Raw genomic sequence first — 57,671 nt, forward strand, 5'->3', positions numbered from 1 at the left:
GGCTTTCAAAACTTTGTCTTCATATTCCTGCTCTACCTTCTGATGCTTGAACAGGTTGAATATTTCATTCCGAGTCACAGTATAGAGATAACCAGTCATGGTTTCCTGATCTTGCCAAAGTTCAGGACGTGTCCATAACTTAAGAAATATATTCTGGGCAATGTCTTCCGCATCCTCCTCCGACTTGGTCAACAACTTCGCAAAGTTCTTCACACGAGGGAAGTTAGCGGCATAAAACTGCTCAAAACGGATATCCAATTCTGCTATCGTTTCGTTCATCTGTCGAGTCTTTTACTATGAAACCCGGGGCAAATATAGGCAAAATTAATTTCAGGCAATGGATGCAAACAAAAAAAACATCCCACCTTTTAAACCAAAACAAGTCTAAAAGGTGGGAATATTATAAGATTCTAAAGAATCTCAGAAGTTATTCTTCATCCATCAGAATTTCCAAAATCTGACAAGCAGCCTTCGCCACCGGAGTACCCGGACCAAAGATAGCAGCTACACCTGCCTTATACAGGAAGTCATAATCCTGTGCAGGAATAACACCACCGGCAATCACCACAATGTCTTCACGTCCCAGTTTCTTCAGTTCTTCAATAATCTGCGGAACCAATGTCTTATGACCGGCAGCCAGTGAAGAAACACCTACTACATGAACATCGTTTTCTACCGCTTCACGAGCAGCTTCTGCCGGAGTCTGGAACAACGGTCCCATATCCACGTCGAAACCACAGTCCGCATAACCCGTTGCTACTACCTTGGCACCACGGTCATGACCGTCCTGTCCCATCTTTGCAACCATGATACGAGGTTGACGTCCCTCTTTTTTCGCAAACTTCTCTGCCAGTTCACAAGCACGCTTGAAGTCGCTATCGTTTTTACTTTCTGATGAATACACGCCTGATATAGTTCTAATTATTGCTTTATAACGTCCTACAACCTGTTCGCACGCATAAGAAATTTCGCCCAAAGTAGCACGAACACGAGCTGCTTCAACTGCCAGTTCAAGCAAGTTACCCTTGCCGGTCTTCACACATTCAGTGATAGCTGCTAATGCCTTGTCCACTTCAGCCTGATTACGTCCTTCTTTCAAACGTTTCAGGTTTTCAATCTGTTCAAGACGAACTGCCGTATTATCAATTTCAAGGATATCAATCGGAGCTTCTTTTTCCAAACGATACTTGTTCACACCCACAATGGTCTGCTGACCGCTGTCGATACGAGCCTGTGTACGTGCAGCCGCTTCTTCGATACGCATTTTAGGAATACCTGTTTCGATAGCTTTCGCCATACCACCCAGTTTTTCAATTTCCTGAATATGTTCCCAAGCCTTGTGTGCCAGTTCGTTCGTCAGAGATTCTACATAGTAAGAGCCGCCCCATGGGTCAACGTTCTTGCAGATGTAAGTTTCTTCCTGAATATAAATCTGTGTGTTACGTGCGATACGTGCAGAGAAATCTGTCGGAAGAGCAATAGCCTCATCCAATGCATTGGTATGCAAAGATTGGGTATGTCCCAAAGCTGCAGCCATAGCCTCAATACAGGTACGTCCTACATTGTTGAACGGATCTTGCTCCGTCAATGACCATCCGGAAGTCTGTGAGTGAGTACGCAAGGCCAGTGATTTCGGGTTCTTCGGATTAAACTGTTTCACAATCTTCGCCCACAGCATACGTGCGGCACGCATCTTGGCAATTTCCATGAAGTGATTGGTTCCGATTGCCCAGAAGAAAGAAAGACGCGGAGCAAATGCATCAATATCAATACCTGCTGCTGTTCCGGCACGGAGATATTCCAAACCGTCAGCCAATGTATAAGCCAACTCAATATCTGCGGTAGCACCTGCTTCCTGCATGTGATAACCGGAGATAGAAATAGAGTTGAACTTCGGCATCTTCTGTGAAGTGTATTCGAAGATATCAGAAATAATCTTCATAGAGAATGCAGGCGGATAAATATAGGTATTACGCACCATGAATTCTTTCAAAATATCGTTCTGGATAGTACCTGCCATTTCTTCGAGTTTAGCACCTTGTTCCAAACCGGCATTGATATAGAATGCCATAATCGGAAGTACAGCACCATTCATCGTCATGGATACAGACATCTTATTCAAAGGAATACCATCGAACAAAACCTTCATGTTTTCCAATGAACAGATAGATACACCTGCTTTACCTACGTCACCCACTACACGTTCGTGGTCGGGGTCATAACCGCGGTGAGTAGCCAAGTCAAATGCTACTGACAAACCTTTCTGACCGGAAGCCAGATTACGGCGATAGAAAGCATTGGATTCTTCGGCAGTAGAGAATCCGGCATACTGACGGATGGTCCAGGGACGAAGGGTGTACATTACTGAATACGGACCACGCAAATAAGGAGGAAGTCCGGCAGCATAGCCGAGATGTTCCATTCCTTCGAGGTCTTCTTTTGTATAAACAGGCTTCACTTCAATGTGTTCCGGTGTTTTCCAGTCAGCGGAGATACCGTTAGCCTTTTGCCATTCAGCACCATTAGCAGGCTGAAATGCGGCATATATATCGATGTTTTTAAAATCTTTTCTCATCTTACTTCAATAGTTTAGCGTTAAACTCTTTCAAGGTATCCAATACGTTGACACGAACATGGATGAAGTTTTCGATACCTGCGGCTTTCAAGTCATCCATACAAGCCGGAGCACCGGCAACGATAAACATAGCGCGACCATTCAAGGCCTTGAAAGCAGGAACTGCATATTCAGCATATTCATCATCGCTGGAACAGATTACAACAATATCAGCTTTCGCAGCCATCGCTGCCTCTACTCCTGCCTCTACTGTTTCAAATCCAAGATTATCGATTACTTCATAACCGGCACAAGCCAGGAAGTTACAAGAATATTGCGCACGTGCCTGACGCATCGCCAGATTACCAATTGTCAACATGAACGCCTTCGGACGTTTGCCCGATGCTTCCGTTTCAAGACGTAACGCTTCAAACTCACTGGCTGCACGGTCGAATACCAATGTATCCACATCTTTCTCACAAGTATGAGAGTCACCTCCACAGCAGCATTTTCCTTCCACAGGTTTCTTGTCACCGGCTTTTTCGTTGAAATTCGGGAATTGGTTAGTACCCAACAGAATTTCACGACGCTGTGCCACTGCTTTATGACGGGCTTTATTACTTTCGTTTACTGCAGCCTGAACCGTACCAGCTTTTAATGCGGCATAGAAGCCACCTGCTTCTTCGGTAGCAAGGAAAAGTTCCCACGCTTGTTTAGCAATAGATACAGTCAGGTTCTCAATATAATAAGAACCGGCAGCCGGATCAATTACTTTATCGAAATGAGATTCTTCTTTCAGCAATAGTTGTTGATTGCGAGCCAGACGTTCTGATAATTCATCCGGAGTCTCATAAGTCTTATCAAACGGAACGACTGTCATCGAATCGACCCCACCCAAAGCGGCACTCATTGCTTCAGTCTGTGTACGAAGCAAATTCACGTGTGCGTCAAACAAAGTAAGATTAAAAGTAGAAGTTTCGGCATGAACCGCCATTTTTGCTGCACAACGACATTCACCGTTAGCTCCCTTATTATCGCAATCACGCAGACATTCAGGTTTATAAGAAGCTACGATATTTGCCCACAACAGACGTGCGGCACGGAACTTCGCAATTTCAAGGAAGTAATTGGAACTGATACCGAAATTGAATTTTATCTTTTTAGCTACTACGGCAACAGGAATACCGGCATCAGTCAACTGATTCATGTATTCATTACCCCAAGCCAATGCATAACCCAACTCTTGAGAGATATAAGCACCGGCATTGTTTAATGAGATTGCATTTACATTCAATACACGATAAAAAGGAAGCGGCTGGATAGCTTCGATCAACGCTTTCGCTGTCTGCACCATATCCCCTTTTTCCTTACCGCGAGTCAGCATCTTATTGAAGAAATCATAATTGATAGAGCCTTTCAGCTTCTTCACATCATAGTCTTTCTTCTGGAAATAAGCCACCAACAAATTAGCCAACTCCACAACATGCCCCTGGCAAGTTGAGAAATTTAATTCAACGCACTCTGCCTGAATATCATTCAACAGCGTCTCGATATATTCCGCATTGAGTTCTTTTGCTTTTACATGGAAAGATAGTGAATCAACACCCTTATTTAAGATGTCCAGTGCTTTTACATTGGCCTCTTTGGGGCATTCTACCCTGATTTCCTGGCGAACCAACCACTCATTGTTGTCTTTTTTAGTTCCTCTCAGATAAGGGAACTCTCCGGGAAGCGCATCAGTAGTTTTTAAACCCTCCAGATCTTCCATCCGGTAGAAAGGTTTCACTTTAAACCCTTCGTTTGTTTTCCAAACGAGCTTCTTCTCAAAATCAGCACCTTTCAAGTCGGCTGTAACCTTCTCCATCCATTGTTCGGTGGAGACAGGAGAAAAGTCTGAGAAGAGTTTTTCTTTTTTGTCTGCCATAGTTTATCTAAAATTAAAACAAGATTAATATTGTCTTTATTTTTATCTATCTCTTTCTAATTGTCTGTTGTTCGACATGCAAATATAACCAATAAGTTAAAACAAAACTTCTTTTTATAGAAAATTCGCACACCTCTCACTCTCGCATAGAATCTGTATAGAAATTCTTCATTCTTTATTTTTTTAGTTCTCCATTTATTTGATTTGCTCCAATGTTATGAGTAATTTTGCACCCGTTTTTAGAAAAACATTATAAAAACTGCTATATTATGGATTGGTTACAAAGTTTATTGTGGGACCCCAGCTCCGTAGCTCACATCGTGCTTCTCTACGCATTTGTAGTGGCAGCCGGAGTGTATTTGGGCAAGATAAAGATATTCGGAGTATCTTTGGGCGTCACATTTGTTTTGTTTGCCGGCATCCTAATGGGACATTTCGGCTTCACAGCCGATACACACATCCTACATTTCATCCGTGAATTCGGATTGATCTTGTTCGTATTCTGTATCGGTCTTCAGGTGGGGCCATCTTTCTTCTCTTCTTTCAAAAAAGGAGGAATGACATTGAACCTGTTGGCTGTAGGCATCGTAGTGTTAAATATTGCCGTTGCACTGGGGCTTTACTACCTCTGGAACGGCCGGGTAGAACTGCCGATGATGGTAGGTATCCTCTATGGAGCTGTCACAAACACTCCGGGACTTGGTGCCGCCAATGAAGCATTGAACCAGCTTAATTACACTGGTCCACAAATCGCACTGGGATATGCGTGTGCTTATCCGCTGGGCGTGGTAGGTATTATCGGTTCAATCATTGCTATCCGTTACATCTTCCGTGTCAATATGGCTAAAGAGGAAGAAAGTCTGAAAATCCAAAGTGGAGATGCACATCACAAACCTCACATGATGAGTCTGGAAGTACGCAATGAATCAATCAGCGGAAAAACTTTGATTGAAATCAAGGAATTTTTAGGCCGCCAGTTCGTTTGTTCCCGTATTCGTCATGAAGGTCATGTAAGTATCCCCAACCATGAAACCATATTCAATATGGGGGATCAATTATTCATTGTCTGTTCAGAAGAAGATGCTCCTGCAATTACCGTATTTATCGGTAAAGAAGTGGAACTCGACTGGGAGAAACAAGACCTCCCCATGGTTTCACGCCGTATTCTGGTGACTAAACCGGAAATCAACGGAAAGACTTTAGGATCTATGCATTTTCGCAGTATGTACGGAGTGAACGTTACCCGCATCAACCGTTCCGGTATGGACTTGTTTGCCGATCCAAATCTGGTACTTCAGGTAGGTGACCGTGTGATGGTGGTAGGTCAGCAAGATGCAGTTGAACGTGTAGCAGGTGTTTTGGGTAATCAGTTAAAACGTCTGGACACACCGAACATTGTGACTATTTTCGTTGGTATCTTCTTAGGAATTCTTCTGGGTAGCCTTCCTATAGCATTCCCCGGTATGCCAACTCCTTTGAAATTAGGTTTGGCAGGCGGACCGCTGGTAGTAGCTATTCTTATCGGACGTTTCGGTCATAAGCTCCATTTAGTGACTTATACCACCATGAGTGCCAACCTGATGCTTCGCGAAATCGGTATCGTGCTCTTCCTTGCCAGTGTCGGTATAGATGCCGGAGCCAACTTTGTGCAAACGGTAGTCGAAGGTGACGGATTACTATACGTAGGTTGTGGTTTCCTTATCACCGTTATCCCGTTGCTTATAATCGGTGCTATCGCAAGATTATATTATAAGGTAAACTACTTCACCCTGATGGGATTGATAGCCGGTAGTAATACCGACCCGCCCGCATTGGCTTATGCCAATCAAACAACATCCGGAGATGCTCCGGCAGTAGGGTATTCTACAGTTTACCCATTATCCATGTTCCTCCGTATTCTGACGGGGCAGATGATATTATTAACGATGATGTAAATCATGTTTTATTTATAAATAATAAAGCCGGTCATATCCTTCAATGGAATATACCGGCTTTATTTCTTTTTCTTATAGACTTCTTCTACGCCTATTATATAAGCTGTAGTTTCTTCACTACAAATTCTTCTATAAACCGAACTGTCTCTTCAACTCCCAAAGAAGAAGAATCGACACATAAGTGATAAGTAGCAGCTGCTCCCCACGTTTTATAACTATAATAATTATAATACTCCGAACGTCTCTTATCCGCTTTTTCTATCATTTCTTCTGCAGCTTCCGCATCAATATGATGCATGGCGCATAATCGCGCAATACGATCTTCCTTAGAGGCTGAAATAAAAACATTCGCACAACGAGGATGTTCACGCAGGATATAGTCCGCACAGCGTCCGACAAAGACACAAGATTTTTCTGCCGCCAGATGACGAATCACATCACTTTGCACTTTAAACAGGGCATCATTACTCAAACAGTTATTACATGGCATAGCTCCTTCACTGATAAAAGGGAAACGCATTCCGAACAATCCGCCAATAATACCTTGCGAAGCTTTCTCATCCGCTTTTTCAAAAAATTCTTTGCACAACCCGCTTTCTTCAGAAGCCAGATTAATCAACTCTTTATCGTAGAAGTCAATCCCCAAACGGGCTGCCAACTTCTCTCCTATTTCTTTTCCGCCGCTACCTAGTTGCCGACCGATGTTGATAACATAATTACCGCTCATAGTACATTTTGTTTTATGGTTCTGTAGCAAACATACGACTTTTTTCTAAAAATCACATCATCAAACGAAAGTTATATTTGAAAGTAACGATGAAATACCCTTTTATTTCCTGCGTACGATACTCATAAAAGCCGTCAGAAGTCGCCATACGGTTATAACTTTTCCTCTTTCCTAAAATGTCTACCCAATGAGCAGACAGTTCTGCTTCTTTCTTTTTCAAGAACCTCCAGGTAGCACTCGCATTCCATAATATCTCATCATCTTCTCCTTTGCGGATATTTGTACCATTACGGAAAGTATAAGCCCCATCCGTCCGTAATTGTATGCCCAAAGGAAGATCAACATATCCTTCCAAACGGAAATTATAATAACGTGTATACGTATTGTTATCATTCACAGAGTTGAGCGAATACTGATAATTCCAGGAAGTAGAGAAGTCAATACCTCCCCAGGCAGGCTGATAAGAAACATTCGCTTCACAATTCAAGCCGGTGTCACGCGTTGTACTTTTCACCGGCTCAAGACTTCTATCTTCATTAATCATGCTGACACTATTACTATGATTACCGTTCATATCCAACCGTAAAGAGAAATGTCCTAAACGTTTCCACCAGTTAGCACTTCCATACACATTCCAGTTACCGTTTATATTGACAGGATATGTCTCACGTCCGCCAGTCTGTGCATCATATATCATTACTTGTGTAACGCTATTCTGTTCCAACTGTCCTCCAAGATTCGCAGATATGCCTTTTTTAGAATGTTGAAAGCTTATACGCATACTATGAGCAAACATTTGCTTCAAATCCGGATTCCCTCGAGTAATATATAATGGATTACTATTATCTGTAAGTGGCATTAAGTCCGATAAAGAAGGTTGCCGGGTTCTACCGTCATAATTGAAAGTAATTCGTGCCTCTTTCTTTTTCCAGGCCAGCCATATCATAGGCTGAAAGTCGATAGTATGCACAGTGGTATCCGCATACAGTTTCCCCATTTTCCGTTCAATGGTTCGCCTTTGCGGAGTAATCCCTAATGATGCATTCACCATCCATGTATCATCAGAGTAATTGAAGCCTACATTCAGATCATGTCCATTAGTACGACTATGACTTCGATTACTCAAACTATCTACATAACCCGTTTCATAGTCAGGAGGCAACTCACCAAAAACATCCGACTTCGCCAAAGAAGACAATTCATAAGTGTCGCGATTATCGCGTTCATAATGAGTGTTCCAGTTATACGCTGCACGAATATGCATTTTCTTACCGATAGGTTGGGTGAAGTTAATCCCTACCCGCCACGAATTATTTTTCTGGGGTGACTTCAAATACTGGTTACGATAAAGTAAAGAATCGTTGCCCTGCTTATCTTTAAGACGGAAATAAGTAGTTTTTGAAAGCGAAAAACTTTCATTATCCCCCCAAGAATCCGAACTTTGAATGTTCAATCCTAAAGTTGTACCTTTTTCATTCAGCCGCCTCATAATCCCCATCATCCAATTATAACGGTTCGATTGCCCTTCCGAACGCGACCGGTTTTCACTACGATTTACTTTGATATCTTGGGAAATCGATTCAAAATCATCGAACAAGCTTTCATGATTGACGTTAGGAGGAGCGTCAAAAGAAGCATTCTGGCTATTACTTTCATTCCGGTTAGGAGAAAAGCTGAAACCACCGTTAAAATGTATGCGTGTACGTTTATCCACTTCCCAACTACCCATGATATTAGAATTGAACGACCGGCTTTTAGAGTTACCTTCATTAGTGGACGCAGAATATTGGTTACCAGCAGTTAAATATTGCTCCTGATACATGGAAGAAATATTTCCGTTCCGATTGAGATTATAGTTCATGCTTCCGGTCAAAGAAAACTTCTTTCCGAATTTATGAGTCATATTCATTCCCACCGAATTATTAATATTATCCTTGTAAGTGCTATTCTGATATCGGTTGGTGGAACGTCCTATGAAAGAAAGATTTTCCCCGTCTTTACTAAAATAATTCACCTGCCCTTCCAAATCCTTCTTTTGATTGTTTCCATATCCCACAGTGGCATTTGTCAGCCAGGTTTTATTCAATTCATCCTTAGTCTGCAAGTCAAGTACATATTTCTTTTCTCCTGAACTAATTCCGGTAAATTCTTCTTCTTTTGATTTTTTATCGTACACTTTCAACTTACTAATCAAATCTGCCGGCAGATTTTCGAGTGCCGTCTTTTTATCTCCGGAGAAAAAGGCTTCGCCATTTACATTGATTTCACTGATGGGCTGTCCGTTGTATGTCAACGAATTATCTTTCTTATTATATACCAATCCGGGAACACGCTTCACCAAATCCTCCAGATAAGCTCCTTCACGAGTTTTAAAAGCGGCAGCATTGATAACCGTAGTATCTCCCTCCATCACTACTTCCTGCAATTTTCCCGTTATCGTCACTTCACTAATCTGAATATCATCATCTTTCAATACCACTGTACCGATATTCACCAATACAGAGTCTTCCAGTGCCCGGTATACAGATTGCATTCCCATAAAAGAGACCTTTAACAGGTATTTCTTTTTCTTCTGCGGTTGATAATTAAGAACGAAACGCCCATTCTTATCACTTGTTATTCCCTTGATAAAAGCAGAATCGCTTTTCGCCAAAATAACAATGCTGGCAGATGGTAATGCCCGCTTCTCATTACTGCCGGCTTCCACTGTCTGCACTCTTCCTCGCACAGTTCTCACTTGTTGAGCATACAAAGTAGTATGTCCCCAAAGTAGCAGCAAAAGCAATCCCACTAACTTACAAGCGTTCATATCCAATAGTAGTTAAGTCTGATATTTATGTTGATCTAAAACAAATCGGGACAAAGTTAATAACTTTTACGTAAAACGTTTAATCCCAGAGTTATTTTTTATACCTTTGTCCATCCATTATTCAATCAGCAACTTAATGAAAAGGATTATATTAATCACAGGAGGACAACGATCCGGTAAAAGTTCGTTCGCGGAAAAAAAAGCGCATGAACTTACTACGTCACCGGTTTACTTGGCCACTGCCAGGATATGGGACGAAGAATTCAGAAAAAGGGTGGAACGCCATCAAAAGAACCGCGGTCCTGAATGGACAAATATAGAAGAAGAAAAAGAATTGAGCCGTCACAATGTAGCGGGCAGAGTCGTAGTGATAGATTGTGTAACTCTTTGGTGCACTAACTTCTTTATGGAGTTTGATTCTAATGTTGCCTCCTCATTGGAAGCCGTCAAAAAAGAATTCGACAAATTTACCCAGCAGGACGCCACTTTCATATTTGTAACTAATGAGATTGGTTGGGGGGGAGTTTCCGAGAACAAACTGCAACGTAAATTCACAGACTTGCAAGGTTGGACCAATCAATACATCGCATCGCATGCCGACGATGTATATCTCATGGCAAGTGGTATTCCCGTAAAAATAAAATAAACATGAAAACGTTTCATATTCAAAAGCCGGATGAAGCTATCAAAGAAGCTCTGATTGACAAAATCAATAATCTGACCAAGCCTAAAGGATCGCTTGGAAGACTGGAAGAAATCGCTTTGCAAATCGGACTGATCCAACAATCCCTTTCTCCACGATTAACTCATCCTCAAAATATAATCTTTGCCGCAGATCATGGCATCGTAGAAGAAAAAGTCAGCCCATCTCCTAAAGAAGTAACCTGGCAACAAATCAGCAACTTTCTTCATGGAGGAGCAGGGATTAACTTCCTGTGCCGACAGCACGGTTTCACTCTTAAAATTGTAGACGCAGGAGTCGATTATGATTTGCCTTATGAAAAAGGCATCATTAACATGAAAGTCGGAAGAGGAACACGCAATTTCCTTCATGAAGCAGCCATGACACCTGAAGAGATGGAACTCTGCCTGGAGCATGGTGCCCAATGTGTGGACACTTCTCACCAGGAAGGCTGCAATATCATTAGCTTCGGTGAAATGGGAATCGGAAATACTTCGCCCTCTTCCTTATGGATGACTTGCTTCACCGGAATCCCATTAGATCAATGTGTAGGTGCAGGAAGCGGACTCAATCATCAGGGAATAAATCACAAATACGAAGTTCTGAAAAGATCTCTCGAACAATATCCGGGAGAGCATTCCACAGAAGAAATCCTCTGCCGTTTCGGAGGTTACGAAATGGTAATGGCCGTAGGAGCAATGCTCAAAGCTGCCGAACTGGGAATGGTTATTCTAATTGATGGATTTATTATGACCAATTGTATTCTTGCCGCTTCACGCCTTTATCCGGAAGTGATGAGCTATGCCATATTCGGTCATCAGGGAGACGAGAGCGGACATAAGCTATTATTGGACTATCTCGGAGCACGTCCCCTACTCAATCTCGGACTAAGACTTGGAGAAGGAAGCGGTTCCGTTTGTGCCTATCCCATTGTAGATTCTGCTGTAAAAATGCTGAATGAGATGGATTCATTTGCTCATGCTTCTATCACTAAATATTTCTAAGATGAACCAGATACTTGCCGCCCTCATATTCTTTACACGATTGCCTTTCTGGAAAATAAAAGAAGTTCCGCAGGAGTGTTTCAAACACGTTGTCAGTTATTGGAGTTTCAGTGGCTGGCTGACCGGGGGAATGATGGCATTGATTTTCTGGGGAGCCAGTACTATTTTACCTCACGGAGTAGCCGTAATCCTGGCACTGACTTCACGTTTACTTATCACAGGAGCATTGCATGAGGATGGATTGGCCGATTTCTTCGATGGATTCGGAGGTGGAACGAACAGGGAAAGCACGTTACGCATCATGAAAGATTCCCATATCGGAAGCTACGGAGTTTTGGGATTAATCATCTATTATCTGCTTGCTTACAATCTACTGGTCGCACTTCCCTTAACAGTTACTCCTTTCTTATTACTAAGCGGAGATACCTGGAGCAAATTCATTTCTTCCAATATCATCAATTACCTGCCCTACGCACGGAAAGAAGAAGATAGCAAATCCGGAACAGTATATACAAGAATGAATTTGGGGGAGATCGTTATGTCTGCGATGGGGGGAATACTGCCTCTCCTATTACTTCCTCCAAGCTACTGGCCCGTGTGTATATTTCCTATTCTGGTATTCTCCTTTATCTGCCGGATGATGAAACGACGTTTGAACGGATATACCGGAGATTGTTGTGGTGCATTATTTCTCTTAAGCGAAATAAGTTTCTGGCTGGGAGCAGTGATGTCTATCTATATAAAATAAGTAATCCTATGAATATTTATCTAATCAGACATACCTCTGTCGACGTTCCTAAAGGTCTTTGTTACGGTCAGTCAGACGTTCCTTTACGTCCTACATTTGAGATAGAAGCAGCCGTAACCAAAGCTAAAATCGAATCCATTCACTTTGATATGGCTTACACCAGTCCTCTATCCAGATGCACCCGTCTGGCACAATATTGCGGATTCGGAGATGCCATCCGTGACCCAAGAATACTGGAACTTAATTTCGGAGATTGGGAAATGCAGTATTTTGATAAAATCAAAGACCCGAATCTACAGTGCTGGTACGACGATTACTTGAATGTAAAAGCAACCAATGGAGAATCGTTTGCCGATCAGTATAAACGGGTAGCCGCGTTTTTAGACGAAGTCAGACAAAAGGAGGCTGAAAATATAGTAGTATTTGCTCATGGCGGCGTATTGATTTGCGCACAGATTTATGCAAAGTTGATTCAACCGGAAGAAGCATTTCAGGCAGTACCTGCCTATGGAGGAATTTTTCTATATCAAGAGCGCCCGTAAACAAACAGTCAGGACAATCATCATCTCTTCTGCACGACGGTTGACAGCAACTCCCATCCGCATATCGGATGTGTCCAGCAAACGTTCATTCACTCCGATATAAGGCTTTGTAAAGAGTTGACCAAAATAGTGATGAGGACCGCCGAAACGACAATTCAGGATACCTGCAAGAGCGGCTTCCGGATAGCCGGAATTGGGACTTGCATGTTCCCTGCCATATCTCTTCACAAATAACAGGAGTTTCAGCCGACCACTTGCCAAGACCATCAGAAAAGCAGTAAGACGGGCAGGAATATAATTAGCGACATCATCAACACGAGCTGCCACACGCCCAAAAAGGAGATAACGATCACTATGATAACCAATCATGGAATCAAGCGTATTCACCATTTTGTAGGCCATCATTCCCGGAACGCCCAACAACAAATACCAGAAAAGAGGAGCAATCACTCCGTCACTCAAATTTTCCGCCAAAGTTTCAAGAGCAGCAGTCCTGACTTCCTGTGCAGAAAGTTCGGAGGTATCACGCCCTACAATACGGGCAACCTGAATACGTCCCTCTTCCAAAGAACGATCAACCGCCTCAAATACCATTCTGACCTCTTTAATCAATGTAGTTCCGGCCAGACAAAAGAAAATGCAGATTATATCAAAACCGATCACCGCAGGAGTTCCTAAAAAAGAAAGGGCATATTCGATTCCTATGGTGACCGAATAAACGAACAGGATCAACAGAACAGACATGATTCCTCCTTTCCATAATTTATAAGATCCTTTATTCAGTCTCTTTTCCCCGAAAGCAATCATCTTGCCGAACCAGATGACAGGATGAGGCAAAGACACCGGATCACCGAATAGACGATCCATCAACCAGGCCGGCAATAAAACACGCAGCACTACTCCTATAACGATAAAGTAACTCATCATAAACAAAAATATATCTTAACTCATTATCTGCTCCATCCATTCACTGATTGCTTTCACCAGCTTATCATTTTCTTCGGGAGTTTGCGTAGCAATCCGAAAGAAACGCTCGTCCAATCCCTCAAAGTTGGATGCATCCCGAATGAGTATTCCATGATTCACGGCTAGAAAATCCTTAAGGGCCGCCGCTTTCCCCATACGTAGTTTTATCAACATATAGTGCGTATCAGTTGGCCATATTTCTAACATCCCCGTGGCAAGCAGGAGGTTTGTCAGTCGCTCACGTTCTGCCAGAAGTTGCGGAATATCCGCTGAAATGCCGTCTCCCTCTTCCAGAAGATATTTTGCGGCTTCAATAGCCAGGCTATTCACAGACCAAGGCATCCGACGGCAACGAACATCATCGGTCAATCCCTCGGAGGCAGTAAAATAACCTACCCGCAGTCCCGGAATCGCGTATTGCTTGGTCATTGAATGGAGCAGGATCACATTTGGAAAGGAAGCGGCTTCTTTAATCCCAAGAAGTGACTTTAATGTGAAATACTCGTAAGACTGATCGAATATAAACAATTTATCAGGATGAGAATCGACCAATGCTTTCAGGTCTTCCTTATTTCGCACTTCACCTGTCGGGTTATTCGGATTGCAGATCCACACCAGTTCCGCATCTTCCGGTAAAGCGTCCAACGAATAAAAAGGCTTCACTTTGTGCCGATGTACCCGGCATGCGTCCGCATACTCGCTAAAGGTTGGTCCCAACACAGCTGAAATACGTCCTTGAAAGACTTGTGCTATCAAGTAAATAGCTTCCGTCGCTCCATTAGTCACACAAACTTGGCGGGGAGTGAGCGAATACCTCCGGGCTATTTCACTTTCCAAAGAATAAGGCATCGGCTCGGGATAACTGCAAATGGTAGAGAGCCGCTCATTCAGTCGTTGGTAAAGTCCCGAATGATCGATCCGGTTATACACATTCGAACTGAAATTGCTAACTATTTTCTTTCCGTATTTATAAAGATCGTCTCCGTGTCCCTCAATCATTTCTTTCTAATATTTTATAAAGTAACGGCATATTGATGTGTTTTCTCACATGTTCCGCCAACTTATCATATTGTTCTTCCTTGAATGTTGCATAGTCAAAGGTCTGCTGTTCCAGTTTGTCGGCATAAGGCTTGAGCAGGAAATCTATAAATGACTGGTTATCAAGTATGCCATGAATATATGTTCCCATACATTTCCGGCCATTCCGGTAACCATCCTCTCTTCCATCCTCCAGTTTATTTAAAGGAGAAGGGGAGAATCCTTCGGCAGGTACACTTCTGCCCATATGTATCTCATATCCCTTACAAACCGTATCCGACTCATCAAAAGTGAAATTCACCTGCCGGGTCACTTTATCTCCCTGCATGGTAGTGATAACAGGAAGTAACCCCAAGCCGGGGAGTAATTTAAAACTTCCCTCTACTCCGTCAGGATCGCGTATTTCCAGTCCCATCATCTGATAACCGCCACAGATGCCCATGATGGTCGCCCCTTCCCGATGAGCTTTCAGAATAGCTTGTACTACTCCGTTACAGCGCAATTCATAAAGATCATCCAGCGTATTCTTGCTTCCGGGCAACAATACAATATCTGCTTTCGCTATTTCATTCACATTATTGGTATAATACAAATGCACCCGTTCATCCCGTTCCAACACATTAAAATCGGTAAAGTTAGACAGATGACGCAGCAAGATCACAGCTATATTGATTTTTCCGGCCATAGCCTCCCGGTTTTTAGACTCAAGCATCACAGAGTCCTCTTCTTCTATATAAATCCCCTTATAGTAAGGCACTACTCCAAGCACAGGAACCTTGCAGAGGTCTTCGATCATCTTTATTCCGGACTCAAACAGGCGGATATCCCCTCTAAACTTATTGATAATAATACCCTTAATCAATGAACGTTCTTCCGGAGTCTGCAACAGAATAGAACCATACACACTGGCAAATACACCACCACGATCAATGTCCGCCACCAGAAAAACATCTGCCCCAGCGTGTTTTGCCATAGGCATATTGACCAGGTCGACGTCCCGCAGATTAATTTCCGAGATACTGCCGGCCCCCTCCATCACTATCGGATTATATCTGGTAGCGAGGCGATCATACGACTCATTGACTACTTTTCGTAATTCTTCCCTTCCCTCCTTGCGGAAATACTCATACGCATTCCGGTCACCGATTGGTTTCCCCAATAACACAACCTGCGAAGTATGTTCGGAGCTTGGCTTCAACAACAACGGATTCATATCCGTATGACAGGGAACACCGGCAGCTTCCGCCTGAACGGCTTGCGCCCTGCCGATCTCCAATCCCTCGGGAGTGGCATACGAATTCAAAGCCATATTCTGGGCCTTGAACGGTGCAGGATGATATCCGTCCTGCTTCAATATGCGGCAGAATGCCGCAGCCAGAATACTTTTCCCGACATCGCTACCTGTTCCGGCAAGCATAAAGGAATTTAGTTTTTTCTTCTCCATCTTTCTATTTACTTTGGTCAGGGGTTGAAGCTTTGCGCTTATAACCGAAAGCTTTCCATTTCTCTTCAGTCCAGTGCTGCCGATACATTTCATAACGTGCCATGACAAAGAACAAGTCAGATAACCGGTTGATGAATTCAAGCAGAGATTGCGGCACCGGGTCCTGCCGATGTAATGTGCAAAGCCTCCGTTCGGCACGCCTTGCTATAACACGCGCATAATGCAATTGTGCAGAAATTTGTGTACCACCCGGTAGTATAAAATAGCCATTATCTTCCATAGCGGCATTCATTGTATCCATTCTTTTTTCCAGAAGACCGGTCAGATCCGTACGCAAGGTATTCGGGTTTTCGCCCCTTTTAACGGATGGAGTAGCCACATGACTCATACATGACATCAGTTCCATCTGTATTTCATACAGCCATTCGTGCCATTCATCCTGTTCAGGAAGAAGTGAGCGGACTATTCCTATCACCGTATTCAGTTCGTCAATCGTACCATTAGCCTCAATCCTGATATCATCTTTTTCGACACGCTCACCACCAAAGATTCCGGTAGTTCCATTGTCACCCGTACGGGTATATATTCTTCTCATCATTCCCAAAGTTTCATTAAGTTCATTTCACCCCAATAGAGGTGTGTATAGCCTGCAATCAGATTCTTATATCGATAAAGCGGAGTGGAAACAGGATTTCCTTTTGCATCTGTCACCTCCGCAATGGATGGAAGTTCTTTTTCAATGGAAGAGTAATGAAACTCATGTCCTTTCCATACCTGCTCTCCTATCCGGAGGGTTCGATAACCAAGCCTTAATTTCATATTTTCCATAGTAGCCCTCTGATGCAGTAATCCGACCATGACATATTGTTTTCCATCCATTCCCCGGATACTGTCACAAAGATACATTATCCCACCACATTCGGCAAGCAAACGGCCTCCGCTTTCCACATACATTTTTAATTGTTGCTTGATGGCTATGTTACTTTCCAGCTCTTTCAGGAAAAATTCAGGGTAACCACCCGGCAAATAAACTAAATCACAATCGGGCAGATGTTCATCGCTCATGGGACTGAAAAAGGTAACTGTCCCCAATTCTTGCAAACGAGCCAAGTTCTCCCGGTATATGAAATTAAATGCAGCATCCTGTGCTACTGCTATCTTCCATTTTTTTTCAGAAAAAATGCCTTTTGAGATTTCTGTCGATGAAATCGAAGTATGTGCATTATAATCAACCAATGGTACACTACATACTTCAAGAATCCGATCAACCGCCACATGCTCTTCAATCGCCTGCGCCACCACAGAAGCGAATTTATCAAACTGATAGGAAGCATCCAACGTCAATCCCAAATGACGGGAGGGTACTTCCAGTTCTTTCAATCGGGGAAGAAAGCCGAAACATTCTACGCCTACATCTTCACAGGCTTTCTGTAAAAAAGAGTAATGGCGTTCGGAAGCTACCTGATTGAATACCACACCGGCAAGTCGCACCGATGGATTGAAATATTTAAAGCCATATAGAATCGGAGCTACTGTATAAGACGTTGATTTGGCATTGATTACAAGAACAACAGGGATATTCAATAAGGCGGCAATAGCCGCACTGCTTCCCTCCATTCCATCGAAACCGTCGAAAAGTCCCATCACTCCCTCGGTCACACATACATCCATTGCAGCCGCGTATTTTGCATACGTCTCCTTTACATGTTTTTGAGAAGAGAGCCAGAGATCGAGATTGACGGAAGTATTACCAGCTGCCATCTCATGATACTTCGTATCAATATAATCAGGGCCACATTTATAAGGCTGCACATTCAGTCCTCTATCACGAAACAGTCTTAACAACCCTGTTGTAAAGGTTGTTTTTCCACCTCCCGAAGAAGCGGCTCCAATTAAAAAATGACTGGTTTGTTTCATCGTTTTATAGCTTTCAGTGTATCAATGGGATTATGCTCGTCTACTGTCAGTCGGATCACTTGTTCAAGTTTCAATCCATTATCGTCTATTGCTTTCTCAAATTGCTTCCTACTGTCTTCGGATACAGAATTAAACACCAGCGTCCCACCAACAGGCAATAAAGGAGCTATTTTCTTTATCATTTCTCCCAACTTGCCACCATGACCTCCAATAAAGACAGCATCAGGCATGGAAAATTTCTCTAACGGCATATCCAGAAAATCTCCAATCACCGTCGTTATTCCCGGACAACCAAACCGACGACTATTCGTTTCCATCAATTGCCGCCCCGCCTCTCTTTTTTCAAAAGCAACAATATCGAGATGAGGAAATTGTAACTTCGCCTCAATGGAAACAGAACCGGTACAAAAACCCACGTCCCACATCACCGATCTGGTTCTCAAATCGAGCAGACTCAATGACAGCAGACGAACAGGCATTTTGGTTATCATATTCGCCCGCCCGTCCAACAATTCAAACTGCTCTTCCGGAATTCCGAACGGCCGTTCACGAACAGTAATACGCTTTAAAATCACACAATTCGGCATCCTGAAATGCCTTTCCATCGCTTCCTCCATACTATATTCTGCCACTGTTTCCTCTTCATTCCCCAACTGCTCACCCACAATCATCCGGTAGTTGGCATATCCGTATGCTTGCATCCGGGCAGCTATGGAAGCAGGTGTTTTTTCTCTGTCAGTAAGCGAACCAATCAATGTCTCTCCGGAAATAAGAGCCTCATCCAAGGCTTTCCACGGTCTGCCAGTCAGAGAAATCGTCCGCATATCATGATAAGGCAACAAAGCTTTGTGTGCTAAAAGCTGCAAGGAATTGAAAGACGGATAGATTTTGACAACAGCCTCGGACAGTTTACGCATCACCGTATTGGCAAAACCAAAAAACAAAGGATCACCGGAAGCAAAAACTACTATTTCCTGATAACCGGCATAACACTCGAACACAGCGTCAAGAGGCACAGTTATATCTATCCAAACCGATGATTCCGGTAACATGGCCGCCACAATTTCATGGTGTCTCTTTCCACCCGAAAATACATGAGAACGGGCAATCAAAGCCTGAACCTCCTTACTGAAAGAGAGTTCGCGACTATCTGTTATTCCTATGATATGAAATTCCTGCATTCTGTCATATAAAATGTCCATACTCTTCTATACATCCCTACCGGGGCGCAGTGTCCGGGCATCATCAAAACATAAAATCGCGTTCACCAATGTAGCGGCCAGATTACTTCCTCCCCGTCTGCCCTGAACGATAATCTTCGGTACTTCCGTGAATGTCTTTATCATGTATTTCGACTCTTTCACATGCACAAATCCTACGGGAGCTGCAATAACCCCGGACGGGTGTGCCTTTCCTTTTCGAATCAGATCGCACAGTTCTATTAATGCCGTAGGCGCATTGCCAAATACAAAAAGAGCATCCGGATGTTCTTCTACAGCCAGACGAATAGCCTCCTGCGAACGGGTAGTTCCCCGTTTCTTCGACTGTTCCACTGCACGTTCGTCGGAGAGATAACATTTCACTTCCACCCCTAAACGCTGTAAAGCACCTTTCCGTATGCCGGCAGCTACCATCGTGACATCTGTGATAATCGTCTTAATCCGTCCGGAAGCAATCTGTTCATACAAGTTCTTTACAACCTCCTTATCCGTATATACCAGCTTCTCCATTTCAAAATCCGCTGTGGTATGTATGGCATGAAATAAAGCCCACTTACGGTCAAGGTCGATTTCTTTATTCTGCATCTCTTCCTCTATCTTCCGGAAAGAGTTCATCATAATCTCCTGTCCTTTTCCGACTTCACCCTTTTCCTGTTCGCGATAATATCCACGAGGAGTTACCATCCGGTTCTGAAATTGATAAGTTTGTGAATTACCAATCAGCATTACTGTAAACATATCCACTTCTTCCGGATCGAAATCCCGTAAGGTGGTCACTACCACCGTTTCTTCTTCCCGACCTGCCTGACGAACATAACCTACGGGCGTTTCCGGTGAACGGGATTCCTGAAAGATTTCTTTCAGACGATGAAGCTGCCAGTAACGTCCCTCACTCTTAGGGTTGTAAACCGCTGTAACAAAGTCGGCAGTAGCAGCGGCAGTGATTCTTTTTTCTATGATTTCCCAGGAAGTCATCAAGTCGGACAGAGAGATAATGCAAAAATCATGACCGATGGGAGCACCCAGCAATGACGCAGCTTTCTGGAAAGCACTGATACCGGGCAGCACGAGGATCTCGACCTCACTCCCCCGTTCCCGTTTCATTTCATAAATCAACGGAGCCATCCCATAGATTCCCGCATCACCGGAACTGATGACACAAACTGTTTTTCCCTGTTCAGCATATTCAAAAGCCAATTCTGCACGGGCTTTCTCCCGCTTCATTCCGGTATCTATGCATTCTGTCTGTTCCGACAGCCAGGAGGTAATAAACTGAAAATAATACTTATATCCAATCACTACATCTGACTCTTTCAAGGCATTAACAACAGCTGGAGTAATATCTTCCGGGCTACCGGGACCGATACCTGCTACTATGATCTTATTTTCTTTCATACATCTTCAGGATTATACCTGAAACAAAGGTAAAGATAAAAACTTAAACAAGATAAAATGTAATCAGATAGTTCTGAATAAAAAATCACAGAATATCCTGACTATATAAAAAGCCAACTAAAATGATCCCGTTTTATTTATAGCAAATACGACCATTTTGGTTGGCTTTATTTTGTTTATTAGCAGTATGATTATTTCACACTCAACTAATCAACCAATTATTCTTCTTCCGCATCCGGATCATACATTGCATCATTATCAGCGATCTTCTTCTCAATATGGCTAACCCATACGCTTACAATCTTGGAATAATCACCTAATCCTTTGATATCACAGTTAGCCAACGGGCAAGTATATCCGGCTTTTGCCAATTCATAGCGCCAACTTCCTTCTTCAGCCGTGGCACCAACACCACCCTTCATATCATTATTAGCATGATCGCCTGCAATAGACATCAACGGATGACAGATCACATTACCTGATTTCTTGTTAGCTGCCTGCATACGGGAAATCATATCGTCTATATAATTATCTTCCATATCTACAGTAGCCACAAAATAATTAGAATTAAGTTTCTGCAACTCTGCTTCCATCATCGTGTAGCGAGAGTTACCATTCCCGTAGTTATAATTTTCGGGATTTCCGTGTCCCATGAAAGTCACGATATTATTCGACTCCACTTTACTTTTATAAGTTTCATGCAGAATCTTTGCCACATTGGTTACATCTTCCTCTGTTTCCAACAACGGACCACCCAAGTACACTTTCACGTTGGCAAATTCCGGGTGCTCACCATCATTATGGAAATCTTTCACGACATTCTGTACCCGAAGGAATTCTTCGCCGGGAATAACATGAAGAGATTGCACGCAAACCGTCTTATATCCTGCCAGACCAATAGCTTCCAAATAGAAAGAAGGTGCATAATAATTCCAACCTTTTGCCGCGCAACGGGTCATACAAATCTCCGAAGTGAAAGAAAAATAAATATCCATGTTAGGGAACTTACTAGCAAACTGCGCTTTCATATTATTGAAAGTCGTTTGAGGCGCATCCCACGTACTACCAAAAGTCACTAGCAGCAAGGCTGTATCATGCTTTTTGTTGGCTTGTACTTCGGCAGTTACTGCTTCCATCTTCTTATCGTGGTTGGATTTTGCCACATCATCATCGTCGTCGGAGCAAGATACTGCCGAAAGGGACATTACAGCTACTAAAGCTGTCATCATCATAAATCTAAACTGTTTCATGTCTTTAAAATTTTAAAGGGTTAAACATCATGTATTTTTTGTCTTTTTTTGTCCGAATTGTATCATCAACGAACCATAGAAAGTTCGTCCCGCTGTAGTTGTACCATAATTCAGGCTGTGATACGTTGTCTCATAATAATTGAAGATATTATCGATTCCCGCATTCACCTCGGCATTCCATCGTTTGCCCAATTTGAATTGGTGACGGGTATTCAGCCTCCAAAGATTATAAGCCTTGCCATTTCCATCATCCTGATAATAACGTTTACTCTGAATACGTCCATAAACTCCAATGCCAAGACGATAGTTACTCCGTCTCCACGCATGCGTCCAGATGGCACTCACAGTAGCACGATGATGAGCCATACCATCAATAATGACATGTTTCATTACTTGATCTTCTTCATCATATTGGTTCGCTTCAGTATCCAGATAGCTATAACCTCCTGTCAGAGTCAGTGATTGGACCGGTGTCCATTTGGCATTCACATCCACCCCATAAGTACGGGCATCATCCATGTTCTGATACTGGCGTACACGGGCAGGATCATAGGTAACAACCAGATCACCCGGAGCCTGCGAAAGAGGAATAGTGACTAGAGTTATCATATTATCTACCCAGTTACAATATCCCGTGACATTGATACTGAAACGAGTTCCATTATATTCCAGTCCACCGGAAACATAACGGCTGGTCTGTGGATCCAACTCCGTATTTCCCAGATTCAATGAGATTATTGACATCTGACGGATATAACGGTAATGCAATTCTTTCAGTGTCGGTGTCTTGAATCCTTCCGAATAGGTAGCACGCAGATTAAAAGCTCCTAACTTATAAAGTGCCGATACTTTCGGAGTGATGCGCACACCAAAGTTCTGATTCACTGTCAGTCTCCCTCCCGCTGTGATATTCAACCGTTCAATAGGCGTCCATTCATCCTGCGCATAGAAAGAGGTCGTATAATCGGATACCTGATCTTTTTCATCCAGTCGACGGGGAGCATCCAGCCAATTGATTTCCGTATCAGTACCCACACTCAAACGATTGAAGTATGGCAGATTGAATATACCTTTCAACTGCAATAACAAGCGGCTTTGATCGCTTTGCAATCCTTTATCACCAGGGAAATATGGAAAACTGATCTCCTTGCCACTATCATCATACTCCTTATCCCAAGTCTCGCGAGTGTACATATAATGATAAGCATGACTATCATAGTTGACGTCCAGCATAATGCTATTGCTATTTTTCAGCTTCAACTTACCTCCTGTCGCAACAGAAGAGTTACGATAAAGGAAATCATAAGTCTTATAGTCAGGCACTCCGCAAGGACGATATATCCGTTTGCGATAAAAGCTACCGTCAGCGTAAAGGCTCAAATCCTTTGTAGCCTGATAATCGAAACGCTGTGCCACTTGCCAGTCCGTATAGCGATTTACAGTCTTATTGATGGAATTGGTTATAGGATATTCATAACGGTTCGGATCTTCATAAGTTGTATTCTGCCATCCGTCTGAATGCTTCAGTTGGAAATTAGTGGAAGAAGTAAATTTACCAACCTTGAACTGTACGGTATTCGACTGCCGGAATTCTCCATACGATCCGCCGCGACTTGTATTTTCTATCAAAATATTTTCGCGGTGTTTCTTTAATATAATATTCACCACTCCTGCAATAGCATCACTTCCGTAAAGTGCCGAAGCAGCTCCTTTCACGATTTCAATACGTTCAATACGAGCCGGATCGATCAAGCCCAGATTATTCTGTCCGCCTACATCACCATGCATCTTCTTACCATCAACAAGGATTAATATATAACCATTGCCGAGTCCTCCCAATTGCATATTGGCTCCCATATCACCAGCACTAAAATCAAAAGAAGCACACAGTCCGCTCAAAATATCTTCCAAGGTAGCCCCTGCATAACTATCCAGCATTTTGCGGCTAATCACTTCCGTCTGCACAGGTGCATCTTTCAGATAGTGTTCCGTTCCCGTACCTGTCACCACTATTTCAGGAATCGAATCCTGCATGGCGACATTGCTCTGTGCACTTACCTCTGCGGATAAAGACAACAAAACAAGTCCTGCTAACCATATTTGTCTCATTCGTTTCATCTACCTTTTATTATCATTAAAGAGAAATAAGGAAATTCCCTTGCCAATATATCTTTCTTATCACACGTATAAAATTCCCCGTCCGCTCCCACATTCTCGAAATAATGACAGACAAGTCTTTCCTCCAAACTTATAAAATGCTTCACTTCCCCCTCACACTGCGATAATTTCATCACTACCGCCACTTCACTACCGGAAGCAATCCGGCTGAACAGTTCTCCGTCCACTTTTCCCGGACACACCGTCAACCGTTCTTCCTGTTCCACAATGGAAAGACCGATGGAAGCCGCCGCTGCAATAAACGCCGGAACACCGGCAATCTGCTTGATAGGTATCCCCACTTTCTTGAGCTTTCCGACCAAATAACTGGTAGAAGAATAAAAACCGGCATCTCCTTCAGCCACTATCGCCACACATAAACCTTCCGAATACAGGCTGACTATTTCTTCAAAAACCTTATCGTAAGCCTCATAAGCCATCTCACGCTTCTTACTCATCGGCAATGTATAGCGTCTGATAGATTCTTTCTTTATCTTCAATTCTTTCAGAAGAACAGAAGACCGGGAACGCGCATTTGTTTTCGGGCAAAAAATAGCATTTGCCCGACATAGTGTAGCACCTCCTATCAAAGAGATAAGCCCCGCTTCACCCGGACCTAAAGAAACGATATATACCGGTTTCAAATCTTCCATCTTTCTTATCGATTATTTCTTATCCTTATTTTCTAAAACGAATCGTCAGGCTTGCATAGAAAGCTCTTCCCGGTGTAATGGTCGAATAAGGTTTCTTCGTATTCCAGGGACGGTCGTCTACCCAGTCGAACAGGTTCTCAACACCCAAACCGGCATTCAGAATGAAATATTTCAGATTGAATGTATGTCCTGTATTCAAATCCCAAAGCATAAAACCGGATGAATCATAGTCATACGTTTCGGAATATCTCTTTCCCTGTCCGCGACCAACCATATTGATGTTCAGTCCATACAATCCCCAGTTCTTAGACCATTGCGCATTTACGTTTCCTGCATACTTGACACTTTTGTCAATCGGTTTGTCCGTTATCAGATTTCTTGCATCCAACAGCGTATAGCCGGCTCCCAGATTGAATCCAAGTCCCAGGTAAGCATTTGCATTTACATTCACCCCTTTGATTCTCACTTTATCGATGTTGTCACGCTGGCGCACTTCATCATAATCACCGTACTGTGCAGCTTCTTCATCGCTCAAAGTACGGTAATTAATCATATCCGTCACATTATTTACAAAAGCCGTTGCTGATACAGAAAAACGGGAATGAGTATATTCCAGATTCAATGAGAAATTCTTGCTTTCTTCCGGTTTCAGTTCCAGATTTCCGATAGTATAGCGATTGGTAGTCTTTGCCAGATCCGTAGCGTAAATTTCAGAAAGAGTAGGCGTGCGGAAACCTGTTGCAAAAGACAATCGGCCACGGAAACCACCCTCCCTATACATAATAGAAGCTGTCGGAGTGAAATGATCTTCAAATGTTTCATTATAAATGTAACGCAATCCCACTACTGCTTGCAGAGATTCGGCAATCGTCCACTCATCCTGTGCATATAAAGCCATGGTGTAGAGCGTCTTATTAGAGATATTGTCCGATTCACTTTCCAGCTTTTCATCCAGATATTCCAATCCGGCAGACAGTTTGTTCTTGCTGTTCACCTTGATAATACTCTTCACATTTCCCCGGTAAAAATATTGTTTCTTACGAGTTTCCTTATCTCCAATCTTGAAGTCACCGCTTTCCTGAATATAGTCATAAGCCGACTTGTAATTGTCCGAATAGAAATCGGCATCGATATATGCTTTCTTATTCACAATATACTTCATACCGAAACCATACGTATAATTCTCATGATACATATTATATTTATATTCCGTTACCGGACGGTCATTCAGGAAATTATAGTACGAACCCTGTGCATACAGCGTTGTCTTATGATTCAGAGAATAAGAGAAACTCTGGTTGACCGTATTCGAATGATAACCGGTGAAAGCCTGTTTATCGGTAGGATCCAGTTTCACTTCCCCTTTTTTATTCACCGTTTCGGTCATCGGATGAAGTTTCCAGCCATCCGACTGTTGGCGTTGGTAAGAAGTATACGATGAAAGTTTGCCAACATTCAAATCCAGATTCACAGCTTCCGAAAAACGTCCGTGGTCACTCACCTTGGTAGTGCTCGATGCGTCAATCTTGTTTTTGCTGTCATCCGTGATGATATTAATAACTCCACCAATGGCATCACTACCATACAGCGCAGATGCCGAACCGTTCAGTATTTCAATTCGTTTCACGTTTGCCATGTTGATGCGCATCAACGCATCATCGCCAATCAGTTTCCGTCCGTTCACTAATACAAGGATATAATCGCTATTCAAGCCATTAAGCACCATTTCCGTTCCCATACCGCTGGTAGAGAAAGAAAAGTTAGAAGTGAGTTTGGTAAGAGCCTCCTCAAGATTCGTAACATTGGCCTCCTTGATATCTTTGGCAGTCAATACATTTACCGGGATGGGACTATCCACCATCCGGCGATGTGTTCCGGTTCCGGTCACTACCACCTGGTTTAAATTGTTATGACTTTCCGTCATGCGTATCACGACGTCATTTACACTCTTTGAAGTGGAATACCGTTGCGGTTCATAATTGAGATGTGATACTTGCAGGGTTTGTTTGCCATCAGGCAATCCCTTGATTATAAACTCTCCTTTTGCATTCGTAGTTCCCCCCTGCAGACTATGGTCCACCCGAATATTCGCTCCGACAACAGGCTCTCCGGTTTCAGAATTCAACACACGCCCCTTGATTGTAACCTGAGCGGACACAACACAACATACACCGACCAACATGGTGGTCAAAATAAGTTTTTTCAACATTTTGTGATTATGCTTAAATTTCTATAGTTTATGTTCTTAGCCCCGAGAACAAGTTAACTATTGTTTCTTCCTTAGGCAGGTTTCCTGACTTCATCCTGAAAGTTCGCCTTCCCGTGCATCCGGCACAGTGGCAGTAGTAAAACTTTCAATAGATGGATGTTACAGTAGCGGGCACTGCTCCGGATTCACACCGGATTCCCTTTTATGTTCAATCGGACGATTGAAAACATCACCTAAAGTGCTGCAAAATTACTACATTTAATTTGTATCTCATAACATATCTAAAAATATTTTTAGTAACACGAAATTTACACTACCTCTCAAGAAAAGAAACTGATTATTATTGTACTTTTGCAACATTACCTCAATTAATTATTTTCAGGATGGAAAAGAGCGTTCAGACAGCAATCATTTTAATTTCCGAGTCAAGTCTGCCCATAGCCAGGAATATAAGCAGAGAGTTAGCAGAATCCGCCATATACCTCAAAGGAGAAGCAGAGGGATGCGAAACAATCACCTCGTACAGCGGATTTATGAAAGAACATTTTTCCGATTTTAAAGCAATCGTTTTTATCGGTGCACTCGGCATCTGTGTGAGAAGTATTGCTTCCTGCATCCGGAACAAATATACCGATCCGGCAGTGATTAACGTTGACAGTACCGGACGTTTCGTTATCTCCGTACTGTCCGGACATATCGGAGGCGGCAATGAACTGACACGAATCGTTGCGAGAATCACCGGAGGGGAAGCCATCGTCACCACCCAAAGTGATAATCAACAGTTGTGGGCGCTGGATACGTTTACCTCCCGTTACGGATGGAGAACTTCGGCAACACCGGCTTCCATGAATCAGGCTATTTTTCAGTTTGTGAATAAACACAAGACAGCCCTGCTGCTTAGTGTCAAGGATAAAGGAACGGCCGAACTTGAACAGAGCTGTCCGGAACATACAGATATCTATTATAGATTGGAAGAAATACCGCTGGCCGAATACCAATTACTCATCACTGTTGGTCCGTGGGAATATGACGCTCCTATCCCGACACTGCAGTTCTATCCGCCCGTGCTTCATATCGGGGTAGGCTGCAAAAAAGAATGTTCTCCACAAGGAGTCTGCATTTATATGAAAGATGAATTATTGCGACACCATCTTTCTCCACTTGCAGTGAAAAGCATTTCAACGATTGAACTGAAAAAAGACGAACCGTTGATTGCAGAATTACATACGCAGTTCTCAAACAGTGAACTACATATTTATAAAGCCGAAGAACTGGCAGATATCAGCGTTCCGAATCCCTCCGAAAAAGTGAAAGAAGTGACAGGCGTTGATGGGGTGGCCGAAAGTTCTGCTATCCGTGCCTCCGATTACGGCAGATTGTTGATGGAAAAGCAAAAAAGAATACTATCCGAAGGAAATAATTTCACCTTTGCCGTAGCACTTTCTGCTGATAGTGACCGCAACAACGGGCATATCGAGATTGTGGGGGCCGGTCCGGGCGACCCGGAATTGATTTCTGTAAGAGGCAAGAGAATGCTGGAAAAGGCAGACCTCATTCTTTATGCCGGCAGTCTGGTGCCCCGCGAACTGACGTATTACGCCAAACCGGGCGCTACCGTTAGAAGTTCGGCAGACATGACATTGGAGGAACAATTCACCCTCATGAAGTCTTTCTATGACAAGGGATTGTTTGTGGTACGTCTCCACACAGGTGACCCGTGTATTTACGGAGCTATTGCCGAACAGATGGCATTCTTCGACCAATACGGAATGAGGTATCACATCACTCCCGGCATTTCTTCTTTTCAGGCCGCAGCAGCCGCCCTCAAATCACAGTTCACCATTCCTGAAGAAGTGCAAAGCATTATCCTCACACGTGGAGAGGGTCGGACACCGATGCCCGAGAAAGAAAAACTTCATTTGCTGGCGCGCTCGCAAAGCACGATGTGCATCTATCTAAGTGCTGCTATTGTGGAGCAGGTACAGGAAGAACTCTTGCAAGCCTACTCTCCCGAAACGCCCGTAGCTGCCTGCTACAAACTCACTTGGAAAGAAGAAAAGATATATCGCGGCAAGCTGAAAGATCTTGCTCAAATTGTCCGTGACAACCATCTGACTCTTACTACCCTGCTTGTAGTCGGTAATGCCATCGACCACCGGGAGGGATTATCCAGACTATATGCTGATGAATTCAAACATCTTTTCCGCCCATGATACTGATTTTCGGAGGAACGACGGAGGGACGCACTGCCGCTGAAACCCTCGATGAAGCAGGACAACCCTTTTATTATTCCACACGTGGCACCCTTCAGGAAGTCACGTGCAGAAATATGACGCGACTGACCGGCAACATGGATTCAGAAAAAATCATTTCTTTCTGCCGTGAACACGACATCCGATTAATAATAGATGCCGCCCATCCATTTGCGCAACAACTCCACCTGAATATCTTCCTCGCGGCAAAAGAATTAACGATCAAGGTAGTACGTCTGGAACGTATCTATCCGGAATTATCGGAGGAAATCATTTGGTGTGATGACTTCGAAGATGCCGTCGCCCGTATGAAACAGGACGGTATAGAGAAACTACTGGCTCTTACCGGCACTCAAACTATTACCAAGCTACAAGGTTTCTGGAAAGAGCATGACTGTATCTTTCGGGTTCTGGAACGGTCGGAATCCGTAGATATTGCCATAAAGGCAGGATTCCCCAAAGAAAAACTGATTTTCTATCAACCCGAAGAAGATGAATCACTCCTTTTTAAGCAACTTTCCCCGCAAGCGATTATCACAAAAGAAAGCGGCAGTTCGGGAGGCTTCATCGAAAAAATAGAAGCTGCTCTGAAAAACGGAATCAAAATTTATGTGGTCCGCCGTCCTCCCCTGCCCGAGGGTTTTATTACAGTAAATGGGAAATACGGATTGAGACGGGCTGTTGAACTAAATGTACCGGGATTTTATGCCCTAAGAAGTGGATTCACTACCGGAACCTGCGCAACAGCCGCAGCCAAAGCCGCTTTACTTGCATTGACAGAAGAATGTTTTGAAGAAAAAACGGAAGTGACATTACCGGATGGAGAAAGGGTCGTCCTACCTATATATAAGGTAGAAAAAACGGATGAGAATACCGCCACTGCCAGTGTCATCAAAGATGCCGGAGATGACCCGGACGTTACCCACGGACATCAGATTGTAGCCACTGTATCTTTTTCCGATTCTCCCGGCATACATTTCCTGCAAGGAAAAGGGGTGGGAAAAGTCACACTTCCCGGATTGGGATTAGCCGTCGGTGAACCTGCCATTAATTCGACTCCCCGGAAAATGATCGTCAATGAACTATCCTTGCTTTATGGAGGAGGGCTGGACGTAACTATCAGCGTTCCCGAAGGAGAAACACTGGCTCTGAAAACATTCAACCCGAAATTGGGAATTATTGGAGGGATCTCCATTATCGGAACTTCGGGTATTGTGAAACCTTTTTCTTCGGAAGCATTCGTCGATGCCATACGCAAGGAAGTGGAAGTGGCCTATGCAATTAATGCGGAACGATTGGTTATCAATTCCGGAGCCAAAAGTGAGAAATTTGTCCGGAGCCTCTATCCGAATCTCCCTCCACAGGCTTTTGTGCATTACGGAAACTTTATCGGAGAGACATTAAAAATAGCAGCAGAGACTGGTTTTCAAAAGGTAAGCATGGGGATTATGATAGGAAAAGCGGTAAAACTGGCAGAAGGACACTTGGATACTCACAGCAAGAAAGTCATAATGAACAAAGACTTTTTAAAAGAAATAGCTATTCAGTGCAGCTGTTCAGATGAGACTTTAGCATTGATCGAACAAATGACGCTTGCCCGCGAACTATGGGGAATACCAAACAAGAAAGATAAAGAAATTTTGTTCAACAAGTTGGTACAACTATGTCATATACACTGTACACCACTTTTTCCCAAAGGAGAGCTCGCCATTTTATTAATCAATGAGACTGGGGAGATTTCATATCAATTTCACTCTACCCTATTCTAAATCTATTATTGACAGGTTTATTTCTATACGGTTTTGAAATAAGTCAAGTCATAAAAAATAAGTTGAAATATAATCCCAGCGAGCATCTACTAGAGAATTAAAAAGTGAAAATTTGCTGTCACCTGTCACATGTTTGTATTTAAACATCTGACAATGAATGAGTAGTGGTGTGACGGCAGCATGTGACAGCACAGTGACAGTACTTTTGCTGTCACATGTTCTCCCACGATTCTTTCTTCTCTTCCTTTTCTCTTTCCTGAAAATCACAACCTGTATAGCTTCATATTTTTTAGTCATAGGAAAACATTCGTTTCATACCTTCAAACCATTGGTTTCATGGGATGGAACTTTAGTTCCATAAGCTTGAAACTCTAGTTCCAATTGCTTGAAACCATCAGTTTCAAGGCTGGAAACTCTAGTTTCTCTTTGTTGAAACTTTAGTTTCAAACAAAGGAAACTTGCTTGGAACTTGCTTCTAAAAGAAGGAGAAGAGGTGACAGCAAAAGTACTGTCACTGTGCTGTCACATGCTGCCGTCACACCACTACTCATTCACTGTCAGATGTTTAAATACAAACATGTGACAGGTGACAGCAATTTTTTACTTTTTAATTCTGTAGTAGAGTGTTAAGAGATTATATTTCGGCTCATTTCCATACAGTTTTGAGGATTTTTTGAATCAACTATATCTGCTATTCACTAGATAACCGGACACCAACTTGAGCAATACCTCAATGTCTTCCGCTTTTCGAACTTCATTCTCCGGCAAATGCAGCAAAAATCCTTCCGTCTGAAGATTACCTGTTTCTATGTAAACATCAGATTCAATCTCACGCCCTGCCAGAATTCCATTTCGCAAAAGAGCTTTCCTGACCATCGCATATTTTTGACCATGCCCTTCAAGATGCATCTTTACAGAATATTCATTGTTGATTTTAAACAATCCCGTATTTTGGTCGAACATGATTCCTTTACGGGAAAAGAAGTTACTCAATGTACCATTCAGTGACAAGTCTTCAGGAGTTCCGATAGTCACACCGTTTTCTTTATCCATCATCCAGACTTTATCGGCAATCTGTAAAGCCAGTTCCAAATCATGGGTACTCATGAAAATAGTTTTCCCCGTATCGCGGGACAACCGATGCAACAGTTGCATCATCTCCACTTTACTTGGAAAATCAAGGAAAGCAGTCGGTTCATCCAGAAAAATCACAGGTGTTTCCTGCGCCAACGCTTTGGCAATCATCACCTTTTGTTTTTCTCCGTCACTCAACGTATGCATCATCCGACCGGTTAGCACCTCTATCCCTACACCGGCTATCGCACGGGAAACAATTTCTTTATCTCCTTTCTTCAACACTCCCCAAAAACCAGTATAAGGACTTCTTCCTAACGCTACCATCTCTTCCACCGTCATATTACGCAAGTCGCACTTTTCTGTCAGCACCACACTGATGACTTTCGACATATCCGCATCGGAATATTTCTCAACCTCTTTATTCATGATCCGGATCTCTCCCGACAATTTCGGTAGGAAACCGGACAGTGTATGCAACAAAGTGGACTTCCCCGCTCCATTGGCTCCAAGCAGACAAGTGAGTTCGCCAGCATAAATACTGGCATTTATATCACGGGCTACGATATGCGTTTTATGCTTTCCTTTATAGCCTGTGGCCAGGTTCCTGATAGTTATGGTTTCTTGCTCTTGCATGTTAAGTTTCTCCCTGTTCTGATTATCATTCATTTACCTCTCCCTTACGCTTACGGAACAACACCGACACTACCACCGGTGCACCGACCAAAGCTGTGACGGAGTTGACCGGCAAAGCACCTTCAAATCCCGGCATACGGGCTATCAGATTACACAATAACGCCATTGCCGCCCCTACCAGTAAAGAAGAAGGCATCAATATCCGATGGTCGGAAGTACGGAACAAAGCACGGCAAAGATGCGGAACAGCCAGTCCCAGAAAAACAATCGGGCCACAATAAGCCGTTACAATCGCCACCAAAGCTCCGGAACAGGAGATTACCAACAAACGGGCACGTTTGATATTCAAGCCCAGATTTCGCGCATAACTGTCTCCAAGCAACAACAGATTCAATGTCTTAATCAACAGAAAAGAGAGTGGAAGAAGTACAGCCATTGTACAAAGGAATGGGAATAACTGGTCACCGGAAATACGGGAAAAGCTTCCTAATCCCCAAATGACATACGCGCGAATATCTTCTTCGACGCTGAAAAACTTCAATACTCCAATCACGGCATTGGCTACATAACCAATCATCACACCGATAATCAACAGAGTCACGTTTCCTTTTACTTTCTGTGAGGCGAAAGCAATAAGCGCCATGATAGACAATGCTCCTGCAATAGCGGCAACCGTCAGCGCCAATTCACCAATCAGCCCCAGACTGCTCAACGCCACTCCCCCGAGACTGCCTGACAATAAAACGACAAAAGCCACTCCCATACTTGCTCCGGAACTAATCCCTAACACTGAAGGCCCTGCCAACGGGTTTCTGAAAACTGTCTGCATCTGCAATCCGCTGACGGACAACCCTGCTCCGGCAACCAACGCAGTGACTGCCTGGGGCATTCTCGATTTCCAGATAATATTCGTCCAGATGTGGTTCTCATGATCTCCCCACAGGCAAATATCCCATACAGCACGAAACGGTATAGATACAGAACCCAATACGAGATTCAGGAAGAAAAGAAAAAAAATCAATCCAACCAACAGAAGCATCAACAACCAGACAGGAGTTTTCATACCCTTCTCATTTTAAAAGCTCATAAAAAACAGGAGTATACTCCGGTAGCAGTTCCGGATGAAATACTTTAATCAAATCTTTCAGCAGCACTTCCGGATGAGTGGGAACATTCTCATAATAAGGTTTCTCCTTGAGATTACAATAAATCACTCCTTTATCTTTGAATGCCCGGAAATCAGCATACCGGGAATCCTGTGCTTTCAAGGCGTCGTAAGTGAACGTGCCGTTATGGCTGTTCAATATCCGCCAATAATCAGCACTTTCCGCGCGACTGTAAACAGTCTCAAAGTCTAAAGTCACTCCACCTGTATTCGGATCATCTTTTAGGAAATAATCTGCACCGGCATCCCGAAAAAGTTGTGCGAGGAAATTACGTCCTCCTACGGCGTACCAGTTGCCGCCACGCAGCTCACCACTAAAAACAACCGGCTTTTTCTCAATCTTTGCCGTCAGCTGCTTCAATGTATTATATTCAGCCTTAATCGAATCAAAGATTACATTTGCTTTCTCCTCTTCTCCAATCAGCAGACCGATAAACTTAATCCATTCTGCCTGCCCGAGGGGAGAATTCTCTTTATATCCCAAATGCGGAATCAAAGGAATACCTACCTCTTTCAATGCGTCATATCCTCCCCGTTTGAAAGGAGAAATCAGAATCAGATCGGGATTCATGGAGATAATGACTTCATTATCAAAGTTCCCCTCTATCCCTATCTTACGAATTTTCTTCTCTTTCAACCGGCGTTTTACTTCCTCATTAAACAAATGGCGGGTACTTGTGATACCTACCACATGATCCAACTCATCCAGTTTTATAAAATTGGATAGTTGCAACGAAGTCATACAAATGATATTCTTAATCGGAACGGACTGCACTACATAATCAGTGGATACTTTATTTTTCGCAAAGGCTTCCTTATCCCTGACAAACGCATACTGATAAATTTCCCCTTTACCCTTTTCTTTCTGCGGGTCCTGAATGGTCACCAGACACCCTCCCTCTACATATTGCACTTCGAAACCTTCAGCATATTCCGGAAGAATGATCCGGGAGGAATCAGAGGTGCTAACCGCCACTCCGACTGCCTGCGTATTGTTTTTACTTTTCTGTCCACAAGAAACGAGAAATAACAAAAGGCAAACAACCGGCCAGCATTTTCCTTTCAGCCGCATACTATTATATCTGCTCATATTTTATCTATAAGATTAATCTTCAGATTATTCAAGTATTTTTCGAACCTTACTCCCGGAAAGTATCGAAAACTTCATTCTGGCAGGTCTTCTGACTTACTCCATTTTCCTGACGCCCTTCCCGCCTCTTCATGATCGAGACAGTGGATTTGAGTATTGCAGGAAAACTTCAGCGGAGCTTACAGCAGCGGGTCTGTTCAGGATTTTCACCTGATTCCCTTTTCACCACTCTTTCCGTAGCATCGGAAAAGTGACACCAAAATTCACCTTGCAAAGATACATAAATAGGAATGATTTCGGAGAAAATGCAATAAAAAAAGAAAGAATATCTCCAAAGATACTTATCTTTGCCCCACAATGTCAATCTTCAGACACCGAAAATTATTTATTCATTTAAAAGATACACGAATAAAGATGAAATCTCCTATTTCAATCCTCACATGGCTATGTCTTCTCTTCCTGGCTAGTTGTATATCCAACAAGAAGACTTCTCTCGAGGCTTTCAAACAGGATGTCTATACACCTGAATATGCTACCGGATTCAAGATTATGGGTGCGGACAATACCGCCAGCACACTTATTCAGGTTTCCAATCCATGGCAGGGAGCCAAAGACGTGAAAATGTCTTATTTCATTTCCCGCAACGGTGAACAAGCGCCTGCCGGATTTACCGGTCCTACGATTCCTGCCGGAGCCAAACGCATCGTATGTATGGCTTCTTCCTACATCGCCATGTTCGACGCATTAGGACAAGTGGACAGAATTATCGGAGTATCGGGCATCGACTATGTATCCAATCCATATATCCTTGCACACAAAGATTCTATTAAGGATATGGGACCCGAAATGAATTATGAGTTATTATTGGGACTGAAACCGGATGTTGTCCTGTTATACGGTATCGGAGATGCGCAAACTGCCGTAACAGACAAACTGAAAGAACTGTTTATACCTTATATGTATGTAGGAGAATATTTGGAGGAATCACCGCTTGGTAAAGCCGAATGGCTGGTAGCTCTTTCCGAATTAACAGACAGCAGGAAAAAAGGCATCGAGATATTCCGTGAAATCCCTAAACGTTATCAAGTTTTGAAAGCGCTCACCGAATCGGTAGAGCAACGTCCTACCGTTATGCTCAATACCCCGTGGAACGACAGTTGGGTGATGCCTTCCACACAAAGTTACATGGCACAATTGGTAACTGATGCGGGTGCGGATTACATCTACAAAGAAAACAATTCTAACAGTTCCACTCCCATCGGACTGGAAACGGCTTACAAACTGATACAAAAGGCCGACTACTGGATTAATGTAGGCATGGCTTCTACGTTGGATGAACTAAAGACGGTCAATCCTAAATTTGTAGACGCCAAAGCTGTACGCGAAAAAACTGTTTACAACAACAATTTACGAACAACACCGACAGGAGGTAATGACTACTGGGAATCTGCAGTAGTACGTCCCGACGTCGTATTGCGTGACCTGATTCATATCTTTCACCCCGAACTCGTATCCGATTCACTTTACTATTACAGACACCTGGAATGAAACAGCCTGATAAACGTACTCCCTTTTTATTCATTACACTGGGTATAGTTGCCATACTGTTATTACTGATAGACATGGCAACGGGAGATACATATATTCCTATCACCAAGGTATGGGCTGTACTCACCGGAGGCGAATGTGACGAAATGACACGGAATATTCTCCTTTCTATCCGTTTCATACGGGTAGTGGTAGCGGCTTTGATAGGAATAGCACTCTCCGTTAGCGGTTTACAGATGCAAACAGTATTCCAGAATCCGTTGGCAGATCCTTACCTGCTGGGAGTAAGTTCCGGTGCAGGACTGGGCGTAGCTCTGTTCATACTAGGTGCTCCATTACTTGGATGGGCGGAGTTTCCAATTCTTCAGTCGCTGGGTATCGTAGGTTCGGGCTGGATAGGAACTGCCGTAATCTTATTGGGAGTAGCCATTATCAGCCGGAAAGTAAAAAACATTCTCGGTGTATTGATCATGGGAGTTATGATAGGCTACGTAGCAGGTGCTATCATTCAGATACTCCAATACCTAAGTTCGGCCGAACAACTGAAAATGTTCACACTCTGGTCAATGGGATCTCTTAGCCATATCACAGTCACCCAATTGGGAATCATGATACCAATGCTATGTATCGGCTTACTGATTTCCGTAGCCTGTATCAAATCGCTGAACCTGCTACTGCTCGGTGAAAATTATGCACGAACGATGGGAATGAACATTAAACGTTCACGCACGTTCATCTTCGTTTCTACCGCACTGCTGACAGGAACGGTCACCGCTTTCTGTGGTCCGGTAGGATTTATCGGCCTGGCAGTACCGCACGTCACACGACTGCTGTTCAACAACGCCGACCACCGGATACTGGTCCCCGGCACCATGCTGACAGGGCTTATCAGCATGCTTCTCTGCGACATCATCGCCAAGAAGTTTCTGCTTCCGGTTAACTGCATCACCGCCTTGCTAGGTGTTCCGGTTATTTTATGGGTAATTGCTAAAAACTTGCGTAGATTCAAATGATAGAGCTTAAAGAACTGACATTAGGATATGGACAGCGCACGCTGTTGGAAACGGTAAATGCCCGAATCACAGGCGGACAACTCGTTGCCCTGTTAGGACGTAACGGAACGGGAAAGAGTACCCTGCTCCGTGCCATGATGGGACTGGAAAAGCCTCAATCAGGAGAAATTACTCTGCAAGGAAAAAACATAGCTTCATTGAAACCGGAAAAATTAGCCCGGAATATCAGCTTTGTCACCACCGATAAAGTACGCATCGCTAATCTCCGCTGTAAAGATGTAGTAGCCTTAGGGCGTGCTCCCTATACCAACTGGATCGGCCAACTGCAACCGGAAGACCAAAAGCGGGTGGACGACGCTATGCAACTAGTCGGTATGTCCGGTTATGCAGAAAAGACAATGGATAAAATGTCCGATGGCGAATGTCAGCGAATCATGATTGCCCGTGCCCTTGCACAGGATACTCCTGTCATCCTGCTTGATGAGCCGACCGCCTTCCTGGACTTACCCAACCGCTACGAGCTCTGTTTGCTTTTAAAGAAATTGGCACAGGAAGAAAAAAAATGTGTCTTATTCTCCACTCATGACCTCGACATCGCCTTATCGCTTTGCGACTCCATCATGCTCATAGATAATCCGCAGATGTACACGCTGCCTACTCCGGAAATGGTGGCCAGCGGACATATAGAAAGACTTTTCCGAAATGAATCCGTCACGTTTGATGTGCAGGAGATGAGAGTACGCATCAAATAAACAAACAGATATCCGACAAGAATCAGACTGTGTATAAAATAAATAGGTAGCATTCATTTGGGTTCTATATAAATTCGCTATCTTTGCCCCCGAATTGGTTTCAGATAGCCATATCAACTATCTGAATTAAAAGGGAATCGGGTGTAAATCCCGGACAGTCCCGCTGCTGTGAAACTCTATTCAACTTCTTGATATTTACTTTTACCACTGACCGGGTATAGATAGTCAAGGTCGGGAAGGAATCAGGAAGGGAGTCAGTCAGAAGACCTGCCATTCATACCTTTATAGCTGTTTTTACTCGTGGGATAGGAAAATGGCAGACTGTAAAAAAAATAATCGAGTAGTCATGACATCGGAAATGATTGAAGGAGGATAAATTCTCTCTAGCTAAAATATCAAAAGGACGGCATTAGACCGTCATGCTCAATGTGTGCGTATCCCCGCAGAAGTGATTTCTCCGGGGGTACTTTTAGCTAAACTAAATATCATCATATAATAATCACAATGGAAGTTCTAAGAAATTTATTTGAAGGTTACCCCAATCTTTGGGGCGGCGGAGTGGCACACTCCGTACTGATTCTGTCACTAACCATAGCGTTTGGAATCATCCTTGCAAAAATCAAAGTGCGGGGAGTATCTCTGGGAGTTACCTGGATACTCTTTGTCGGAATCGTATTCGGTCATTTCAACATGAATCTGGACGAACACCTGCTCCACTTTCTAAAAGAATTCGGATTGATTCTGTTTGTTTACTCAATTGGTTTGCAGGTAGGACCCGGCTTTTTTTCAGCATTCAAAAAGGGTGGCTTTACCCTGAATATGCTGGCCATGCTGGTAGTAGTATTAGGAGTAACCATTACTGTTATCCTGCACTTCACCACCGGAACTCCGATTACCACAATGGTAGGTATTCTGTCGGGAGCCGTCACCAATACTCCGGGGCTGGGAGCCGCACAACAGGCCAATAGTGATTTGAATGGTATAGATGCTCCCGAAATTGCTTTAGGATATGCTGTCAGTTATCCGCTGGGTGTAGTAGGTATCATCCTTTCACTGCTTGCTTTGAAATATCTCCTTCGCATCAATACTGCTCAAGAAGAAAAAGAAGCGGAAGTCGGTCTGGGACATCTCCAGGAACTTACCGTACGTCCTATCTCCATTGAAGTGAGAAACGAATCGGTAGACGGCATCAGGATTAAAGAACTCCGCCCGTTACTGAACCGTAAGTTTGTCATTTCCCGCATCAAACACCGCGAGGGTGGAGAAACCGAATTGGTCAATTCCGAAACAATTCTACATGTAGGGGATATCATATTAGTGATCTCTACCCCGATTGACGTGGAAGCAATTACTGTATTCTTCGGAAAGGAAATCAAAATGGAATGGGAACAGCTGAACAAAGAGCTCATTTCACGCCGTATCCTGATTACTAAACCGGAATTGAACGGGAAAACGCTTTCACAACTCAAAATCAGAAATAACTTCGGAGCAAACATCACCCGCGTCAATCGTTCGGGAGTAGACTTGGTAGCCTCTCCACAATTACAGTTACAAATGGGAGACCGTGTCACCATTGTAGGTTCCGAACTGGCTGTTACCCATGCAGAGAAAGTACTTGGCAACTCCATGAAACGCTTAAATCATCCGAACCTGATTCCTATCTTTATAGGTATCGCTTTAGGATGTATTCTGGGAAGTCTTCCTTTCGCATTTCCCGGAATCCCGCAACCTGTGAAACTAGGATTGGCAGGCGGTCCGCTCATCGTTTCTATCCTGATTAGCCGTTTCGGTCCGAAATACAAGCTGATTACTTATACCACCATGAGTGCCAACCTGATGCTTCGTGAAATCGGTATTTCCATCTTCCTCGCTTGCGTAGGTTTAGGAGCAGGCGAAGGCTTTGTAGACACAGTCATTCATGGCGGAGGATATATATGGGTAGGCTACGGAGTAATCATAACCATCCTGCCACTTCTAATTACAGGATTAGTAGGACGGTATTATTGCAAGCTGAATTATTTCACGCTTATCGGGGTTCTGGCTGGTTCTACCACCAATCCACCGGCACTGGCTTACTCCAATGACCTGACCTCCTGTGATGCGCCTGCCGTTGGTTACGCTACGGTCTATCCGCTCACCATGTTTCTGCGAGTATTGACGGCACAAATATTGATTCTGTCGTTGGGATAACATATTAATATATCCTTTTCCATCCAATTGATTACTAACAAATGGAGAGAATAGGATCAGATGCCGGAATATTTGTTATTGGTCAATGGGATATTTTTTTAGAATAAAACAAACTAATTAATAAAAACTTTCTAACTTTGTGCCGTTAAGGTTTCCTTGAACAACTTTTGCGTTGTTAAGGAATTAAAAGGGAATGCCGTGTAAACCGGCAACAGAACCTGCTGCTGTAAATCTCCGCTCCTTGTAATCAGAGAGCAAAATTGCAACACGAAAGTCACTGGATAGTTTATCTGGGAAGGCGTTGCAAAATGGGATGAGTCAGAAGACCTGCCTTGATGCTCTGATTTACACCTGCGGGATTTCGGGTAGTAGTCAAATAGAAAATAAGCAATTATCTTTTATTTGGTATAATAGCTATATGTCCGTTTGTGTAGATTGAATTCAGATCTGAACAAACGGATTTTTTATACCTATAAAATAAAAGACATGCTTTCTATTCAAGTCCATTCATACAATAAGCATTGTATCCATTTACGGTGGATATTATGTTTGATTCTATCTTTATTTACCACATTACCGGCCATTTCCCAATCCAAGGTTCGGCATCAGACTTCTCTGTCTGATACACTTCTCAAACTCAAAGAAGTTACTATCTACAGTAATCGGATGCAAAAAAAGATGTCTCCTGTACAGATTCTGTCCGGCAAAGAACTTGAGAAGCTCAATGTTTACTCCGTTGCCGATGCTTTGCGCTACTTTTCCGGAGTACAGATAAAAGATTACGGAGGTATTGGAGGACTAAAAACCGTCAATATACGAAGTATGGGCAGTCATCATGTCGGAGTATTTTATGATGGTATTGAATTAGGAAATGCGCAAAATGGAGTTGTCGATCTAGGCCGTTTTTCATTAGATAATATGGAAGTCATTTCACTATATAATGGTCAAAAAAGTGCCATCTTCCAACCTGCCAAAGATTATAGTTCCGCAAGTGCCATATATATGCAGACACGAAAACCCCTATTCAAAGGGGAAAAGAAAAACAATCTGAACATCGGGGTGAAAGGCGGTTCATTCTCTACCATCAATCCGTCACTACTTTGGGAACATCGTTTCAACGAACGAATAAGCAGTTCCATCAGTACGGAGTATATGTATACATCAGGACGATATAAATTCACATACGCCAAGAAAGATGGTTACGACACAACAGCTGTCCGTCAAAATGGAGACGTAAGAATGTTACGTTTGGAGAATGCATTCTTCGGAAAAATCCCCAAAGGAGAATGGAAAGCCAAAGCATACCTATACAATTCGGAACGGGGATACCCCGGAGCTGCGGTAAGAGAAGAACCGGGTAAATTTCGCCATCAGGACCGGCAGTGGGATACCAATCTGTTTGTGCAAGGCTCTTTTCAAAACTATTTTAAGCCTTGGTACAGTCTGCTAGCCAACGGAAAATATGCTTATGACTATCTCCACTATTTATCCGATCCCAGACTGGATGTCACCACCATGTATGTAGACAATCACTACCGACAGCAAGAAATCTATGCTTCGGCCGCCCATTTATTCACCATCTATCCCTGGTGGAGTATGTCATTATCCAACGATTTTCAATGGAATACATTACGGGCCGATCTCATAGATTTTGTCTATCCAACCCGTAATACAATCCTGACTTCTGCCGCCACGTCCTTTGACTTCAACCGCCTCATGTTGCAGGCGAGCCTGTTATATACTCATGTCGACGACAATACACGTACCAAAGGAGCCAATGCAGGCACCAAAAACAAATACACTCCGTCTGTCATAGCCACCTGGCAACCATTGACCAAGCTCCCTCTGAATGTACGGGCCTTTTATAAGAAAGTCTTTCGCATGCCGACTCTCAATGATTTGTATTATACTTTTATAGGCAATAAGGACTTAAAACCAGAATATACCACCCAATACGATGTGGGTATCACTTTCTCTCACACCTGGAATAACCATTGGCTGAAAAGCCTGGACTTACAAATAGATGGTTACTATAATGAAGTAGATGATAAAATCATTGCCATGCCTACCTCCAACCAGTTCCGTTGGACTATGATAAATCTCGGACATGTGGAAATTCGGGGATTAGACGCAGCCATACGAGGAGAATGGGGTTTCGGAAAGGTGGAACTTAGCACTCTATTCAATTACACCTATCAAAAGGCACAGGATTTTACCGATCCTACCAGTGAATGGTATGGAGGCCAGATTCCTTATATACCTTGGCATGGAGGTTCCATCATCCTCAATGGAAGTTATCAAACATGGTCTTGCAACTATAGTTTCATTTATACAGGTGAACGTTATGAAGCAGTCGCCAATATCCCGGAGAACTACGCACAGCCTTGGTATACCCATGATTTTTCCCTATCCAAAACTTTTCAATGGGGGAAAACGGGAATACGTGTAACGACAGAAATTAATAATATCTTCAATCAGCAATATGAAGTAGTGCAATGCTATCCTATGCCCGGTACAAGTTTTAAAATCAAATTAAACGTCATGTTATGAGAATATCTGTTCTATCCATCATTATCTGTTTTGTTCTTCTGTCGACTTCTTGTCGCGAAGATGAACGCATTATTCCGTCAACTCCCAACCAAGTTACTCCCGGAGTAAGCGGCACCTCTGTCAAAGGTTTCTTTCTACTCAATGAAGGAAATATGGGAAGCAACAAGGCTACCCTTGATTACTTTGATTACGAAACCGGTATCTATCATAAGAATATCTATGCGGAACGGAACCCGGGAGTCGTACAAGAATTGGGGGATGTGGGAAATGATATCCAAATCTATGGAAATAAGTTATATGCCATCATCAACTGTTCTCATTTCGTAGAAGTGATGAATGTAGAAACAGCAAAACACATCACGCAAATTTCCATACCTAATTGCCGTTATATCGTCTTTAAAGATAAATATGCATACGTCAGTTCGTATGCAGGCCCTGTCAAAATAGATCCCAACGCCAGACTGGGGTATGTAGCACGTGTTGACACTACCACACTGACTGTCAAGGACACCTGTGTGGTCGGCTACCAGCCGGAAGAAATGGTGATTGTGGGCAACAAACTCTATGTAGCCAACTCCGGCGGGTATCGCGTACCTAATTATGACCGTACGGTATCCGTCATCGACTTGAACACATTCAAAGTTATCAAAACCATTGATGTGGGAATCAATTTGCATAGAATGGAATTAGACCAATACGGAAATATTTATGTCTCATCCCGGGGAGATTATTATGACACTTACTCCGAAACATTTGTAATAGATTCCAATACCGATAAAGTAATCGAAGAACTACCGCTTCTTCCCAATACAGAAATGGCCATTTGCAGAGATTCACTGTATGTATACAGTACAGAATGGAGTTATTACACCAACAGTTGGACAGTCTCTTACGCCATCTATAATACAAAAACAAAGAAAACTGATACCCGCAATTTTATTACAGATGGTACGGAAAAATCTATCAAGATACCTTATGGAATAGCAATCAATCCGGAAACAGGTGAATTCTTCGTCACCGATGCCAAAGACTATGTGACTCCCGGCACATTATACTGTTTCTCCCGGGATGGAAAAAAGAAATGGTCAGTCATCACGGGGGACATTCCGGCACATATTGCCTTTACAGATAAGAAACTAAAAGAGATTCAATAATTCACAATTCTATTAATAATTAAAAACAAAAGCAATGAAGAAAATTCTATTTTTACTGCTCACTGTCGTTACAGTATGCAGTTGCTACAATGACGATGATCTCTGGGATAAAGTCAATGATCTCGACGGACGAGTAGAAACACTAGAAACAACAGTCAAGAAAATGAACTCTGAAATTACAACTTTACAGAGTTTGGTAGACGCATTAAATCAAGGGAAAGTAATCACCAACACGGAACAGACATCTGATGGCTACACATTAACTTTCAGTGATGGAAGCACCGTATCTATCAAAAATGGAAAGAATGGTACAGATGCTCCTGTGATTGGAGTGAAAGCTGACAAAGACGGAATATATTACTGGACCATTACTACCAACGGTACTACAGAATGGCTGCCGGATGCAACTAACAAGTTAAAAGTGACGGGTACAACTCCAGTTATGGGAGTTGACAGTGACGGATACTGGACCGTTGATACAGGCGAAGGAGCCAAACGCATTAACGGAACAGACGGAAAACCTGTGAAAGCGGAAGGACAAGACGGAGACTCTTTCTTCAAATCTGTTACAGTTAATGACAATCATGTACTAGTTACTCTTGCAGATGGAACGTCGTTCACATTGCCCAAAGGGGAAACATATACATTTGACATTGCCAATAGGGATTATACCTTGTTCTCGTCTAATGAAACAAGGACGTATCTTCTTACAACTGCCAATATAGACGACGCAACATTAATTGCTATTCCGCAAGGATGGACAGCGGTTCTTAATGATAAAGACTTAAGAATCACAGCTCCGGCAGTTTCAGGTGATGATGTCAAAGATGGTGAACTTAAAATACTTGTCACTCCGTCCAAAGCTTTCGGTAAAGTAATAAAAATGCAATTAAGAGCAGTGCGTGAAGCACACTTCTTGACATTCGAGGATGTTGATTATAAAGGTGATGCTAACATGGTAGGAGAAAGAAACTGGTCATCATTAATTGACAGCCAACAATATGGTGGCCCACTACTTTATCCTAAGAATAACCAACTCTATAACTGGAGTGATGCAAACAACACTTTTCTTGCTTCCGAACTTCCTAACGGATGGGGTGATTACCAATACTGGGGTGGCGGACACGCAATTTCCAATTATCTGGATATGGATCTTACTCATGGAGACTTCCAGCACCAACTAGCCGTTTATTATCAGGATGCAAAAACTGGTTTTGGAGGACATAATGGTTCCAAAAACTTCTGCGTACATTACGGCTATGCAGACAATTCCGGATATGCCAACGGTCCATTACCCTATATTTACTTTGGAGACGGAGTTGCTCGTGTAGTTGACCACATGTATGTGACTATGACGACCTACCTAGCCAACTGTGTGGCCAACGGTAACGGTTTGACCGCACCCGCAGGCAAAGATGATTGGGTGAAACTGGTTGCTATCGGTTATGATGAAGATGGAAAAGAAGTAGCTACACGTCCGGAATTTTATTTGGTTGGAGCCGAGGGTAATATACTTGAATGGACAAAATGGGATTTATCCGCATTAGGCAAAGTGGTCAAAATAGACTTTAATGTCACTGGAAGTAATGATAACGGATATGGTTTCAGCCAACCTGCCTATTTTGCTTATGATGATGTAGCAGTGAGATTCTAATGAAACATATTATACTTTTTTTATTTGTTCTGTTAGCATTAATATCATGCGTGAAAGAAGAGGAGGACTCTCCTCTTCTTTCCGCTCCTGTCATTACCTTGAAAGAAGAATCCCCCATCTATAAAACAAAAATTGGTCGGGAGATAACCATCGCTCCCATTTATGAAAATACCGATTCGGAAACGACCTTTAACTGGACAATAGATGGAAAGAGTATCTGTACCACTTCCACCCTGACATTTTCAGCCGATGAAGCAGGCAGGTATTTCATTCTGATTTCTGCCACCAATGCCGGAGGGACAACAGAAAAGGAGATACGTATCGATGTCTTTCAACTTGATGTACCTACTATCTCTATTGCGGATGCCGACAAAGGTTTCAAAGTGCTTCAAGGCTCTGAACTAACCATTACACCTATAGTAGATTCTTTTCTGGAAACCAGTTACTCCTGGCAAATAAACGGTGAAGATATTTCGAACGAATTAACCTGTACTCTCCCCACAATCGAGCTTGGCGAATATCAGGTTCGTTTTGCTACTCACAATGAAGATGGCGATGACGAAGTAACTTTCAAAGTAGAAGTTTGTTCACCGGATCAAGTAGATTTCAACTGGACATTCCTGCAAACGGAATATAACATGTCAGCCGGCAGAACTATCCGTATCAAACCGGTTGACGTGAATAATGCACTGGATGCAGTCTATACATGGACTGTGGACAATGAACAAGTGCAATCCGGAGAAAATGATACTTATCTGTTTACATCCGAGCAGCAGGGAGAACACACAGTAAAGGTAGAAATGAGGAACTCATATATACTCGCTACGCAAACATTAAAAATCAATGTTTGCCCTCCCGCAGGAACATACCAGCGGAAGATTAGCGCCACAAGTTCTGCGTCAATGAACAGAGTATATGAATATTTACCGGCTCCCGGTCAATTCATCAATGAGAATCATACCACAACAACTATGGCAGAAGCCTGCACCTATGCAGAAGAACGAATCAATCAGACGGCTTATGTTTCCCTAGGCGGATTCGGTGGATACATCATCGTTGGATTCGACCATAGTATCGTGAATGATGGAGATTACAACATTGCTATTACAGGAAACGCTTTTGATGGTTCGTCAGAACCGGGAATTGTATGGGTAATGCAGGACGAAAATGGTGATGGGTTACCTAATGACACTTGGTATGAATTGCGCGGATCCGAATATGGGAAAGCCGAAACCTGGCAGGACTATGCCGTCACCTATCATAAACCAACTGGTATTCAGCTTCCCACCCCATGGACAGACAATCATGGTCAAAGTGGGTCTATTGATTATCTGGGTGCTTTTCACCGGCAAGATTATTATTATCCCGCCTGGGTAAAGGAAAAACAATATACTTTGCGAGGTACTCGCCTGAAAGAGCGTAATTACGATCAATCCGGTAATGGTACTTATTGGGTAAATGATAGTTATGAATGGGGATATGCTGATAATTTCAGCGCCATTGATCGTCTGACAGATGATGACAACTATAATGCCGGACCGTCTGACAATCATTTCAAGATATCCCATGCTGTAACTTTCGACGGTAAGGATGCAAACCTGAAGTACGTTGATTTTATCAAAGTACAAGTGGGTGTTAATAGTAAAAGCGGTTGGTTGGGTGAAATATCCACTGAAGTTTTTGGAATAAAGGATTTCAACATGATCAAATAATTGATAGAATATACATAAGAGATTCTTTTCCCTATTAAATATAGAGATAAAAATTACCAAATGGTAATTTTTATCTCCTCTCATAACCCTACCTTTGTTGCCATTTTCAACGACAAAGGTAGAAAGTTATGAAAGATAGTATTGATTTCGGCAGCATGAACATCTCCACGTTGTTCCGTAAGTTACTAATTCCTACGGTACTTGGGATGGTATTCTCGGCACTGTTCGTTATTACGGACGGGATATTTGTAGGAAAAGGAATTGGCAGTGACGCACTGGCGGCAGTAAATATCACTGCACCGCTTTTTATGATCGCAGCGGGTATCGGACTGATGTTCGGAGTGGGAGCTTCGGTGGTGGCTTCCATTCATTTATCTCAGGGAAAACGCAAAGTAGCAAGTATTAATATCACTCAAGCAATTGCTTTTTCTGCATTGCTCATACTTATCCTGTCTGCTCTGTGCCTTTATTTTATAGAGCCATTAGCCAGATTATTAGGTAGTTCGGACCGATTGTTGCCGTTAGCTGTAGAATATATGGCATGGTACATTCCTTTTCTCGTATTCTACGAAGTCTTAAATATAGGTATGTTCTGCATCCGTCTGGACGGTTCACCCACCTATGCCATGATGTGTAATGCGGTTGCAGCCATACTCAATATCATACTGGATTATATATTCATCTTCGAATTTGGTTGGGGAATAATGGGAGCAGCTTTTGCCACCAGTCTGGGGACTGTTGTGGGAGGGTTGATGACACTGATTTACCTCCTCCATTTCTCTCGTACCCTCCATCTATGCCGGATAAAGTTAAGTATCAAAAGTCTGTTACTGACTCTTCGCAACATCGGTTATATGATTAAACTGGGAAGTTCTGCTTTTATCAGTGAAGCCTCCATTGCCTGTATGATGTTTCTGGGGAACTACGTTTTCATCCGCCATCTCGGTGAAGACGGAGTGGCAGCATTTAGTATTGCCTGTTACTTCTTCCCTATCATCTTCATGGTCTATAATGCCATTGCACAATCCGCACAGCCGATTATCAGCTATAACTTCGGAGCCGGACAACCCGAGCGTGTACGAAAGACACTGCATCTCGCCATTCGGACCGCTTTAATCTGCGGTATTAGCTTTTTCATTCTTACCGTACTATGCTGCCAAGACATCGTTTCGTTATTCATTGACCGCAGCTACGCTGCATTCGATATAGCAGTAAACGGGCTTCCTTATTTCGGAGTAGGATTCATTTTCTTTGCCGTCAACATGATTGGCATTGGTTATTATCAGAGTGTCGAAAGAGGTCAGCGGGCAACAATTATCACTCTTCTCCGGGGAGTAGTGTTTATGTTGATCGGATTCTTTGCGCTCCCTCCGGTATTGGGTATACCGGGTATCTGGCTAGCCGTACCATTGGCAGAGTTATTAACCACTTTCTATATTTTCGGAATTTATTTGAAAGATCGTTTCATTGTCTGCCGACGATAAGTATCTTTGCAATATGAGAACATTCATTGAAAAACTTTGCGATAGATACAAGGTATCAGAAACCGATGTACAGTCTCTACTGAACTGTATGGAAGAGGTACATTTCAAAAAGAGAGATTTAATAGTACGCGAGGGAACAAAGAACTGTAATCTTTATTTTATCAAGACAGGAATATGGCGAGCCTATTATCATAAAGACGGAGTGGATACTACCATCTGGTTTGCTTCAGACGGAGAAGCTGCTTTCTCCGTCTGGGGCTATGTAGATAATGCCTACTCATTAATAAATATTGAGGTCATGTGTGACAGTGTGGCCTATTGTATTTCCCGAACAGCTCTGAATCAGCTATTCGCCTCATCCATCGGACTCGCTAATTTGGGGCTCCGCCTCATGGATCACCAGTTTCTTCAACAGGAGAACTGGCTTATCAGCTCGGGAAGCCCACGGGCTAAAGAACGCTATCTCAACCTTATCAAAGAGACTCCGGAATTATTGCAGTATGTACCTTTAAAACATATAGCGTCTTACTTGTGGATAACTCCGCAATCGCTAAGTAGGATTCGGGCGAAGATAGCATCTTCTCCGCAATAATACTATGCTTTGGCTGTTTTCACTCCAAAAGCACAATAAGTCAAATAAAACACACAAGCTAAAGTGACAAAAACGCCTCCGATAACACCTACTGTTCCAATCGCAAACCCAATAACTGGAGTAACTACTCCGCCACCGGCAACAGCAGTAATCATCAACCCTGAAATTTGATTTGCTTTTTCCGGTCTTGCCTGCAAAGCCATCGAATAAATGATAGAAAATACGGATGACGCAAAGAAACCGACAGCACCGATACAAATCAGATTTACCATATCGTTTTTCACAAAGGCCAGAATAAGCAAAGAGAAAATACAGGCGACAATATTCACACGAAAATATTTTATTTCAGCGATACGGGCCAACAAGAAAGCACCCAATAAAGCACCTACCGTACGACTTAAAAAATAAACTTGTGGAGCAAACTTCACTTGTTCTGCCGTCCAGTCAAAACGTTCTGCCATCAGCTTAGAGCTGATAAAGTTAGTGGCAACATCTACCCCCACAATAAAGAAGATACCCAAAAATAACAACAGAATCGTTTTATCCTTCAACAAAGAAAAAGTATCACTGATAGAAAGTTGTTGGGTTGCAGCACTGGAATCTTCTCGCTTAACAGGGGTAGCCATCAGCCAAACAGCGGATAATAATGTAATAAAACCTAATATCGGGAAGCAATAATACCATTTGTCGTCTCCAAAGTGAGCTACAGCCAACAATACAATCTCCGGTCCAACAAGAGAAGACACAGCTTTGATTACTTGCCCTGCCGTCAAGCTACTAGTCAATAAACGTTGACTGGTTACCACATTACTTAACAACGGATTCAGTGAAACTTGCAGAATAGCGTTACCAATTCCCAAGAGAGCATAAGCTATCATACAAGTCGCGCTATTATAAACGATCAATGGTAATAACATACCCACTACCGTTATTCCCATACTAAGAAGAACTGTATTTTTACGTCCCCATTTGTTCATCTGATTTCCAATAGGAATACCTAAAAACAGGAACCAGATAAATACTAATGAAGGAACAAATCCCGTCATCACAGGAGACCAGTTGAAAGTACGTTGAACATAATCGGACGAAATGCCGACTATATCACAGAAGCCCATTACAAAGAACCCGAAAAGAACGGGAAGGGCGGCATAAATAGAGTTTTGTGTTTTCATGTTTAACTCACTATATTATAAAATGTAGAATCCCCGGTGCCATTGTCAAGCGACATCGGCACCGAGGTAAATAAGCTGTTTATTCAGAACAATGAGGCGGATTTTCCACTCCCCATTTTTCATTCGGTTGATTACCCATTGTGAGTTTCAATGTTCCACCTTTATAGAGTTCATCCCGGTACATCCAACATTGTCCCAGCGGTTTACCGTTCAACGTAGCAGACTGTACATAATAGGCATCCGGTGTATTACCAGTCGTTTCAATCACAAACGTTTTTCCCGTCGCATTCATCGGACTAAGTTTGATTTCAATCTTATCAAACAACGGACTGCCAATCTGGAAAGTCGGTCGTTCACAAGAACCGCCCTGTACATCAAACAATCCCATTGCCGCCATCACATACCAAGCTCCCAATTGTCCCTGATCTTCATCCTGACCGTAGCCATAACCATGCTCTCCGTTTGTTCCATAAAACTCATCACAAATCAAGCGCGTCCATTTCTGTGTCAGGTAAGGTTTACCGGAGAAATTGAATAACCAGGAAATATGAAGACTAGGCTGATTTCCATGATTATAAGGGCTCTGTAAACCCGAGAAGGCATTTACAACCTTTCCACCGCCAAAGATCGACTTACGAGCTTCCGTAAAGATAGAATCCAACCGGTTGTTAAATTCATCCTTTCCAACCTTTTCAATCAAACGAGCCGGATTTTGTGGAACAAAGAAAGTATATTGCATCGCATTTCCTTCCTGAAATCCTCTCCATGATTCCAATGGATTAAAGTTATCAATGAACTCACCACTAGGCACTCTCGGACGAATCATCTTCAACGAATCATCGAATAACTTCTCCCAACCGGCAGAAAGTTCCATTAAGCGTTTATAATCCTCCGTACGTCCCAAGGCTTTTGCCCATTGAGCCACCGCATAAGCACTAAAACTATATTCCAATGTGTGAGATACGGAGAAACTGGAACCTTCCGGATGTGTGCCGAAATGAACACTATTCTCATAAGGTACATAACCTTTTTCAACAAACTGTTTTACGTCCATTTTGCCCGCACCTTCAATACGTCCTTCCCAACCCAGTTCATTCTTCAATGCTGCCTGATAAGCTGTTTCCACATCAAAATTGCGAATTCCACTGTTATAAGCACCTGCCAGAGTGATACTCACCATGTTGGTTCCTACCCCGGAAACATACTTACTGGTTGCAATACCATCACCCAGCCAACCAGCATCTTTATACACCAGCAACTGACTGTTTACAAAGTCATTATAATATTCCGGATATGCCAATGCCCAAAGAGAAGTAAGATTCCAGTAAGCTCCCCAAACCGCATCCGTATTATAATGATTATGTTCCGGTTTGCCATCTTTATTTAAAGGTATCTGACCGATAGTACCGTCATTTTTAGGATAAGCCCCGTTCACATCACTCGCGAGTCCTCTACCTAATAATGCATGATACAACCCAGTGTAAAATTTGATTTTGCTATCTTCCGTACCACCGGAAACCAATATGCGGCTCAAAGACTCATTCCATTTATCTGTGGTCGCTTTCATAGCCTCATCAAAAGTAAGGTCTTTCGCTTCTGATTCCAAATTCACTTTGGCATTTTCGATGGAAGTATACGACAGACCTATTTTTACATTGACTACTTCATCTTTCTTTGTTTTATAATTCAGACACATGATAGCCCCGGGCCCTTTTATTTCGTTACGAGCCGTTAAAGCACTATCCTGATAGAATACCTCGACAGATTCCGGCGCACGATCCAATTTAGCATAAAAATACATGGCAACGGAAGCGCCTGCCTGATATTTCTTCACGTATTCCGGTTCCGTAATCACGTAACCTTCAATTGTATTTTCATCTATCTGTTTGATATACGCATCACGCACTGCTCCACTTTCTCCCTGACGATTACCTATATTAAACAAAATATGGGCATTCTCCGACTCGGGAAATGTATACCGCTGAAATCCGACACGAGCCGTAGCGGTAAGTTCTGCCTTTACCTGATAATCCTTTAATAATACAGAGTAATATCCCGGACGAGCCGTTTCATCTTTCTTATCAAAACAGGAACGGAAACCTTTATCGGGATCTTCCAGTTTTCCGGGGTTTGTTTTTACTTCTCCCGTTACAGGCATTAATGCAATGCCACCTATCTGAAACTCATGCAGACAAGGAAAGCCATCAATCGAAGTATGATTATCTTCATAACCAATAGCTTCCCATCCTTGATTATTACCGTAAGTTCCATTGGTAGAAGCTCCCAGTTTAGCCATTCCAAAAGGCTCCGCAGCCGGAGTATAGAAAAACCAACGACTATGTACAGTTCCGATATTAGGATTTACATATTCTACCAAATTGGGACGATCAGGTGTTTTACACCCTACAACACCCGCCAGAATCAACAGGCTACCTATCCATTTTAATTTCATCATTTATTTATTTTTTCTGTTTGTAACTTCTCCTTTAATCATCGCCACACGTGCATAATACTCCGGCACACACGAAGCATCCAATAACCATTTCGGCTTACGTTTTTCATCAGTCCGCCCTGTCCAGTCATGATACATCAGTCCCGCCTGATCACGCGCATGATCCCAAGCATAATCCAGTCCTTTTATCATCGTATCCACATACTTTGAATCCCCCGTAACATTGTACAGATCGTGATAACCTCTAAACAAAACCAAATTAAACCAAGGCAAATCTGCAATATAAGGAATACCGTCTTCCGTATACTTAAAAAACACTTTGTAGCTTCCTTCTGCCAGAAATTTAGCATTATCCAGATACGCCTGCTCACCCGTATAATTATATAAAGCTACAGCTGCTTGTAACAAAGTACCAGTATTGTAAGTATACAAATCCGGGCATACTGCCGAAGTCGTTGTTAACCATGAATTCCAAACGACTCCTCTTTCCGGATCTTTCAGATATTTATCAATCCAATGATAGAACTTCTTTCCCACCTCCAGATAATACTCATCTTTAGTTGCTTCATAAAGTTTTAAAGCCAACACCATCGCTTTTCCGTTAGAACAGGCAGGTTTCTGATCTTTCACTCCTTCCAGCCAGGAAACAGCTCCTTCAAAGTTCTCATCCCAGCCACTTAAAATAAAGGTCAATACCTGTTTCGCTTTCTCCAGATAATAAGGATTTTTAGTTACCAGGTAAGAATCAATATAGTCAATCCCCACCAAACCATTGTCATCATAATAGCGGTCTACCTTTCCAAACTGAACAGGGTAAGCCTGATAACCAAAAGGAACACGCGTTGTATCATAGTAACGTTCCATCGCCATCACCATCGAATCGACATAAACCGTATATTTCTCCGGTTCGATGGCAGCCATCAACACTGCCGAAGAAAAGACACCACTCATAGGCCACAGATAAGAAACTTCCTGCGCTTGCCGGGTGGAATCATTAAAATAAGTCAGATCAGGACGATGACTGCTTGGGTAATATTCAGAGAAGAGGCCGTATTTGGGAACCCGGTAGAGTTCCCAAACACGCTGAAACATTTCTTCTGCCTTATCTTTATTCGGAGTCGTTTTTGATTCTCCGGCACAAGAAAGAAGCACGAATACCGTCGATACAAATAAAACTATATTTCTAATTTTACTATTCATATCCTATTCCTCTGTCACTGTTTCTCCTTTGTACAAAGCAATCATTCCCAAAGATTCAAGCGCAGCATCCTGCATCAACAACTGTTCAGCACGTTTTGGAGTTGCTCCTGTCCAGTCTTCATAGAACAGTCCGTTTGATAAACGGGCATTTTCGTATGCATAATCCAGGAAGTTGATGAATGTTTTGATATAATTGCCTGCATTTTTGTAATAAGGTTCAATATCAATAAATGCACGAACTAATTTGGTTGTAAACCAAGGGTCATGATCAGGATAAGCCAACGCCAACCCATTAAGCGGACGTACAAAATAATTATACGCACCTTCGGAAGAAGCAATGGCACTGTCCAGATAAGTCTGCTCACCTGTTATTTTGTATAGACGGACTCCGTTAGAAATCATTACACCTGTATTGTAAGTCCATTTTGTTTTATTAATGGATCCGTCTGCTTGTTTATCATTCCAGTAACAGCCATCCTCCGGATCACGCAAGTTAGTCAACGTCCAAGCATATAAACGTTTTGCCAGAGCCAACACATCCGCTTTTTCCTCTTGAGGACATACAGAATAATATTCAAGCAAGAATAGCGTTGCATATCCATTAGCGCATGTCGGTTTATTCGAATCACCAACTCCCTGCTGTCCTTTCTGGTCCTCATTCCACCAAAGACCTCCTCCAAACATATCATCTTCACCAGCTTGCAGGAACTCAACGATTCTTTTAGCTTTCGTTAAATAATCTTGATTATTTAGCAAATTAAAAGCCTCTACCAGTTCAATCCCCACAATAGAATTATCATCATAAAAACGTGTTCCACTACCGGTAGTACCATTGGTTTGAGAACCATAACCACCCACAGTTCCACTAGGAGTACGATAATAAACTTCAAACTGGTCTACCATATCTGCATAATTCACATCATAACCTAAGGCATGCAAAGCTGCTGCTCCGGAAACCAGTCCGTCATACGGCCACAAGAAAGAAGCGGAATTATCCCCGTCTTTCTTAGGATAATTTTCATTATACAGTCCTTCTGTTGCCCCACTATTGATCCGGTAGCACTGATTAATCAAGTCAAACTGCTCTTTGGCACGTTTATGATAAACGACCTCCTCTCCGGGTTCTGACGGAGCAATCGGTGTAGGCGGGATATATTTCTCTACGTCATCTCCGGCACAGGAGAATAATAGTGCCGGAAGAATAGCTAAAATAGTCTTTATCTTTTTCATAACTTAGTTTTATTAATTAATCGGAGTCACATTAGTAAATGTATGTATCATCAATCCATCCGAATTCGTATCGATAGTGATAGTCGCATGCGTATAATCCAGACTACCTTTCATTTTCCAAAGATGATCCCACTGACTCCATTGGAATTCATACAAAGCATAGAAAGAAGCAGGTTCTCCACCTACCGGACGTTCGGCACTCACGCCATCACCTCTACCCCAACACATATCACCACCATTTACTTTTGCTAAAAAGTAGTAACGTTCTTCTATCCAACTTAACCAATCAGGAGCACCGGTTTCCGGTTTGGACGGATCAAGGAATCGGATATCACCCTCTCCCACAAATTTACCATCACCCGCATACTCTAATACAGCTATATCTCCAAATGTTGCTCCCCAAATACAACGAACAGAAGAACCGATTTTTTCCGTGGTCATTGCCATTGTATTAAAGTTCACAGTCAGACGGGTTACTTCTTCGGAAGCAGCGACTGCCGTTTCACCATCTCCTTCTCTTAACTTCGAGCTATCATCAATATAATAGCTGAACGTTTCACCTGTAGTAGCTGACTTGAATGATATATTTCCTGCTGACAATTTTGTATAAATCTGGAAAACGCCCTCTTCTACACAACGGAACGGAATTCCACCCTGTCCACTGTTCTCCGTAGCCGAACCATATAAATACAATTCCGCCGGAATATTATCAATTCCCTCTCCACGAGTTACTGTGATAGTAGCCACCTTGTCGGTTCTCTTCACCACTCCACCTTTCGAAGCATTTACCGTCCATTTTATATCTCCGGTTTCCAAAGGATAAATGCCTGCATTTCTAGCAATCGTATTAATAGCTGCATGAGTGATTGACAAACTGGTCGCAGCTCCCAAATCACTTTTCACCGTAGCCAGCGGCTTTGAAAAATCACCGTCTGCCTTATCAAACAGCACCTCGTACAATACAATTCCGCCATCTGCCGCACCACCTCCTGACCACGACAACACAACAAGCGTTGGAGATGACACATTCAACTGGATAGAAGCAGGGGAACTTAATTCTGTAGGGACTGCAAAATCCGTGTTCAATTCATAATCTTCCTGACATGAAACCATTGCCAGAAGTACTGAACATATCCATAATATCTTTTTCATAATCATTCCTTTTTGAGTCGTTTTAACCAATTACCAATTCGGATTCTGCTCCAAATTACCATTCAAGTCACGTTCAGCCTGTGGTATAGGCCACAAATAATGCCTATTTGCATTAAAGGTTCTGTTTTCAACCCGAACGTATCCATCATCCGTACCTACCACATCATTTGTCTTTAGTCCGTGACACCATCCATTCAATACATTGTCCGCAATTCTCCAACGGATAATATCTTTATGGCGATGTCCTTCCAATGCCAATTCCGAACGACGTTCGTTTCGTACAATCTCAATCAGTTTATCTTTAGAAGCTCCTTCCGGGAATTCCAGTGCTGAAGCAAGTGTAAATCCGGCCCTATCACGAATTGGTTTAATAGTTGCATCCCAAGCCGTCTTATCCAGTTCTCCTAATTCTGCCAATGCTTCCGCATTCATCAATAAAATATCAGCGTAACGAATCAGAATCGGATTCAAACCAGAATAAAGAGTAGCACGATAAGTGTTATCCCAATATTTCTTAATATAGTAACCGGTAGCCGAACAGTCTGAACCTACCCCATAACCATCTTTGCCTTCACCTTTCTCACAGTTGATAACAACTTCTGTTCCGTCGGCCAACGTATATGAGTTTCCAGTGTACATCACCGTTGCCTTCAAACG

42 protein-coding genes and 4 riboswitches (2 of these 46 cut by a window edge) are annotated in these 57,671 nt (G+C 42.8%); of the genes, 17 read left to right on the forward strand and 25 right to left on the reverse strand.

Annotation, left to right across the window (positions count from 1 at the left end; all coding sequences use genetic code 11):
- The 3 genes from DW173_RS05250 to mutA form a co-directional block, all read right to left on the reverse strand.
- On the reverse strand, positions 1–279 hold the 5' portion of the coding sequence (locus tag DW173_RS05250; RefSeq protein WP_004313560.1) for an RNA polymerase sigma-70 factor. Its footprint begins 273 nt before the window's first position; 279 of the gene's 552 nt are visible here — the first part of the coding sequence; its start codon is at positions 277–279; its stop codon lies beyond the left edge, outside the window.
- Positions 280–427: 148 nt separating this feature from the next.
- Positions 428–2,575 (reverse strand): methylmalonyl-CoA mutase, encoded by a 2,148-nt coding sequence (gene scpA, locus DW173_RS05255; protein ID WP_008641116.1) that lies wholly within the window; start codon positions 2,573–2,575, stop codon positions 428–430.
- 1 nt (position 2,576) lies between these two features.
- Entirely contained in the window at positions 2,577–4,478 is a 1,902-nt protein-coding gene (gene mutA, locus DW173_RS05260; RefSeq protein ID WP_120143961.1) for a methylmalonyl-CoA mutase small subunit, read from the reverse strand.
- 269 nt (positions 4,479–4,747) lie between these two features.
- On the opposite strand from mutA, the gene DW173_RS05265 reads away from it, so the two are divergent.
- Complete coding sequence (locus DW173_RS05265; RefSeq protein ID WP_008641106.1) at positions 4,748–6,412, forward strand: putative transporter; 1,665 nt, start codon at positions 4,748–4,750, stop codon at positions 6,410–6,412.
- A gap of 94 nt (positions 6,413–6,506) precedes the next feature.
- Here the strand turns inward: DW173_RS05265 and DW173_RS05270 are convergent, their stop codons facing one another.
- Positions 6,507–7,139, reverse strand: a complete 633-nt coding sequence (locus DW173_RS05270; protein ID WP_004313556.1) for an AAA family ATPase — start codon at positions 7,137–7,139, stop codon at positions 6,507–6,509.
- 52 nt (positions 7,140–7,191) lie between these two features.
- Positions 7,192–9,948 (reverse strand): outer membrane beta-barrel protein, encoded by a 2,757-nt coding sequence (locus tag DW173_RS05275; RefSeq protein WP_008024845.1) that lies wholly within the window; start codon positions 9,946–9,948, stop codon positions 7,192–7,194.
- A 136-nt stretch (positions 9,949–10,084) separates the two neighbouring features.
- Between DW173_RS05275 and cobU the strand changes: the two genes are divergently transcribed.
- The 4 genes from cobU to cobC are packed head-to-tail and all read left to right on the forward strand — an operon-like array spanning position 10,085 to position 12,924.
- Positions 10,085–10,594: a bifunctional adenosylcobinamide kinase/adenosylcobinamide-phosphate guanylyltransferase gene (gene cobU / locus DW173_RS05280; RefSeq protein ID WP_008024847.1), complete on the forward strand. Its 510-nt coding sequence runs from the start codon at positions 10,085–10,087 to the stop codon at positions 10,592–10,594.
- A gap of 2 nt (positions 10,595–10,596) precedes the next feature.
- Complete coding sequence (gene cobT / locus DW173_RS05285) at positions 10,597–11,634, forward strand: nicotinate-nucleotide--dimethylbenzimidazole phosphoribosyltransferase (RefSeq protein ID WP_008024849.1); 1,038 nt, start codon at positions 10,597–10,599, stop codon at positions 11,632–11,634.
- A 1-nt stretch (position 11,635) separates the two neighbouring features.
- Complete coding sequence (locus DW173_RS05290; RefSeq protein WP_008024850.1) at positions 11,636–12,382, forward strand: adenosylcobinamide-GDP ribazoletransferase; 747 nt, start codon at positions 11,636–11,638, stop codon at positions 12,380–12,382.
- A gap of 8 nt (positions 12,383–12,390) precedes the next feature.
- Positions 12,391–12,924, forward strand: a complete 534-nt coding sequence (cobC, locus tag DW173_RS05295) for an alpha-ribazole phosphatase (RefSeq protein WP_008024852.1) — start codon at positions 12,391–12,393, stop codon at positions 12,922–12,924.
- Here cobC and cbiB read toward each other — a convergent pair.
- From cbiB to DW173_RS05350, 11 genes are all read right to left on the reverse strand, one after another.
- Positions 12,904–13,851, reverse strand: coding sequence for an adenosylcobinamide-phosphate synthase CbiB (cbiB, locus tag DW173_RS05300; RefSeq protein ID WP_117810065.1), 948 nt, complete (start codon positions 13,849–13,851; stop codon positions 12,904–12,906). The genes cobC and cbiB overlap by 21 nt on opposite strands.
- Positions 13,852–13,866: 15 nt before the next feature.
- Complete coding sequence (locus tag DW173_RS05305; RefSeq protein ID WP_008024855.1) at positions 13,867–14,889, reverse strand: threonine-phosphate decarboxylase; 1,023 nt, start codon at positions 14,887–14,889, stop codon at positions 13,867–13,869.
- Positions 14,882–16,372, reverse strand: a complete 1,491-nt coding sequence (locus DW173_RS05310) for a cobyric acid synthase (RefSeq protein ID WP_181981039.1) — start codon at positions 16,370–16,372, stop codon at positions 14,882–14,884. Before DW173_RS05310 ends, DW173_RS05305 begins: the two co-directional genes overlap by 8 nt.
- Before the next feature lie 4 nt (positions 16,373–16,376).
- On the reverse strand, positions 16,377–16,967 hold the full coding sequence (locus tag DW173_RS05315) for a cob(I)yrinic acid a,c-diamide adenosyltransferase (protein WP_181981040.1): 591 nt from the start codon (positions 16,965–16,967) through the stop codon (positions 16,377–16,379).
- Entirely contained in the window at positions 16,967–18,289 is a 1,323-nt protein-coding gene (locus DW173_RS05320) for a cobyrinate a,c-diamide synthase (protein ID WP_120143963.1), read from the reverse strand. Before DW173_RS05320 ends, DW173_RS05315 begins: the two co-directional genes overlap by 1 nt.
- Positions 18,286–19,470, reverse strand: a complete 1,185-nt coding sequence (cbiE, locus tag DW173_RS05325; RefSeq protein ID WP_117683283.1) for a precorrin-6y C5,15-methyltransferase (decarboxylating) subunit CbiE — start codon at positions 19,468–19,470, stop codon at positions 18,286–18,288. Before cbiE ends, DW173_RS05320 begins: the two co-directional genes overlap by 4 nt.
- Before the next feature lie 27 nt (positions 19,471–19,497).
- The gene (gene cobJ, locus DW173_RS05330) at positions 19,498–20,904 is read right to left on the reverse strand and encodes a precorrin-3B C(17)-methyltransferase (RefSeq protein ID WP_117683246.1); all 1,407 of its coding nucleotides are present in this window, start codon (positions 20,902–20,904) and stop codon (positions 19,498–19,500) included.
- 218 nt (positions 20,905–21,122) lie between these two features.
- Entirely contained in the window at positions 21,123–22,154 is a 1,032-nt protein-coding gene (locus tag DW173_RS05335) for a sirohydrochlorin cobaltochelatase (RefSeq protein WP_120143965.1), read from the reverse strand.
- Positions 22,155–22,181: 27 nt separating this feature from the next.
- Entirely contained in the window at positions 22,182–24,272 is a 2,091-nt protein-coding gene (locus DW173_RS05340) for a TonB-dependent receptor plug domain-containing protein (RefSeq protein WP_233562099.1), read from the reverse strand.
- On the reverse strand, positions 24,269–24,964 hold the full coding sequence (locus DW173_RS05345; RefSeq protein WP_055235740.1) for a precorrin-2 C(20)-methyltransferase: 696 nt from the start codon (positions 24,962–24,964) through the stop codon (positions 24,269–24,271). The genes DW173_RS05340 and DW173_RS05345 overlap by 4 nt, the downstream gene beginning before the upstream one ends.
- A gap of 25 nt (positions 24,965–24,989) precedes the next feature.
- The gene (locus DW173_RS05350; protein WP_008024874.1) at positions 24,990–27,173 is read right to left on the reverse strand and encodes a TonB-dependent receptor; all 2,184 of its coding nucleotides are present in this window, start codon (positions 27,171–27,173) and stop codon (positions 24,990–24,992) included.
- Between the two features lie 56 nt (positions 27,174–27,229).
- A riboswitch (cobalamin riboswitch) is annotated at positions 27,230–27,425 on the reverse strand.
- Between the two features lie 131 nt (positions 27,426–27,556).
- On the opposite strand from DW173_RS05350, the gene cobM reads away from it, so the two are divergent.
- Both cobM and cbiD read left to right on the forward strand, forming a co-directional pair.
- On the forward strand, positions 27,557–29,386 hold the full coding sequence (gene cobM, locus DW173_RS05355) for a precorrin-4 C(11)-methyltransferase (protein ID WP_120143967.1): 1,830 nt from the start codon (positions 27,557–27,559) through the stop codon (positions 29,384–29,386).
- The gene (gene cbiD / locus DW173_RS05360) at positions 29,383–31,194 is read left to right on the forward strand and encodes a cobalt-precorrin-5B (C(1))-methyltransferase CbiD (protein WP_008024877.1); all 1,812 of its coding nucleotides are present in this window, start codon (positions 29,383–29,385) and stop codon (positions 31,192–31,194) included. The genes cobM and cbiD overlap by 4 nt, the downstream gene beginning before the upstream one ends.
- Before the next feature lie 678 nt (positions 31,195–31,872).
- Here the strand turns inward: cbiD and DW173_RS05370 are convergent.
- Genes DW173_RS05370 through DW173_RS05380 form a run of 3 tightly spaced genes read right to left on the reverse strand, consistent with a single transcriptional unit; the run spans position 31,873 to position 35,159 of the window.
- On the reverse strand, positions 31,873–32,904 hold the full coding sequence (locus tag DW173_RS05370) for an ABC transporter ATP-binding protein (RefSeq protein ID WP_032812070.1): 1,032 nt from the start codon (positions 32,902–32,904) through the stop codon (positions 31,873–31,875).
- A 25-nt stretch (positions 32,905–32,929) separates the two neighbouring features.
- A complete protein-coding gene (locus tag DW173_RS05375) occupies positions 32,930–33,967 on the reverse strand; it encodes a FecCD family ABC transporter permease (protein ID WP_008024880.1) in 1,038 nt (345 codons plus the stop codon).
- Positions 33,968–33,974: 7 nt separating this feature from the next.
- Positions 33,975–35,159, reverse strand: a complete 1,185-nt coding sequence (locus DW173_RS05380) for an ABC transporter substrate-binding protein (protein WP_008024883.1) — start codon at positions 35,157–35,159, stop codon at positions 33,975–33,977.
- 63 nt (positions 35,160–35,222) lie between these two features.
- A riboswitch (cobalamin riboswitch) is annotated at positions 35,223–35,435 on the reverse strand.
- Between the two features lie 138 nt (positions 35,436–35,573).
- On the opposite strand from DW173_RS05380, the gene DW173_RS05385 reads away from it, so the two are divergent.
- The 10 genes from DW173_RS05385 (at position 35,574) to DW173_RS05430 (ending at position 49,808) form a co-directional block, all read left to right on the forward strand.
- The gene (locus DW173_RS05385; protein ID WP_008024885.1) at positions 35,574–36,707 is read left to right on the forward strand and encodes an ABC transporter substrate-binding protein; all 1,134 of its coding nucleotides are present in this window, start codon (positions 35,574–35,576) and stop codon (positions 36,705–36,707) included.
- A complete protein-coding gene (locus DW173_RS05390) occupies positions 36,704–37,720 on the forward strand; it encodes a FecCD family ABC transporter permease (protein WP_049702091.1) in 1,017 nt (338 codons plus the stop codon). Before DW173_RS05385 ends, DW173_RS05390 begins: the two co-directional genes overlap by 4 nt.
- Positions 37,717–38,472, forward strand: a complete 756-nt coding sequence (locus DW173_RS05395) for an ABC transporter ATP-binding protein (RefSeq protein ID WP_004299412.1) — start codon at positions 37,717–37,719, stop codon at positions 38,470–38,472. Before DW173_RS05390 ends, DW173_RS05395 begins: the two co-directional genes overlap by 4 nt.
- Before the next feature lie 78 nt (positions 38,473–38,550).
- Positions 38,551–38,762, forward strand: a riboswitch (cobalamin riboswitch).
- Positions 38,763–38,976: 214 nt separating this feature from the next.
- Entirely contained in the window at positions 38,977–40,662 is a 1,686-nt protein-coding gene (locus tag DW173_RS05400) for a putative transporter (RefSeq protein WP_008024892.1), read from the forward strand.
- Between the two features lie 131 nt (positions 40,663–40,793).
- A riboswitch (cobalamin riboswitch) is annotated at positions 40,794–41,012 on the forward strand.
- Between the two features lie 136 nt (positions 41,013–41,148).
- Positions 41,149–43,212, forward strand: a complete 2,064-nt coding sequence (locus DW173_RS05405) for a TonB-dependent receptor (RefSeq protein WP_008024894.1) — start codon at positions 41,149–41,151, stop codon at positions 43,210–43,212.
- Entirely contained in the window at positions 43,209–44,366 is a 1,158-nt protein-coding gene (locus tag DW173_RS05410; RefSeq protein ID WP_004312388.1) for a DUF5074 domain-containing protein, read from the forward strand. Before DW173_RS05405 ends, DW173_RS05410 begins: the two co-directional genes overlap by 4 nt.
- Positions 44,367–44,400: 34 nt before the next feature.
- Positions 44,401–46,020, forward strand: coding sequence for a PL29 family lyase N-terminal domain-containing protein (locus tag DW173_RS05415; protein WP_008024897.1), 1,620 nt, complete (start codon positions 44,401–44,403; stop codon positions 46,018–46,020).
- A complete protein-coding gene (locus DW173_RS05420) occupies positions 46,020–47,732 on the forward strand; it encodes a PKD-like domain-containing protein (RefSeq protein WP_008024899.1) in 1,713 nt (570 codons plus the stop codon). Before DW173_RS05415 ends, DW173_RS05420 begins: the two co-directional genes overlap by 1 nt.
- A 128-nt stretch (positions 47,733–47,860) precedes the next feature.
- Complete coding sequence (locus DW173_RS05425; RefSeq protein ID WP_008024901.1) at positions 47,861–49,216, forward strand: MATE family efflux transporter; 1,356 nt, start codon at positions 47,861–47,863, stop codon at positions 49,214–49,216.
- Between the two features lie 13 nt (positions 49,217–49,229).
- Entirely contained in the window at positions 49,230–49,808 is a 579-nt protein-coding gene (locus DW173_RS05430) for a Crp/Fnr family transcriptional regulator (RefSeq protein ID WP_007766934.1), read from the forward strand.
- Between the two features lie 2 nt (positions 49,809–49,810).
- Here the strand turns inward: DW173_RS05430 and DW173_RS05435 are convergent, their stop codons facing one another.
- From DW173_RS05435 to DW173_RS05460, 6 genes are all read right to left on the reverse strand, one after another.
- On the reverse strand, positions 49,811–50,980 hold the full coding sequence (locus tag DW173_RS05435; protein WP_120143968.1) for an MFS transporter: 1,170 nt from the start codon (positions 50,978–50,980) through the stop codon (positions 49,811–49,813).
- 79 nt (positions 50,981–51,059) lie between these two features.
- On the reverse strand, positions 51,060–53,435 hold the full coding sequence (locus tag DW173_RS05440; RefSeq protein ID WP_120143970.1) for a GH92 family glycosyl hydrolase: 2,376 nt from the start codon (positions 53,433–53,435) through the stop codon (positions 51,060–51,062).
- Complete coding sequence (locus tag DW173_RS05445; RefSeq protein WP_120143971.1) at positions 53,436–54,632, reverse strand: glycoside hydrolase family 76 protein; 1,197 nt, start codon at positions 54,630–54,632, stop codon at positions 53,436–53,438. It lies immediately after the preceding gene.
- A gap of 3 nt (positions 54,633–54,635) precedes the next feature.
- On the reverse strand, positions 54,636–55,862 hold the full coding sequence (locus DW173_RS05450) for a glycoside hydrolase family 76 protein (protein ID WP_008024907.1): 1,227 nt from the start codon (positions 55,860–55,862) through the stop codon (positions 54,636–54,638).
- A 12-nt stretch (positions 55,863–55,874) separates the two neighbouring features.
- A complete protein-coding gene (locus tag DW173_RS05455; protein WP_120143999.1) occupies positions 55,875–57,014 on the reverse strand; it encodes a SusE domain-containing protein in 1,140 nt (379 codons plus the stop codon).
- 30 nt (positions 57,015–57,044) lie between these two features.
- Positions 57,045–57,671, reverse strand: the final stretch of a protein-coding gene (locus DW173_RS05460) for a RagB/SusD family nutrient uptake outer membrane protein (RefSeq protein WP_120143973.1). 978 nt of this gene lie beyond the right edge of the window; the window shows 627 of its 1,605 coding nt (coding positions 979–1,605); its start codon lies off the right edge, out of view; its stop codon occupies positions 57,045–57,047.

The organism is Bacteroides sp. AM16-13, from assembly GCF_003602705.1.
Classification (GTDB): Bacteria; Bacteroidota; Bacteroidia; order Bacteroidales; family Bacteroidaceae; genus Bacteroides; species Bacteroides xylanisolvens.

Bases quoted from the DNA above. Each gene is read 5' to 3' on its own strand.
- DW173_RS05320 (WP_120143963.1), bottom strand. From the start codon at position 18,289: ATGAAACAAACCAGTCATTTTTTAATTGGAGCCGCTTCTTCGGGAGGT.
- DW173_RS05275 (WP_008024845.1), bottom strand. From the start codon at position 9,948: ATGAACGCTTGTAAGTTAGTGGGATTGCTTTTGCTGCTACTTTGGGGA.
- DW173_RS05400 (WP_008024892.1), top strand. From the start codon at position 38,977: ATGGAAGTTCTAAGAAATTTATTTGAAGGTTACCCCAATCTTTGGGGC.
- DW173_RS05315 (WP_181981040.1), bottom strand. From the start codon at position 16,967: ATGAGAAGAATATATACCCGTACGGGTGACAATGGAACTACCGGAATC.
- DW173_RS05425 (WP_008024901.1), top strand. From the start codon at position 47,861: ATGAAAGATAGTATTGATTTCGGCAGCATGAACATCTCCACGTTGTTC.
- DW173_RS05435 (WP_120143968.1), bottom strand. From the start codon at position 50,980: ATGAAAACACAAAACTCTATTTATGCCGCCCTTCCCGTTCTTTTCGGG.
- DW173_RS05345 (WP_055235740.1), bottom strand. From the start codon at position 24,964: ATGGAAGATTTGAAACCGGTATATATCGTTTCTTTAGGTCCGGGTGAA.
- DW173_RS05445 (WP_120143971.1), bottom strand. From the start codon at position 54,632: ATGAATAGTAAAATTAGAAATATAGTTTTATTTGTATCGACGGTATTC.
- DW173_RS05390 (WP_049702091.1), top strand. From the start codon at position 36,704: ATGAAACAGCCTGATAAACGTACTCCCTTTTTATTCATTACACTGGGT.
- cbiD (WP_008024877.1), top strand. From the start codon at position 29,383: ATGATACTGATTTTCGGAGGAACGACGGAGGGACGCACTGCCGCTGAA.
- DW173_RS05410 (WP_004312388.1), top strand. From the start codon at position 43,209: ATGAGAATATCTGTTCTATCCATCATTATCTGTTTTGTTCTTCTGTCG.
- DW173_RS05335 (WP_120143965.1), bottom strand. From the start codon at position 22,154: ATGAAACAGTTTAGATTTATGATGATGACAGCTTTAGTAGCTGTAATG.
- DW173_RS05270 (WP_004313556.1), bottom strand. From the start codon at position 7,139: ATGAGCGGTAATTATGTTATCAACATCGGTCGGCAACTAGGTAGCGGC.
- DW173_RS05430 (WP_007766934.1), top strand. From the start codon at position 49,230: ATGAGAACATTCATTGAAAAACTTTGCGATAGATACAAGGTATCAGAA.
- DW173_RS05380 (WP_008024883.1), bottom strand. From the start codon at position 35,159: ATGAGCAGATATAATAGTATGCGGCTGAAAGGAAAATGCTGGCCGGTT.
- cobC (WP_008024852.1), top strand. From the start codon at position 12,391: ATGAATATTTATCTAATCAGACATACCTCTGTCGACGTTCCTAAAGGT.
- mutA (WP_120143961.1), bottom strand. From the start codon at position 4,478: ATGGCAGACAAAAAAGAAAAACTCTTCTCAGACTTTTCTCCTGTCTCC.
- DW173_RS05375 (WP_008024880.1), bottom strand. From the start codon at position 33,967: ATGAAAACTCCTGTCTGGTTGTTGATGCTTCTGTTGGTTGGATTGATT.
- DW173_RS05395 (WP_004299412.1), top strand. From the start codon at position 37,717: ATGATAGAGCTTAAAGAACTGACATTAGGATATGGACAGCGCACGCTG.
- DW173_RS05370 (WP_032812070.1), bottom strand. From the start codon at position 32,904: ATGCAAGAGCAAGAAACCATAACTATCAGGAACCTGGCCACAGGCTAT.
- DW173_RS05290 (WP_008024850.1), top strand. From the start codon at position 11,636: ATGAACCAGATACTTGCCGCCCTCATATTCTTTACACGATTGCCTTTC.
- DW173_RS05420 (WP_008024899.1), top strand. From the start codon at position 46,020: ATGAAACATATTATACTTTTTTTATTTGTTCTGTTAGCATTAATATCA.
- DW173_RS05405 (WP_008024894.1), top strand. From the start codon at position 41,149: ATGCTTTCTATTCAAGTCCATTCATACAATAAGCATTGTATCCATTTA.
- cobU (WP_008024847.1), top strand. From the start codon at position 10,085: ATGAAAAGGATTATATTAATCACAGGAGGACAACGATCCGGTAAAAGT.
- DW173_RS05455 (WP_120143999.1), bottom strand. From the start codon at position 57,014: ATGAAAAAGATATTATGGATATGTTCAGTACTTCTGGCAATGGTTTCA.
- cbiE (WP_117683283.1), bottom strand. From the start codon at position 19,470: ATGCAGGAATTTCATATCATAGGAATAACAGATAGTCGCGAACTCTCT.
- cobT (WP_008024849.1), top strand. From the start codon at position 10,597: ATGAAAACGTTTCATATTCAAAAGCCGGATGAAGCTATCAAAGAAGCT.
- DW173_RS05310 (WP_181981039.1), bottom strand. From the start codon at position 16,372: ATGGAGAAGAAAAAACTAAATTCCTTTATGCTTGCCGGAACAGGTAGC.
- cobM (WP_120143967.1), top strand. From the start codon at position 27,557: ATGGAAAAGAGCGTTCAGACAGCAATCATTTTAATTTCCGAGTCAAGT.
- DW173_RS05340 (WP_233562099.1), bottom strand. From the start codon at position 24,272: ATGAAACGAATGAGACAAATATGGTTAGCAGGACTTGTTTTGTTGTCT.
- DW173_RS05350 (WP_008024874.1), bottom strand. From the start codon at position 27,173: ATGTTGAAAAAACTTATTTTGACCACCATGTTGGTCGGTGTATGTTGT.
- DW173_RS05305 (WP_008024855.1), bottom strand. From the start codon at position 14,889: ATGATTGAGGGACACGGAGACGATCTTTATAAATACGGAAAGAAAATA.
- cbiB (WP_117810065.1), bottom strand. From the start codon at position 13,851: ATGATGAGTTACTTTATCGTTATAGGAGTAGTGCTGCGTGTTTTATTG.
- DW173_RS05450 (WP_008024907.1), bottom strand. From the start codon at position 55,862: ATGAAAAAGATAAAGACTATTTTAGCTATTCTTCCGGCACTATTATTC.
- DW173_RS05265 (WP_008641106.1), top strand. From the start codon at position 4,748: ATGGATTGGTTACAAAGTTTATTGTGGGACCCCAGCTCCGTAGCTCAC.
- DW173_RS05415 (WP_008024897.1), top strand. From the start codon at position 44,401: ATGAAGAAAATTCTATTTTTACTGCTCACTGTCGTTACAGTATGCAGT.
- DW173_RS05440 (WP_120143970.1), bottom strand. From the start codon at position 53,435: ATGATGAAATTAAAATGGATAGGTAGCCTGTTGATTCTGGCGGGTGTT.
- DW173_RS05385 (WP_008024885.1), top strand. From the start codon at position 35,574: ATGAAATCTCCTATTTCAATCCTCACATGGCTATGTCTTCTCTTCCTG.
- scpA (WP_008641116.1), bottom strand. From the start codon at position 2,575: ATGAGAAAAGATTTTAAAAACATCGATATATATGCCGCATTTCAGCCT.
- cobJ (WP_117683246.1), bottom strand. From the start codon at position 20,904: ATGAAAGAAAATAAGATCATAGTAGCAGGTATCGGTCCCGGTAGCCCG.